Source organism: Asticcacaulis sp. P2_C5, from assembly GCF_056404555.1.
Genome location: NZ_JBFUDU010000005.1, coordinates 341683 through 399353 on the forward strand (window position 1 = coordinate 341683; position 57671 = coordinate 399353).

Consider the following 57671-nt stretch of genomic DNA (forward strand, 5'->3'; position numbering starts at 1 on the left):
GTGTGGAATAGGTGGGTATGGTCTTACTATAGGGGGCGGTTTTGAAATTTTGCGGCTTGGGCCTGGTCAAGACCCTGTGTCTGCCATGGGTGATGATCGGGCTCTCCGCAGCGCCAGCCTTTGCCGAGACAGCCGTCGGCGCATGGAGCGGCGCCATCGACAATCACCTCTGGTCGTTAATCCGCATCGAAAAAGCGACGGATGGTACCTACACCGGCACCTATTCCAGCCATGAGCAGCCGCTCGACACACGCGATGCCCACGCCGTCACCGACGCGCCGCTCACCCATATCTCCGCCACACCAGACCATCTGAATTTTGAAGTGTCCTCGATCGGCGGCGCCCTGTTCGACGGCAAGTGGGATGCCGCAAGCCGCCAGTGGACCGGGACCTTTCAGTGGGGCAAGGACGGCTATACATCGTTTCTCAACCTGCGGCGAACCGATGCCGCCACGCTGACAGACGCGTTGGCCGACTCACGGAAACCGCATGTTTTCGCTAGCCTTGCCGAGGAAGGCGCCGCTATGGAGGCGCTGATCGACGGCTATGTCCGGGACGGCCGCTTCACCGGCGCCATCCTGGTCACCCGGGGCGGACATACCCTGGTCGACAGGGGCTACGGCCAGGCCGACAGGTCGGTCGGAACACCCAATACGCCGGCCACGCGCTATCATATTGCTTCGATCACCAAGTCCTTCACCGCCACGGCCATCCTGATGCTGCAGGACCGTGGGCAGCTCAGCCTTGATGATCCGCTCACCAAATATATCCCCGATGCCCCAACTGCCTGGCAAGGCATCACCCTGCGCCATCTGCTGGCGCATACCTCGGGTCTCGGGGATCACAATCCGTTGCTGGCGGGGCATTTCGGCGAACCTTTCACGCCCGCCCGGTTGTGGGGGATCATCCGCACCCTACCGCTCGCCTCCCGGCCGGGTGAGACACGCCAGTACAGCAATGCCGGCTACTCGATCCTGGGCCTGGTGATCGAAAAGGTCACTGGTCAGGCCTATGGCGATTTTCTGCGCGACAACATCTTCGTGCCCCTGCGCATGGAGGCCACCGGCTACAATCCGCCGGTCGGCCCCAACAACGCTGTTGGCTATGAGATGGGTGATGACGTGCCGGTTGCCGCCGCGTACCGCGATTTGACCAACAGCTTCTCCGCCGGAGGCCTGGTTTCAACCACGCATGACCTTCTGAAATGGCAGGAGGCCCTGTTTGGCGGGCGGCTGATCTCGAAAACAGCCCTGGCCGAGATGCAGGCCCAGGGTCTCGGCATCGAGCGCACAACGCCGGACGATCACACGGTTTATAGTCACAGCGGCCATCTGCCCGGCTATGTCGGCGATACGGCCTATCAGCCGGAAGGCGAGCTTTCGATCATCGTGCTGGGCAATCTCGACAACAGCTCGCCGTTATGGATATCGCGGGCCCTGACCAGCATCGCCCACGGCTTCCCGGCCGAGGTTGTGCCTCTTCCGAAGGCGATCGTGGTCGGGCCGGACATACTGGCGCAATATGTCGGAACCTATGTGTTGATGCCCGATCTCAGCCTGACCGTAAGCGTGGAGGGCGACCATCTTGTGGTGCAGGCCACGGGCCAGGACAAGGTCAGGGCCTATCCGGAATCGGCGACGATGTTTTTCGCCAGGACGGTCGAGGCCAGACTGGAATTCGTCCGCGACAAGGACGGCAAGATCGGCTGCATACTGCATCAGGGTGGACAGGACGTTCCGGGCGTCAGGCAGTAAGGACGCCGAGTGGCGGCACGGCGAAAAGTATCAGGTGAAGGGACAAGGATGGACAGGCGTCAATTCCTATTCGGCGGGACGGCGATGTCGCTCATGGCTTTCGGTGGAGCCGCCGGAGCAGTTGGCGATGACGCGGTCATTCCCGCGCCGAAGCTGAACCAGATCGGCTTCACACCTGCGGCGGCGAAGCAGTTCGCCCTGACCGTAATACCGGAAAAGCCAGCCCGCCGGTTCGATATTCTCGACGAAAGCAGCAAGGTCGTCTTCAGCGGTGAGCTGGGTGGCCAGATATTCGATCTGCGCAAAAGTGCCGGTGAATACGTCATGTGCGGAGACTTCAGCGCTCTGACCGGCACAGGGCGTTACCGCGTGCACGCCGGGGGCGGGATATCGCATCCGTTCGCTATCGGCGACGGTGTGTATCACGACCTGCTGCGCGATGCGGCGCGGTGTTTCCATTTGATCAGGGCCAATGTCGATATCGACGATCCTGGAACCGGGGTCAGGCATAAGGCCGGGCACGCGGGCGATACGGCCGTGATGGTCGATGGTCAAAAGCGCGATCTCAGTGGCGGGTGGTACAACGCCGGCGATTTCGGCAAATATACCCACATGCATGCCTTATCGGTAAGCCACATGCTGCGGCTGTACGAGCTCAGGCCGCAGATGGCCGGGCTCGGGCTCGATATACCGATGCTGTATGACGGGCTGCCGGATATCCTGCAGACGGCGCGCTGGGGGCTGGAGTGGCTGCTCAGGATGCAGAACGCCGATGGCGGCGTGCTGCACAAGGTCGACAGCCAGCCGCTGCTGACCTGGGGCAAGCTGCCGGCGGACGACAGCAATCCGCGTGCGGCGATGGCGGCGTCGAGCATAGATGCCGGCGTGCTCACAGGCGTGATGGGCCATGCGTCGCGCGTGTTCGCCTCCGTCGATGCTGCTTTTGCCGGACGGTGCCGGGCGGCGGCGCAGGCGGCGTGGGGATGGCTGTCGCAACATCCGAACGTCGGCCATTCTGACACCTATTATCTCGATCCGGATGCGCGTCAGGAGACGGTGTGGGCCATGTGCGAGATGGCCATCCTGGAAGGCATCGACAACGGTCAGGTCGTCCTGCCGGAGATGGGTGTCGTGCCGTTCTATTGGCCGTCGCCGCAGGTCCTGGGGATCATGTCGCTGGCGCTGCGCGGGCACGAACAGGCCAGGGCGATGATCATCGCCGGTGCGCGGCAGATCGTGGCGCGGACGCAGGGAGATGCCTACGGGTTCTCGGCGCTGGCGGAAAACTATGTCTGGGGTTCGAACGAGATGGCGCTGAACGAGGCCGCCGTCTGTCTTTATGCCGACCATCTGGCGCCGGACGCGGGCCTGCGGATCGGTGCGCAGAGACTGCTCGACTACATATTGGGCCGCAACAGTCTGGATCATTCGTTCGTGACGGGCCATGGCGCGCGGCCGACGCAGCGGCCGTTCCACTGGATCTGCAACTTGCAGAACATCGCTATTCCCGGATGGGCCAGCGGCGGCGCCAATGGCCAGGCGGGCGGGGCCGACACCTTGTTGAAAGCCGTCATCGAACAGGGCACACCGCCGGCGAAGTGCTTTGTTGATGCCTGCCGGAACGAAGGGTCGTATGCGTCGAACGAGGGGGAAACCTCGGAGAATGCAGCTCTCGTGTTTGTGGCGGGGATGTTGGGATCGGAGTAGCCTGCGTCCCGCCCTGTCCGAACGCTTCGACAGGGCTGGAAAAGTACGGAGGCGCAATGTCGTCGGCCATATTTTTAGAGCACAATCGACCGGTCGTGCGCGTCATCGGCCTCTGGTTCACCGTTCTGCCGCTCTGCCTCGTAGACGTGGCCTTCGGCAAGGGCCGGGCGATCGTCTGCGGGTTTATGGTCGAGGGCGGGGAGGCCGAAGATTCGGTCAGCCGGCAAGTGGCCGCCAACCAGGAGACCTGTATGCGGAGCGACGCCTTCAGGCCGCAGATCATGGTCACGGATGATCAACTTCGTTCACATCCAACGCGCTTTCTAGAGCGAAATGACTTTAGATAGAATCGTCATTTCGCTCTAAGTTTTTGTTTTGTCGCGCAATTTAACCGAAAACGGGGCCGCCCGTGCGGTGGCATCCCCTTTATCGGATTGCGCTCTAACGTGCGTAACCAGGCGAAAAAAGAGGAGGGCCGGGCGTGTGCTGTATCTTCGGGCATCATAATGCGCCTAACTTTCCAGAATGAGGTGTGCCAGTTTCGCTGGACTCTCAACGGCCGAAAAATGTCCCGTGTCCTTGAGGGTGAACAAACGGGCATTCGGAACCAAGGCGCGAGTACGCTCCCGTTCGGCCGGACGCGACCAGTCGCTATCCCCATAGATGAGCGTTACCGGGGTTGCGATCAATCGATACTGGTCTCGCGCCTTTCCCCAGGAACGCCATCCCGCCAGCACCTTGCGAGCGACCCGCCTGTATCCTGGCCGGCGCGACACCTGAGCGAACTCGGCGAGCAGATCGGCGGGAAGTTTACGTGGATCGTGATATCCGCCACTCATAATTCCGCCGAGCACCAGCCTGTTTTCCAGCGCGGCATTGATGGCGCCCAGTATTGGGATTTGCAAACTCCCGATGATCAGGTTCGCGAACCAGTTGCCGCGCCGGATGCCGTCGCCGTACCGCGTTTCGTAGTCGTAAGGATTAATGGCGAATACGCGCTTGATCCTTTGTGGGACCGCGGCCGCAACCGTGAGCGCCAGGGCGCCGCCGATCGACTCACCAACGAGTGTGACCCCGGTGAGATCAAGCGTCTCGATGAAACCTATGACGCCCTGCCTCAGATATGGCTCGTCGAAGCGCGCACGCGGGTCGATTGGCGAATGACCATGTCCAGGAAGATCAATAGTATAAACAGTGTATGATTTGTCCAGGATCGGAACCAGGCTTCGAAAATATTCGAGCTGCGTCCGGATGGTGTGGAGCAGGATCAGTGGCGGCCCGTCACCGGTCTTTTCATAGCGGAGTGTAAGTTTCTCCGATATTGGCAGCAGTGTCCCTTTGATCTCGTATGGCGTTACCACTTCGTCTCTCCTATCGTTCCGGACATGGGACTGCGTCGTCAGACATCCTGATTGTCATTATCGGTTACTGCGCCGAGCGGTGACCTCAACGCAGCAATGCGATCGGCCCCGAGACATTCACCCGCGCGGCGCTGGGCGCGCTGCCAGGCGGGGGCAAGGTCTTCAATGAGGCGCCGACCTTTAGTCGTGATCTGCAAGGGGTTTCCGCGACCGTCTTCTCCTGCGACCACCTCTTCAATCCAGCCGTTGGCGGCCATGACGGCAAGATTGCGGGTCAAGGTGGAGCGATCAATCGCGGCATAGCGGCCGATATCGGAGCGCCGTACCGGGCCGGTCTTGGCAATGACGACAAGCAGATTGAGTTGGCTGCCCTTTATGTCGTGCGGGCGTAGCTCTTCGTCGTAAATGGACGTGACGATACGAGCCAGTTTTCGCGTAGTCGATAAAAGGCAATGGTTTGCAATGTCGTCGATGGTGTCATCCGCTGCCATGTGTGCCTACCGTTAGAATCTGTACTTGTATATACAACAATATTTCGCGGGGTTGTCAAAGGCAGGGAACCGTTCGGCCACACGCCTGTATGTGGGAGATCAGCCGAAGCATTGCGTTTCCGATGCGCGGTGATGAACATCGCGACGGCGGACCGGCAATAGGAGTCTATTTCGTCGTCAGAACCCGGCGGGCTGAACGGAGCGATAATCAGGAGGTCCGATCCCTTGAAAAGCGCGGCGAACAGACGGGCGGATTGCGCAGGGTCGGGTATGTTTAGAACCGTCTTCCCGTGCAGCTGCCGCAACAGGGCCTCGATCTGGCTGATAAAGCGGACAGGGCCTGCTTCGTAATAAAGCCTGGTCAGAGACGCCTGGTTCGTCTTGTCGGCCATGAGCATGGCTTTGACGCTGCGTACCTCCGGGTTTTTTCAGTCATAAAAATACAGTACTTGACAGTATCTATACTCTGCGGTTACGATACCAGGCAGTGTCTAAAATGCGCCACCCATTGGATCATTGTCAACCATGTCCTCCAAATCAAATGTCTCCACCTTGGCAGCGTTTACGGCGCTGGTCGCCGCAACCGGTCTCGTAACGGCGATTCCGGCGGAAGCCGGACAGGTGGCCGGCGCAGGCCCACCGGAAGCTGTCGTCGGTCTCCCTGACACGGGGCATGCTCCGGGTGAGGTGGCAACCGTCACCATTTTTGGTGCGCAATCGGCCACGCATACGGCGCGCCTGCGTCAAATTTCCCTGGGCCGCCCGGCGATATCGAATGCGGCATCGTCCGGCCTTTCTACAGATTGATGGGTGACTTTCTCGTCGATGCCGAAGCTCTCGCTGCCCGTCTCGAGCGCGTATCGCTGGACGCTATTTCGCGCCAGGCCCATCCCACGCCCGTCCATCAACAACATGGAGCCTATCACAATGGATGACGTCATCATCATCGGCGGCAGCTTTGCCGGCCTCGCCGCCGCCCTCCAGCTTGGCCGTGCCCGTCGCAAGGTCACGGTTCTCGATACCGGCCTGCAGCGCAATCGCTTCGCCGGCCATTCGCATGGTCTGCTCGGCCACGATCACAAGCCACCGCAGGACATCCTGGCGGAGGCGCGGCGGCAGCTGGCGCGCTATCCCACGATCAGGCTGGTCAATGCCCGGGCCGACAGCATCTCCGGCATCATCGACAATTTCTCCGTCCTCACCGGCGACGGCGAAAGCCTTCGGGCGCGCCGCCTGATCCTGAGCTATGGCATTGTCGACCAGATGCCTGATGTCCCAGGCTTTGCCGAAAGCTGGGGCACATCCATCGTGCCCTGCCCCTATTGCGATGGTTTTGAAGTCGCCGGCCAGCATTGGGGCCTGGTCTGGTCCGGACCGCAGTCGCACAATCAGGTCAGGCTGTTCCACGATTGGACCGAAAGGTTGACGGTCTTCGCCGATGGTCACGCCATTCCGTCCGAAATCCGGGCCGATCTGACGCGCCGCAACACGCCTGTCGTCGCTGGTCGGATCACCGGGATCGTCCGTCGTGGAAGCCATAACGCCACCGTCAGGTTGGATACCGGCCTTGATATCGCGGTCGACATCCTGTTCGCCCATCCGCGCAACAGGCCGTCCGCAAGCCTGCATGAAGCGCTGGGTCTCGCCACGGTCGACACGCCCCTCGGCATCATCCTCAAGGTCGACGAGCGCCGCGAAACCAGCATGCCCGGCATCTACGCCGCCGGCGACCTCTCCAACCCCCTCATACCCTCGGTCACCACGGCATCATGGCAAGGCGCGATGGCGGGTATCTTCGCTCAGCAGTCGATGCTGGTTTGAGAGCGCAAATGCCTTCTCAGGTTGCCGGGGGCAATCATATCTGAAGGTTCTGGGCGCTGCCACGGAACGCGGGCCCCTCTCGCCTGAGGAGGAGCCTAGCAAAGAATGAATCAGAACAAGGATTTCGCATGGCAGAGCAAAATGTTTATCAGGTCACCGGTTGGAATGACCGAAGCGGGGAGCGCTGGGTCGCCCACCAGGCCCGCCTCGACGCTATGCTGGCTGTGTTTGGCGAGGCCGCCATCGACGCCGCCGCGCCTGCGGCGGGCGACCGCGTGCTGGACATCGGCTGCGGCGCGGGCGCTTCGAGTCTGGCGCTGGCCGCCCGCATTGGCCCTGTAGGGCAGGTGTTGGGCGTGGACATATCCGAACCGCTGATCGGCCAAGCGCAAGCGCGAGCGCCACGGGATTCGTCAGCCCTGTTCCGGGTGGCCGACGCCAGCAATGCCGACCTGCCCGAGGGCATGTTCGATATATTGTTTTCGCGTTTCGGGGTGATGTTCTTCAAGGATCCGACCGGCGCCTTCGCTCATATGCGCCGCGCACTCCAGCCGGGCGGACGGGTCGCTTTCGTTTGCTGGCGAAGCGCGGCTGAGAACGACTGGATGCGCCTGCCGTTGGACGCTATCAGTGCCATTGTCCCGCTTTCCACGCCGCCTGATCCCGAAGCGCCAGGCCCGTTCTCGTTTGGCGACCGGGGGCGGCTGGCGCGCATTCTGACGGGGGCCGGATTCACCGATATCGCCATAGCGCCCTTCGACGCTTCCGTCCCGTTCGGCGAGGGCGAAACGCGGGAGGCGGCGATCGACGAAGCGGTGCAAATGGTGTTCGAGGCAGGCCCGCTATCAAGCGTGCTCGCAGATCAGGCCGACGACATCCGCGCCAGCGCTTTTGCAGCGGTCCGTGCGGCGTTCGCCGCCCGCCCCGGCGCGCGCTCGGTAATGATCGACGGCGCGGCGTGGATCGTCACGGCGCGCAATCCTGCAAGCTGACATGGATTAACAGGTGAAACGCCCCTGGTCCGTGGGCCGGGGCGCCTTTTGCCAATCAGCAGGTCCAGATGAGGACCTATTCGCCGACGGTTGGGCGCATTCACGTTATCCGCGCGAATGTTCGTTGCCGCCGTGAGCGGCGACGAACATGGCGACGGCGGCCCGGCAATAGGATTCGATTTCGTTTTCGTCCATCGCTTTCGCCTCATCGAAGCGCGCGATAATCAGCAGATCGGATCCCTTGAAAAGCGCCCCAAACAAGCGGGCGGACTGGACAGGATCGGGAACGTTCAATACCCCCTTCTCGTGCAGTTGACGCAACAGGGCTTCGATTTGGGTGACAACACGGACGGGACCGGCTTCGTAATGGAGCTTGCTTAAGGACTTTTGGTTCGACTTATCGGTCATGACCATGGTCTCGACGCGGCGCACTTCGGGAGTCAGCAGAAGGCGAAGCAGGCTAATGCCAACGGCCAGAAGCTGTTCTTCGGCTGTGCCATCACTACCGACAAGGAGGGACTGTGGCGCAAACTGCTGGCAGCGTGCTGCGATCGCTGCGCTGAACAGCGCTTCCTTGTTCTCGAAATGCCGGTAGATGCTGAGCTTGGAGATCCTGGCCCGTTGCGCGACCTTGTCCATTGTGGTCGCCTGGAAGCCGAGTTCCAGAAAAAGCTCACACGCCGCATCGACAATCGTTTGTCCTAATGCCTCGTTGACGGGTCGTCCGCGTCGGACTTGATTTTTCTCAGTCATGATAATAACGATACTTGACAGTATCCACGCCTTCGCATAATGGTACCCTATAGTATCTAAAATACGCGAACCCTTGGATCATTGTCAACCATGTCCTTCACATCAAATCCCTCCGGGCTGGCGGCGTTCACCGCGCTGGCCGCCGCGACCGTGCTGGTAAGTGCCTGTCAAGCGCCGGTCCGATCCGATCAGAATGTCAAACCCCGAGTTCTGGTCTATCAAGTCGGCTCGGGCACCCAAACGGGGACGGCCTATTCCGGCACTATCCATTCGCGCGTCGAGCAGGATTTGTCGTTCCGCGTGGGAGGAAGGATCCTCGAGCGGAAGGTCAATATCGGGGACGTTGTCACGGCCGGCCAGTTGCTGATGCGCCTAGACCCCGCCGACTATCAGGACGCGGTCAACGGTGCGGCGGCGGCGGTTGCGGCGGCGCAGGCCCAGGCGACTCGGGCAACCGCCAGTTATGAGCGTCTGACCGCGCTGGCCGCCTCGGGCTCGACATCGGCGGATACAATCGAGCAGGCGAAGGCGACGAAGGATTCGGCAGACGCTGCCCTTCAGGCCGCCCAGGCCCAACTGGCGACGGTTAGAAACCAGCGGGCCTATACGGAATTGCGCGCCGATGGCGCCGGCATCGTTACGGCAATACCCGGAGAGGCCGGCCAGGTGGCCGGTGTCGGTCAACCTGTGATCGGGGTGGCGATGTCGGGCCCGCCCGAGGCCGTCGTCGGACTGCCAGACGCCGACCACACCCCGGGCGAGACGGCAACGGTGACAATTTTCGGTGCTCAGACCTCAACGTACAGCGCGCGTCTGCGCCAGATTTCGGCAGCCGCCGACCCGTCCACGCGCCTGTTCGAGGCCCGTTATGTGCTGGATGCGACGCTTGCCGATGCCCCGCTGGGGTCGACAGTCACGGTAACGCCGTCGGTGACCCACATTTCATCTCCCGGACTGGATATTCCGCTGTCCGCGCTCGTTGACAAGGGGCAGGGGACGCGCGTGTGGACCATCGACGCGGGCGGCCATGCGCGCTCAAAGCCCGTCAAGGTGTCGCGCCTCGATGAAGAGACGGCCTCGATCACTGAGGGCCTGGCACAGGGGGATGTTGTCGTCGCCGCCGGCGCGCAGTTGCTGCATGAAGGTGAAATCGTGTCGCCGGTTCGCGGAGGTGCGCTGTGAGCTTCCCTAATCTTTCCGCCCTGGCCGTCCGCGAGCGCGCCGTAACGCTCTTCCTGATCCTCGCCGTTCTGGCCGCCGGTGCCTTTGCCTTCATCAAGCTGGGGCGGGCCGAAGACCCCCGTTTCACCGTGAAGATCATGACGGTGACGGCGGTCTGGCCGGGCGCCACGGCAAAGGAAATGGACGAAAATGTCGGCGACCCGCTGGAAAAGCGTCTTCAGGAGCTCCAGTACTATGACCGCGTCGAAACGACCGCCCAGCCGGGCGTGCTGCAAGCCAAGGTCATACTGAAGGACTCGACACCACCCTCGGCCGTTCCGGACCAGTTCTATCAGGCGCGCAAGAAGCTGTCCGACGAGGCGCGCAAATTGCCGAATGGCGTGTACGGTCCTTTTTTCGATGATGAATTCAGCGACGTCTATTTCTCGCTTTATGCGTTGCAAGCCAAGGGATTGCCCAACCGCGACCTGGTCAAACAGGCCGAGGACCTGAGGCAGCAACTCCTGCACGTTCCCGGCGTCCAAAAAGTCAAGATCCTGGGCGAGCGCCCGCAGGCCATCTATGTCGATATCTCGCAGGCCCGCCTCGCCACCCTGGGTGTGGGTGCACAGGATATCATCGCCGCCCTGCGTGGACGCAACGACGTCACCCCGTCGGGCTCGGTCGATACAGCCGGCCCCCGGGTCCAGCTCCGGATCGACACCGGCCTCCAGTCCGTGGACGATGTCCGCAACGTGACGCTGAATATCCAGGGGAAGCTTCTCAAGATCGGCGACTTCGCCGAAGTTCATCGGGGTTATGAAGATCCGCCCAGCTTCGAAATCGACCATGCAGGCCAGCCGGCGATCGTGCTCGGCGTCGTTATGGCACCCCGATATAACGGCCTGACCTTGGGCAAGGCGCTCGATCATCAGGAAGAACTGATGCGTGCGCACCTTCCGCTCGGCATGACTGTCACCAAGGTATCGGACCAGGCAAAAGCCATCCACCATTCGGTCGATGAATTCATGACCAAGTTCGTTATGGCCCTCGGCGTTGTGATGTTGGTGTCCTTTGTCGCGCTGGGTTTCCGCGTCGGTCTGGTTGTCGCCGCCGCCGTGCCTTTGACGCTAGCGATCGTCTTTGTTGTCATGCTGCTCACCGGCCGCGACTTCGACCGCGTGACACTCGGCGCCCTGATCATTTCGCTGGGCCTGCTCGTCGACGACGCCATCATCGCCATCGAGATGATGGTGGTCAAGCTGGAGGAGGGTTACGACCGTATCAAGGCCGCGACCTTCGCCTGGACGACCACAGCCGCGCCCATGCTGTCGGGCACCCTAGTGACCATATTGGGGTTCATTCCGGTCGGCTTTGCCCAATCGTCGGCGGGTGAATATGCCGGCAATATCTTCTGGGTGGTCGGTTTCGCCCTGATCACGTCGTGGGTGGTGGCCGTGACCTTCACGCCGTATCTGGGCGTCGTCATGCTGCCCAACATCAAGCCGCGCCACGACCATGGCTCGATGTATTCGACGAAGATGTACAACCGGTTCCGCAACCTGGTCCGGCTGGCCGTTGATCGCCGTGGCGTCACCATCGCCATCACGGTCGGCCTGTTCCTCCTCTCCGGTGCCGGCATGGCCGTGGTCAATAAGCAGTTCTTCCCGAACTCGGACCGCACCGAACTGACGGTCGAAGTCAAGATGCCGGTCGGGTCCGCCTTCGAAGCCACCAAGGCGCTGACGGGGCGGCTTGAAGCGGACCTGCAAAAGCAGCCCGAGGCCACCGATGTCTCGGCCTATATAGGGCAGGGGGCTCCACGCTTCTTCTTCTCGCTCAATCCCGAACTGCCGAATCCGGCCTACGCGCAGGTCGTCATCCAGACGAAAGACGTAGAGGCCCGCGCCCGGCTCAAAGCTCGCATTCGCCAATGGGCGATGGATGGCCGCTATCCGCAAGCCCGCGTGCGCGTGACGCAATTCGTGTTCGGTCCGCCCGTGCCCTATCCGGTGCTTTTCCGGGTCATCGGACCCGATGAGGCCGGCATCATGAAGATCGCCGAACAGGTCCGCGCCGTCATGCAGCAGAATCCGGATGTGCTCGATCCGCACCTTGATTGGGGCGACAAGACACCGGTCATGCACTATGCGATCGATGACGCTCGTCTGGCGCAGCTTGGTCTGACCCGTCAAGCGGTGGAATTGCAGTTGCAGGGGTTGGTGTCCGGTGTTCAGGCGACCCAGATTCGCGAAGGCACCCGTACCATCGACGTGCTGCTGCGGACGCCGCAAACGGACCGGCATTCGCCCTCCGATCTTGCCGGAATGACAGTGACCAATGCCCAGGGGCAGGCCATTCCGCTCAGCGCCGTCGTCCGTGCGACGGTGGACAGCGAAGGCCAGCAGATCAAGCGCTATGACCGCGACCTGTTCGTCGCCGTCCAGGGCGATGTCCGCGACGGCGTCCAGCCCCCGGATGTCACGGCACAGATCCTGCCAAAACTGCAGGCGATCAAGGCGACCCTGCCCGCCGGTTATCGCATCGACACCGGCGGCTCCGTGGAGGAAAGCGCCAAGGCCAATGTCGCGCTTGCCGCCGTCGTTCCGGTCATGCTCCTGCTGACCCTGGTCGTGCTGATGATCCAGGTTCGGACCTTCTCGACCATGTGGATGGTCTTCGCGACGGCACCGCTGGGCTTGGTCGGCGCCGTACCCACCTTGCTGATCTTCAACCAACCGTTCGGCTTCAACGCCATCCTGGCCTTAATCGGCTTGTCCGGCATCCTGATGCGCAACACGCTGATCCTTGTGCAGCAGATCAACGACAACAAGGCGCACGGGGTCAGCGACTATGATGCCGTCATCGAAGCCACCGTCCACCGCGCCCGTCCGGTCATCCTGACCGCCGTGGCGGCCATGCTGGCCTTTATTCCCCTGACCCATTCGGTCTTCTGGGGGGCGCTGGCCTTCGTCCTGATCGGTGGCGTCGGTGTCGGCACCGTGCTGACGCTCGTCTTCCTCCCGGCCCTCTATGCCTTCTGGTTCAAGGTCCGCAAGCCGCAAAGCGAGATTTCCCATGCGTAAACTTCTGGTGCTTCTTCCCACCGTGGCGTGGCTCGCCGCTTGCTCGACGCCCACCGCCCATCTTCCCGCCGCGCCTGAGCCGGTCACTTGGCCCGTGGCGGGAAATGTCGCTCAACCCATGGCGAAAGCCTGGTGGACCCAAGGCGCGGACCCGATCCTTCTGGACCTGCTCGACCTTGCCAACCGCGACAGCCACGACATCAGGATGGCCGAGGCGCGACTGAAGGAAGCCAGAGCTGCCCACGTCGCGGCCAGGTCGCTTCTCTTCCCCGATATCAGCGCCGCGGGTGTCGCGCAGCGTGGCGACGTCGGCCTGACCTACAATTACCAGACGATAGACATCACGCAGGGGCAGCTCAATGCCAGCTACGACCTCGATCTGTTCGGCGGGCGCAAGGCGCGCTCGACAGCGGCCGGCGCCGTGGCAAAGGCGGCGGGCGCCTCCTTGGAAGATGTTCGCGGCGCCGTGCGTCTTGAAATCGTCGCGACCTATATCGGCCTGAGGCAATGCCAGCTGGATCTCGACAGCTTCCGGACGACGGCTTCGGCCGCCCACGAAATCTCCGCAAGCTTTGAACAGCAATGGCGGAAAGGACTGATCACCGAAGGACAATTCAAGTCGTCGGAGATCGAGGCGAGGGCGGCTGACACGGGCGTCAGCCGGCTCACCGAGGCCTGCGAACAGTATGTCAACGCCCTCAGCGTCCTGGCCGGTGACGACCGGATGGGCTTGAGACCCCGGCTTTTGGCTACGGGTGCGGTTCCGCAACTGCGTCACCCGGACACGACCGATGCCCCCATGAGCATCCTGCGTCAGCGCCAGGATATGCAGGCGGCGGAAGCCAACCTGACCGCGGCCCGGGCGTCGACGCGCTCGGCCCAGGCCTCCCTGTTTCCGGACCTGTCGATCGGCGCCTTTTTCGGCACCCAGGACACCAGCGTCGGATCGTCCGCCGATGTATGGAACGCGGCGGCGACGATCTATTGGCCGCTCCTGAATTTCGGGCGGATCAAAAGCCAGATCGACGCGGCGTCGGCGCGCGAGGTTGAGGCCTATGAGGGCTATCGGCTGAGCGCCATCGCCGCACTCGCCGACGTGCGGACGAAATTGAGCGCCGTCGAACAGGCGGACATCCGGCAGACCCTGGCCCAGGCCGATGTCGCGGCATCCGATCGCCAGCACGGCGAGGCCACGCGCCAATACCAGGCGGGTCTCATCCCGAAGATCGCCTATTTGGCCTCGGTCATTCGAAACGAACAGTCCCGCCGGGCGCTGATCGACGCCGATGCGGATCGTTCGACTCGAGCCGCGGCGCTCTACCGTGCCGAAGGGCTCTAGAGCGAAATGACTTTAGATAGAATCGTCATTTCGCTCTAATTTTTTGTTTTGTCGCGCAATTTAACCGAAAAGTGGCATCCACTTTATCGGATTGCGCTATAGCTACTACCTCATTCAACGCCCGCCAGCGGCATGTACGTCATTGAACGGCGCACGTCTTGTATCGCTGCCGCCCTTGCGGCATAAGGCGGCCATGATCGATACCCTGGCAAAATCTGTTTATGACAAGGCGTACCGCTTTTCTGTCGCGCCTATGATGGACTGGACCGACCGGCATTGCCGGGCGTTTCACCGTGCCCTGACCAAGCGTGCCCTCCTGTATACGGAGATGGTCACGACCAAGGCCGTGCTGCATGGCGATCGCGACCGCTTGCTGGGTTTTTCCGACGTCGAACATCCCGTGGCGCTGCAGCTGGGTGGCTCGGACCCTGACGAACTCGCACAATGCGCGCGCATTGCCGAAGACCTCGGCTATGACGAAGTCAATCTCAACTGCGGCTGTCCGTCCGACCGCGTGCAGTCCGGCGCTTTCGGCGCCTGCCTGATGCGCGAGCCTCAACTGGTAGCCGACGGCATGCGCGCCATGATCGAGGCGACCAGGCTGCCGGCGACGGTCAAGTGCCGTATCGGTGTTGACGACCAGGACCCGCGCGACAGCCTGTTCACCCTCGTCGAGGCCTGCGCCGCTGCCGGTGTCACGACCTTTATCGTCCATGCCCGCAAAGCCTGGCTGAAGGGCCTGTCGCCGAAGGAAAACCGCGACGTGCCGCCGCTCGACTACGATCTGGTCTATGAGCTGAAGCGCGCCCATCCGGAATTGACCATCGCCATCAATGGCGGGATCGCCACGCTCGATGAAGCCGAAGCCCATCTCGCCCATGTCGACGGCGTCATGCTGGGCCGAGCCGCCTATCACGAACCCGCCCTGCTGGGCCAGGCCGACCGGCGTTTCTTCGGCGAAGGCTGTGACGTCGGGCCGTTCGAAGCCCTGGCGGCCTATCGCGGCTATATGGAAGCCCGTCTGGCGCAAGGCGTCAGCCTGCCCGCCATGGCGCGCCATATACTGGGCCTGATGCATGGCCTGCCGGGCGCGCGCGCCTTTCGGCGTATTCTCACGGTCGATTCGATTGCCCTGGGTGCGGGGATTGAGGTCGTTGATCGGGCGACCGATGCCGTTCATGACGCCTTGGCGGCGGTGCAGGCGCGCCGTGAAGCCTATGCCACCAATCTCACGGATGCAGGATAAGGCTCGATGGCGTAGCCTCGAACCGGCTGAGGCGACCGAGATAGCTCATGCCCAGCAGCGAGGTGCTCAAGCCCTCCTTGACCACCAGGGCCTGGACATTGCGCACCGTGCTCTGGCCGACACCGACCGAGTTGAGGGTGACCAGGGCAGCGAAGCTCGGACCATTGGCGGTGATCACCTTCTGGTCGTAGGTCAGGCTTGACGCCGGGAATCCCAGACGTTGCGCGTCGGTCGGCGTCAGGACGACCTGGGTCGCGCCCGTATCGACGAGGAAGCGCACGGCCTTGCTGTTCACCGTCGCATTGGCCCAGAAATGGCCGTCCTTGCCCTTGGGGATGGCGGTGGTGTGGGTATTTGTCGTTGTCGAGGGCGCTTCGTCGCTGGCTTGCGCCACCGCGGCCGCAGCCCTGGGTTCATGCGGCGTATGTAGGGACAATATGCCCATGCCGGTCAAGACGGCGCAGAAGACGGCGCTGCCGACGATAATGGCCGATTTGTACATGGCTCGTACTCCGCGAACGCCGCCGGGCACCCCGCCGGGGACGGGCGCTTTTGCGCCTGCTCTTCAATCTAAACAAAGAGGGTTGATTTGGAATGAATGCCGGAAAAAGGCGTGAAAATCCATAAAAATGAAAAGTAAGAAAATTTTAACCAATATTAATATGTTTAAAAACAATATATTATGATATTTTAGAAAAATAATATGCTCCGGGTTCGGATTAGTTCTTGCATCAGGCGAAAATTGTGGCACATTGATCCCACGACGCGACGACGACTGTGAGGGTGAGGCCCGACGATAACGCCAAACCAACCCCCTGTGAGCTGCGCCGCGTCTTCTTGTCCGCATTTGCCATTTGGAAAAGGAGACGCAAACCATGCAAGACCAAGAAAAGAAAGCCCACGCCATGACCTCATTCGCTCTGTTCGGAGGCCTCTTCGCAAGCCCCCGCACCAAGACGGAGCGGGTTGTCAGTCGCCCTCAGGACTTCCGTCCCTTCGAACGGAAGTAAGCCTTACGCCCCAGGGACGCCGAAAAGACGTTTCGTGCGCCCATGCGCGGACAGCATAAAACGGCCCGCCGATCACTCGGCGGGCCGTACTTTATTTACGCTCGACCATCCCTGAAGTCATACCAACCTGCCCTGATTGAACATCATATGGCGCGGGTTGGTATGAGCATTTTCAGCTCAGGCGCCGCCTGAAGGCCGGCCCCGATGGCTCACGCACATGTGCGCAACGGCCAATGGGTGCTTTCTGGCGCGCCTTGCCAGGTGGCGATGACGATCGTCATCTCAGCCTGGAATCACAAGGTCTCGCAGGACGCTGTCAAGCCTAGTTGGCCGCCAGTTTCACGCCAGCCTTGGTCTCGGCAGCCGCCATGTTGGGGCTGGATTTGACGACCTTGGTCACGGCGCCGGAACCGTCGCCGCCGAACTTGCTGGACAGTTCGACCCAGTACAGGCCGTCCGCCGCCAGAAAATTGTATTTGAAATCGACCTGATAGTTGCCGCCGCGGAATTCGCAGGTTTCGATATTGACCATTTGCTTGCCGGTAACGGCAACAACCTTGGCCACTGTATCCTTGCCGACGCCGGCGGCCAGCATGCCGGCAGCGGACTCTTGATCTTCGGTGCAGGGGCTGGCGAAGGCCGGGGCCGCGATCAGGGCGCCTGCGACGATAGCGGTAATAAGAAGCGTCTTTTTCATCTGTTGTGTCTCCGTGAGGTTCTTCAGGGTGACACCGATATTAGGGTATATTGGAAAATATTCGGTAAATTCTTATACTTATGTTTTGTTAAACAACTTTAACAGCGGCCCGGCGGACGCCTTGAAAGGTAAGGGGGCAAGGGTTAACGGAGCCAAGTTCTATTCGCAGGTGCGAAAAAAAGCGGGAAAATTCCAAACAAACCTTCCCGCTTGAATCTTAGTTCGACGCCAGCTTCACGCCCTTGGCCGCGGAGGCCGCCGCCAGATTGGGGCTCATTTGCGTGACCTTGAATTCGGAGACTACGGCGCCCTTGACCTTGGCGCTGCCCTGGACCCAGTAAAGGCCATCGGCGCCGAGAAAATTGTATTTGAAGCTGACGTCCATGACGCCCAGGCGGGGTTCGCAGGCGTCGATATTGACCATCTGCTTGCCCTGGACGGTAACGGCGGCGCTGACTTTCTCGCCGGCGGCGACCGCAACGGCTTTACCGGCGGCGGCTTCCTGATCTTCGTCGCATTCGGCAAGAGCATGGCCGGCGACTGCTGAGAGCGACAGAATGGCAGCGGCGACCAGGCTGTTGCGGACAAATGCGTTGTGAGGCGCGGTTTTCTGCATTTTGCAAACTTTCACATTGGGTACGCGTGAGGACGCTTCGGGGAGGAGCGCTGTCCGTTTGTGGTAACGGACCGACGCAATTTAACTGCCACAGTATTTAATTTCATGTGAATCAATGTTGCGCTGCAATAGATTTCACGCATTAAAGCGCAAAAAAACGGAGAGGCCCTAAGGCATCTCCGTCATTTTCAGCTGTTGTATTTAACCGGTCCGCGGGGCCACGCGGACCGGTCTTCTCGTATCAGGCCGCTGTCAGTTCCGACAGGAAGCGGCGAATGTTCTCACTCATCGCTTCGGTTCGCTTGGTCAGCTGGTTGGCTGCGCCGAGCATTTCCGTCGATGCCTTTTCGGTATCGGCGGCAGAGGCCGACAACTGCGCCACGGAGCTTGACGCCATGGTGGTGCCGTCCGAAGCTTCGTTGACGTTGCGGGCGATCTCGTTGGTGGCATCGCCCTGCTGGTGGACGCTGTCGGCGATGCTGGAGGCGATCTCGTTCATGTGCTTGATCGTCTCGCCGATGCCGCGGATGGCGTTGACGCCGTTTTGCGCTGCGCCCTGGATGTCCTTGATACGCTCGCGGATTTCGTCGGTCGCCTTGGCGGTCTGCTGGGCCAGGGATTTGACTTCCGAGGCGACGACCGCGAAGCCCTTGCCGGCTTCACCCGCACGGGCGGATTCGATGGTGGCGTTCAGCGCCAGCAGGTTGGTCTGCTGGGCGATGGCGTTGATCAGGTCGACGACTTCGCCGATCTGGTCGGCGGCGCGGGACAGCTCGGCCATCGATTCATTGGTGCGGTCGGCTTCCGACACGGCTTCGGCAGCGATTTCCACCGAGCGCACGGCCTGGTCACCGATGACGCCGATCGAGGCGGACAGTTCGGTGGTCGCCGAGGCGACGTTCTGGACGTTGTCGGCCGAATTGCGGATCGACGAGACGGCCGATTGCGAACGGCGTTCGTTCTCGCCAGCGATGGTCAGCAGGGTGCGACCGTTGGCATCGAGGTCCGAGGCAGCCGACGACAGGGCGTCCAACATGTCCTGGGCTTCGTGACGGAAGCGTTCAGCCAGCTCCGACATTTGACGGGCACGTTCTTCGCGGGTCTTGGCCGTAGCAGCCTCCATGGCCGACAGGCGTTCTTTTTCCTCGGCGTTCGATTTGAACACGTTCAGGCTGTCGACAACGCTTTTCAGTTCGTCGCGACGGGCCAGGGCATTGATGTCGACATTGAAATTGCCGTTGGCCAGTTCTTCGGTCGTCTTGGCAATTCGGTTGATGCCGGTCACGGTAACGCGCGAGAAAACGAAGGCGATGCCCAGTGACAGGGCGGCCATGACGCCGGCGAAGATGGTCAGGAAGGTGATCCCGGCGGCCTGGGCCTTCTGGGCGTCTGTACCGGCCTGCTTGGCGGTGTCGACATTGGCGCTGATCAGCTGATCCGAGATTTGCGACATCTTGGCGTAGCCGTCGTCGAACTGCGACATCAGCGGCGCCACCGAGGCGAAGTCGACGTCCATGACGGAACCAGCGAATTCGACGGCTTCCTTATAGCTCTTCACTTCCTTGTTCAGGTCGTTCAGCAGCTTCTTCTGGCCATCATTGGTGTCCGAGGCGGCGTCAGTCTTCAGAGTTTCCGAAATCTTGCCCAGGTCTTCGGCGACCTTGTTGACTTCTGCCGATGCGTTGGCGGTCGGGTCCGTCGCCTTGGTGGCCAGGGCGTGGAACAGCTTGCCATTGGCTTCCTTGATCGCGGCCTTGATGTCGCCGACCTTGACGATTTGCGGCAGCGCCTGGTTGTTGATGCCGTCGATCGTCTTGCCCTGACCGTTCATGATATAGATCGCACCACAGGTGAGAACGGCCATGATGGCGGTGGCGACCGCCGCGGGCGCCATGAATTTTACGGTAAACGGCCAGTTCGAGATCTTGAACCCGCCGCCGGAGTTGGTTTTGCCTGATTTCGTCATTTTGGCCCCTGACTACTAAGGATGTGTGGCAGTAATGGTTATGGTTTTCGTGAACCTGGCCTATTCCGCGGGGCGCTTTGGGCACATTCAGGCCCAGGCGACTCATGGTTAAGACAAGCTTTCGCGACAACCTGTCAGATTAAGGTTGTTGAAATCCTAACAAGATCAGGATTGTTACGACAAATGCCGGCTCAGTACCGATCGTCCGCCTATGGCGGCACACAATGCGGACGGTCAGACGCCGACCTGCTGTAAATAGTGCAAAGAGTGAATGATTCTGGAGGGTTACGGACGTAAGGAAACGATACGTATGGCGCTCTTATTATTTCGCAGGCACTTTAGCGATATTCGCGGCGGGTTTTCAAACACAAGACCAATCCTGTACCGGCGGATATGCGGGAGACGACGGGAAGCGTCATGACGATAAGCAGTGGTGACAAGGCACTGGACAGCTATCTGGCCGCTATTGTCGAGTCCTCGGACGACGCCATTATCGGCAAGACCCTGGACGGCGTCATAACCTCATGGAACGGCGCCGCCGTACGTCTCTTCGGTTACACACCCGACGAAGCGATCGGCCGCCATATCAGCATGATCATCCCCAAGGATCGCCAGGATGAGGAATTCATCATCATCGGCAAGGTCAAGTCCGGCCAGCGCCTGGAACATTTCGAGACCGTGCGCCAGTCACGAGATGGGCGCCTTATCGATATATCGCTGACGGTGTCACCTATTCGGAACAGCGAAGGTGACGTCGTCGGTGTATCGAAGATCGCCCGCGACATCTCCACCGCAAAACAGGCAGACCGGTTACGCGCCTCCCTGGCCGCCATTGTCGATGCATCGGACGACGCGATCGTTTCGAAGACGCTCGACGGCGTGATCACGTCATGGAATCCGTCGGCGGAACGCATATTCGGCTACACGGCCGACGAGGCAATCGGCCAGTATATCGGATTGATCCTGCCGCCGGACCGGATAGACGAGGAACATGCGATACTGGGCAAGATCAAGTCGGGCCAGAAGGTCGACCATTTCGAAACGGTCCGTCGCACGAAATGTGGCGACGCCGTCGAGATATCCCTGACGGTATCGCCGCTGTTCGACTCCGCCGGACGCATACTGGGGGCCACCAAGGTGGCGCGCGACATCACCGAGCAAAAGAACAATGACCGCGCGCTACGCGACAGCAACCGTCGCAAGGACGAGTTCCTGGCCAATATGAGTCATGAACTGCGCACGCCGCTGAATGCTGTGATCGGCCTGAGCCACATACTGAGCCTGTCGGAAAACCTCAATCCCAAGGAACGGCGCTGCGTCTCGATGCTTGGCCAGAGCGGTGAAAATCTCCTGTCCCTGATCAACAACCTGCTCGATTTTTCGAAACTCGAAAGCGACAGCCTGCACCTGGAAGCGATTGAGTTCAATCCGGCCGAACTGGTTGAAAATGCCGTCATCCAGGTGCAGCTCAAGGCACAGGAAAAGCATCTGCCGATCCGGGTGTCGTATGACCGCAACCTCAAGGACCGCTATATCGGCGACCCGTTGCGCGTGCAGCAGGTCATCACCAACCTGTTGTCCAATGCCGTCAAGTTCACGGAAACGGGCCAGATAGAGGTTGCGCTGCGGATCAAGGACGAACGCCCGAACGAAACGGTGCTGGGCCTGGACGTGACCGATAGCGGTATCGGCATCCCGGATGACAAGGCTGGGATTATCTTCGACAAGTTCGTCCAGGGCGACGCTTCGACGACGCGCCGCTATGGCGGTTCCGGCCTTGGACTGTCGATCTGCCAGTCGATCGTACGCGCCATGAACGGGACCATCTCGGTCGTCAGCCGGCCGGGTTTCGGTTCGACCTTTACGGTCGAACTGACCCTGAAGAACGCCGCTCAACAGACCTTGCTGGCACCGCAAAGCCAAGGCGCCGAACGCCCTCATCATAACGTCCTGGTCGTCGAAGATTACGCGCCCAATACCATGGTGGCGACAACCTTGCTGGAACATCTCGGCTACACCTACGACATCGCGGAAAACGGCATGGAGGCGTTGCGCAAGGCCGAGCGCGGCAGCTTCGACCTGATCCTGATGGACATCCAGATGCCGGGCATGGACGGGTTTGAAAGCACGCAATTGATCCGCGATTATGAAGACGAGCAAAACCTCAAGCCGACCCCTATCATCGCCATGACGGCGCATGTGCTCGATCGTGACAAGGCGTTGTGTCTCCAGGCCGGCATGAACGACTTCATTCCCAAGCCGTTCGACCCCGTGTCGTTACGCGCCTTGCTGGCGCGCTATCTGAACGCCGAGGCCACCGTAAAAGCGTGAGCCGGCGTCTTGCCGGTTGCATGCCGGCGGGAAGCCGCCCATTGTGCCGGCCTCTTGACGGCAGGGCCCCATGATCGACCTTCTGCTTCCGGCCGCCTCGGCAGCCCTGCTGATGACGGCGGCGCTCAGCGCGCGGCAGGTCCGCTTACCCGGGCATCGCGATCTGGCGCTGTGCCTGGCTGCCGGCGCCGCCTGGTTCCTGTTCCAGGCCGATACGCGGCAGTTTCAGATCCTGTTGCCGGTGCTTTTCACTGGCCCGATCCTGTGCAATCGCGCCTTCCGCGCCGCCTTTGACATGCGCCGGGATCCGGCCTGGCTTGACGCCGTTCTGGCGGCCCTGCTCGTGCTGGAAGGTGGGCTGGGCTATGTCTGGCCGCATCTGGGATGGGCGGCGCGCGGGTTCGATATGCTCAGCCTGTTTCTGTTTGCCGATGCTACGCTTGTGGTGTGGCGCGGCCTGCCCGACGACCTGGTCGAGGCGCGCCGTCACCTGCGGCTGTGGCTTCTGGTCCTGGGCGCCGGGATTAGCCTCGCCGTATCTTTGGCCGCCACCTTCGGCTACGGGCATCTCGCAGCCTGCGTCGGCGCCGTGGCGGTGCTGGGCCTGTGCCTGACAGCCGCCGCCTTCGGCCCGCAGCTTCTGGCGCCCATCACGCAGGCCGCACCCGCCGTGCCGCGTCCGCTCGATGATCGTGAACAGAAACTCCTGACACGCCTGCGCACGGTCATGAGCGCCGAAAACCTGTACCGCGACCCAGGCCTTACCCTATCGCGACTGGCGCGCCGGCTCGACATCCCTGAACACCGCCTGCGCAAGGTCATCCATGCCGGGGAAGGCGATGGCCATTTCAGCACCTATGTCGCCCGGTGGCGTCTGGCCGAAATCAAGGGACATTTCGATGACCCGGCGCGCGACGGCGATACCCTCCTGAGTCTGGCGGTCGAGGCCGGCTACAGTTCGCTGTCGGCTTTCAACCGCGCCTTCAGGATGGCCGAGGGTACGACGCCCAGCCTTTATCGCGCGGCGCGCAAGGCGGCGCGTACAGCGAACACAACGGCTGCGACCACGGCCAGGGCCGACGGCACCAGCGCGGCATAGAGGGCATAGCCGGGCAGGAGCGTCCCGGCGGCGACCGACACCAGGGCGCCGACCAGGCTGGTCATGCGAAAAGCGTGTTCGGCCGGGTTGAGCCGCCGCCGCCAGTTGGTCGGAAACACGGTGCGCAGGATATCCCAGCCGCCGTAAAAGGCCACGCCGCCGACCGTGGCATAGACCCGCGCGGGCTCCCAGTTGACGGCCGTGCCGCTGCGATACAGTGCCAGCAGACCGGCTGCCAGGACCAGCATAGCAAGGGCAGGCAGCAGGTCGGCGGGCCGGCGGCCATTGTCCCTGAGCCGCAGGGCGCGAATGCCGGCCCACAGGTGATAGCTGACCAGCAGGGTAACACCCAGCAGATCGGCCTTGCCGCGAAACAGAACGGCGCCGGCCAGGGCTGCCACCATGCTGATGGCGACAATGGTGACGGTGATCCTGCCGAGCCGGCGGTGCATCGCGTCGCCCTTGCGACGGGCCAGCAGGACAAGGCCCAGGACAATGGCGATGCAGCCCGTCGTGACATGAATCAGGATATTGAGACTATGAAGGGATGGCATGCGGCGCTCCGTAAATGGAGCTTCGGTGACATCACCTATGTGCGGCCGTGGCTGCGCGATTTCAGAAATCGCTCAGTTACAGGGAGCGGAATTTTGCCCGGGAATTTGCCCCCTCTTATCGCTCCTCATTATACATTCCCAAAAATTCTTCGAATTTTCAGGGATGTATAGGTTGCTTATCGCTTGACCGACATAAGCCGGTCTGTCGGTTTGCCCGGTCGCTCGGCGTAACCGTGCTGATAGACCTGGTCGATCAGGGCGCGATGCGAGGGCAGGTCACGGACAGCCTGTTCGCCGATCATGTGGATCTTGTCGAAGATCGCCTTGGCTTCGGCGGCCTTGGGGTGGCTGGACGCCTGGGCAGAGATATCGGTCGCGAAGTTCATGCCGTACAGAATGTACTGGTAGTTGAAGTAAGCAAAGGTATCGATGTCGTCCATGATGTCGAAACGCGACGGCATGCGGTACTTCCACATGGCCAGCAGTTCGTTCAACTCGTCGGGAATTGTCGCCGGATCGGCATTTTCGCGCCAGAAGGTTTCCTGGCGTTTGGTGACGCAGTAATGCAGCTTCAGGAAATTGACCAGCTTCTCGTTACGCAGCGTCATCAACCGGTTGAAGATGGCGGCATTGGCATCGATCGGTCCGGCATGGGGGAAATATTCGGTCAGCATGCCGATCGCCACCTCGATCATCATGATGCCGGTCGCTTCCAGCGGCTCGAAAAAACCACCCGACAGTCCGATGGCAACGCAGTTCTTGATCCACTGGGTCTCGCGATAGCCGGTATCGAACTTGATGACCCGTGTCGTGAAATCGGTCGCCGTGGGCCCGACATAGGCGCGCAGGATTTCCTCGGCGCGATCGTCGCTGCTGTGGTCGGAGCTGTAGACATAGCCGACGCCGCGGCGAGCGTTCAGGCCAATGTCCCAGGTCCAGCCGGCCTCGTGACCGGTCGACACGGTATAACTTTCGATCGGCGCGTCCGGCTCAGGATAGGGCACCTGGCAGGCGATGGCGCGATCGGTCAGCAATTGCCGCCGCACCGATTTGAACGGCGATCCGAGCGCCTTGCCCAGTAGCACCGAGGCGAAACCGGTGCAGTCGATATAGAGATCGGCGATCAGTTCGCCATGGCTGTCGGTCATCACGCCGGCTATGGCGCCGTCATCGCCCAGGCGCACGTCGGTGATCCGCCCCTGCAGATGGGTGACGCCCAGGGTCTTGGCATGACGCGATAACAGGCGCGCCAGCTTGGCGGCATCGAAATGGTAGGCGTAGTTGAGGGCGCCGCCGAACCGGTCCTCATACAGGCGTTTTGGGGCGCTGCGGTTTTCAGCCACGCGCTTTTGCAGCGTAACGGCCTGGGCGAACGGCACGCGGGTCTTTTCGTCCTGCAACAGCCAGTAGGGCAGGAGGCCGGCGCCCTCGACAGGATAGGGCGGATCGAAGGGATGGAAATAGTGGCTGTGCCGCCCGTTTTCCGGCGTCTTTTCCCAGTCGACGAAGCGGATGCCCTGTTTGAAGGTGGCCGTCGATTCACGCAGGAAGGTGGCTTCATCGAGCCCCAGGGTCCGCAAGGTGGTGCGAATGGTGGCGAAACTGCCCTCGCCGACGCCGATCGTACCGATTTCCGGCGACTCGACCAGGGTAATCTGCGGGCTGGTAGGGCCGCCTTGACCCAATACCTTGGCCAGATAGGCGGCGGTTAGCCAGCCGGCCGTGCCGCCGCCGCAGATCAGGACTTTACGAGGTGGGGCCATGTACGATTCTTATGCATGTGGGCTTGAATTGGTACTATACCATGCATACCAGAGGACAGCAAGATATCGACCGTCTTAACGGAACCAGACGACGATCGCCCCGGTCACCGCCAGCAGGCCGATCGAAAGGACGCGATAATTCTGATACCATTTGACGGTCTTCAGATGCTCGGTCTCGGCGCGCCACACGTCCTTCGAGAACATCAGCGGCGCGATGCGGACCACGTCGGGCGCCGGCGCCAGGAAACTGCCGCCGATAATGGCGGCCATGGCGATCAGGAAGATGACCATGGCAGCGTCGAGAAAATGGATCGGGATGGCGTGGAAATGGATGGCGTCGGCAAACAGGACGATGCTGGCCGTCGTCCCGGCGATCAGTCCGGCGGCGGCGCCGGCCTTGTTGACGCGGCGGATGAACAGACCGGCGACGAAGACGGCGGCGATCGGCGGCACGAAATAGCACAGGACCGCCTGCAGATACTGCCACAGCGTATCCTTGAAATGGATGATCTGCGGCGCCCACAGGATCGACAGCACCATGATCACCGCGGTCACGATCTGGCCCGTGCGCACCAGGCCCTGTTCGCTGAGATCCGGCTTGAGGCGATGGATGAAGTCCATGGTGATCAGGGTCGAGGTCGAGTTGTAGATGCCGGCCAGGCCCGACAGGATGGAGATCAGGCAGGCGGCGATGATCAGCCCGGTCAAACCGTGCGGCAGGATGTCGAAGACGATATGCGAAAACACCTGGTCCGGATGGTCGAGATGGGGAAACAACAACAGGGCGGCGGCGCCCGGAATGATGACCAGGAACAGGTTGGTCAGCTTCAAAGCCCCGCCCAGCAGCGAGCCCCAGCGGCCGTGGTCCAGGGACTTGGCGGCCAGAACGCGCTGGACCATCATCTGCGATGTGCACCAGAAATAGAAGCCGATGAGCGGCACACCGGTCAGCAGGCCGGTCCACGGCATGGCGTAGTCGCTGCGCGGCCGCACCAGGCTCAGCTTCTCGGCCGGCACCTGGGTCATGACCGTATGCCAGCCATGGGCCGCGTCGATGGTAAACCAGGCGAGGGCACCGCAGGTGACGATCATGATCAGGCCCTGGACGGACTCGACCATGATGACGGCGCGCAGGCCGCCGGCGATCAGGAACCCACCGGCCAGTATGGCCAGCAGGGCGCAGACCTGCCACAGCGGCCAGTCGGGCACCATGATCTGGAACAGGACGGCGCCGGCGAACAGGGCGCCGGCGGCGTCGAGAAATATGCCGAGCAGACAGGCCAGGCCGGAAACATAGGTGCGGACAAAGCGGCCGTAGCGCAGTTCGAGAAATTCCGGAACGGTAAAGACCTGGGACTTGATATAGGTCGGCAGGACGAAGGCGCAGAAGATGGTCAGTACGACGGCGGCCATCCATTCGTAGTTGAAGACACTGATACCGTGGGCGTAGGCGCTGCCGGTCAGGCCGACCAGCGACGTCGCCGAGATGGTCGAGGCGTAGAGGGCAAAGCCAATCTTAGGCCAGGACGCCGACTGTCCGGCCAGGAAATGATCACGGGCTTTCAGGGATCTATGGCGGTCGCGCACGCCCATGAAGATCAGGACGGCGATATAGGCTCCGAAGACAGCAAGATCGAGCAGGCTGAGCGTGCGCGCCGGAGTCATTGTGCCGTCCCTGTCATTTTCCGTCTATTGTCAGTAGTTTGGCAGTGGTGGGCGGACTAGACCACAGATTCGTAAAATGAAAAGGCCTATTCGTCCGGTGACGGGTGGCCGCTTCCCCTGGGAAGGCATGAATACGAAACCACGGTGTGGCGCACAAAAAAGCGCGCCGGATCGGAACCCGGCGCACTTTTGATCAAAATTGTCGCGGAGCCTACTGGCCCATGCCCGTCGACTTCAGCGCCACTTCGGACGTGATATCCTGGGCGGACTTGCCGGACAGGGTCGATTTGACCTGAACCGCCTTGATCGGCGCGGTGTCGGCCTTGTTGACCGCGGCGATCAACTGGGTGCGCGCTTCACCGGTCGGCGAGACCGTGGTCGGCTGCATGGCGGGTTGAACGGGTACGTCGACCATGGCGACCTGGGCTGCATTCAGGGCATCGCTTTCCATCGGCGCAGCGTCGTCGCCGGCCTGGATAACCTGCGGCATGGAATCGGACGGAACGACAACGCCGTCGCCGCCGATACGCGAGCCGCGGCCACGGAACTGATAGAAGACGTGGTTGCCGACCTGGGTCACGCGATCCATGGTGCCGGACCAGCCAGGATTGACGCCGGTGGTGTGGAAGTTGGTCGCCGTGCCGATGGCCGTCATGACGTAGCCGCCGAGCGCAGCATTGGCGATATCTTTGGCGCGGCGCCAGGCCCAGCCTTCCAGCGGACGGCCCATGGCGCCGTTGCAGACGAAGCTGAACTGGCATGAGGTACGCAGGTAGGCGCCCTGATAGACGACGTTGCAGATCGTCTTCGGGTAGGCCGGATGACGGACGCGATTGAGAATGACCTGGGCAACGGCGCGCATGCCGTCGACGCCTTCACCACGCGCTTCATAATAGACAGCCTGGGTCAGGCAGTCGGAGTCGTTCTGGGTGTGCGCCTTGAAGGCAAAGGCCGACGCTGCCGGAGAGGCGTGATTGGCGACCACGGGTGCCGTGGGAATATCCAGGCTGGCGCGGATGATGCTGGCGCCCTGCAGACGGTGGTCGTCCGATGTCCGGATGGTGGTCAGGGTTTGCGACAGCGCGACATTGGGCGCGTCGCCCGTGCCGGCATAGTGCGAAAAGCGCATGGCGATGTTCATGGCCGTCAGGCTGACCGGCTGCGAGTCCGTCGCCGCTTCCAGGCGATGGATGTCGTCCTCGTCGATCCGGCCGTCTTCGCTGACCGAAGCCAGTTGCATGATGCGGCCGGCCGTATGACGGGCGGTCGTGTCGTGCACCAGGGCGCCGCCGATATAGGCCGAGCCTATGGATGCGCCAATAAGAATACCTATGGAACTTGCCGCCATGAGTGCACGTCTGCGATAACGTGCGATTGTGATTGAACCCAAGACTATCTGGTCCTCTGTGGCGAGGGCTGTCTGCCCCCCGGGAAGTGCGTCTGACCGGGACATCCACCTTCTGGTGTTCACGTCTCGTGCCAGCGTCAGATAGGCGCAACCGAACTTGGATGGCCGCGCCAAGCGGCTCTCATAGGGGGCAAATATGGCGCAAATGTGTTAAATTGTGATTAACAGCCCGTTAGGGATAGTTTAACCTATCGTCACATAGGGAATGTGTAAGCATATAGGGCGTTATACACGAAGCTTAAAACATTTCTATTGACCTGTAAAATGAAGTATTCAGCGGTTTGATTATACGGGCGAGCGATTCTTTATTATTTGGTTTTTCTTTATAGTCGTATTTTTATGAAGAGAAACTTAACTTAAGAATGCGTTAAGGGTGACTTTCGTCGGTATTTTTATCGCACCTGCGTACAGGCCCGGCGGGGCGGTTGGCATAACGGACTGGAATCATAACGGAAATCACGCCGTGTTACAGACCACGCTGACAAGAATTGACGCTGCACCGCGTCAGAATCACTTCGCACCGCTTCGGCTACGTCAAGGTGTCGCAGGCAAAAAGAAGCCGCGGAATTTTTGTCGCTCTCTTTCATTTTTTTCCCTCGGCCTTATGTTACGTTCATGAACCGTTCCCCGCAAAACCCCGGCGTCTCCGATAATTCGGGCGCGTTTGTGGCCGATTTTAACCCAGTCCACCCGGTCACCTGGGTCCCGCACCGGCCGCAGCGTCCGGAAAAGTCGGAAGGTGGGCGGCGTTTCCGCCTGGCGGCGCCCTATGAACCGGCCGGCGACCAGCCGACAGCCATCGCGGAACTGATGGAAGGCGTCAATGCGCATGAGCATGATCAGGTCCTGCTGGGCGTCACCGGCTCCGGCAAGACCTTCACCATGGCCAAGATCATCGAGCTGACCCAGCGTCCGGCCCTGATCCTGGCCCATAACAAGACCTTGGCCGCCCAGCTCTACAGCGAGTTCAGGGCCTTCTTTCCCGACAATGCGGTCGAGTATTTCGTCTCCTATTACGACTACTACCAGCCCGAAGCCTATGTCCCGCGTACCGACACCTATATAGAGAAGGACTCATCGGTGAATGAGCAGATTGACCGCATGCGCCACTCGGCGACGCGGGCGGTCCTCGAACGGGACGATGTCATCGTCGTAGCCTCGGTGTCGTGCATCTACGGTATCGGCTCGGTCGAGACCTACACCGCCATGACCTTCGAGCTGAAGGTCGGACAGTCGATCGATGAAAGCCAGTTGCGCGCCGATCTGGTCGCTTTGCAATACAAGCGCAATGACCAGGCGTTCGAACGCGGCACCTTCCGGCGGCGCGGCGACGTCATCGAGATCTATCCGGCCCACTATGAGGATCGCGCCTGGCGCATCAACATGTTCGGCGACGAGATCGAGTCGATCCAGGAATTCGACCCGCTGACCGGCAAGAAGTCGTCCGACCTGACTGAGGTAAAGATCTATGCCGCCAGCCACTATGTCACGCCGCGCCCGACGCTCAACCAGGCGATCGATCGCATCAAGGCCGAATTGAAGACGCGGCTGGAGCAACTTCACTCCGAGGGCAAGCTGCTGGAGGCCCAGCGCCTGGAGCAGCGCACGACCTTCGATCTGGAAATGATGCAGGCGACGGGGGCCTGCGCCGGCATCGAAAACTATTCGCGCTACCTGACCGGACGCGGGGCCGGCGAGCCGCCGCCGACCTTCTTCGAATATTTGCCGGAAAATGCGCTTTTGTTCGTCGACGAAAGCCACGTCTCGGTGCCGCAGATCGGCGGCATGTACCGCGGCGACTTTGCGCGCAAGAGCGTCCTGGCGGAATACGGCTTCCGTCTGCCGTCGTGTATGGACAACCGGCCGCTCAAGTTCGAGGAATGGGACGCCATGCGACCCCAGTCGATCTACGTCTCGGCGACGCCCGGGCCATGGGAAATGGGACGCACCGCAGGCGTCTTCGCCGAGCAGGTCATTCGCCCGACCGGCCTGATCGACCCGCCGGTCGAGATCCGCCCGGTGCACAAGGACGGCTTCAGCCAGGTCGACGACGTCATCGCCGAGGTCCGTGAAGTCGCCAAACACGGTTATCGCTCGCTGGTCACCGTGCTGACCAAGAAGATGGCCGAAAACCTGACCGACTACATGCACGAGCAGGGAATCCGGGTGCGCTACATGCACTCCGATATCGAGACCCTGGAGCGGATCGAGATTATTCGTGACCTGCGTCTGGGCGCCTTCGACGTGCTGATCGGCATCAACCTGCTCCGTGAAGGGCTCGATATCCCGGAATGCGGTTTCGTCGCCATTCTCGACGCCGACAAGGAAGGCTTTTTGCGCAGCGAAACTTCACTGATTCAGACGATCGGACGGGCCGCCCGTAATATTGACGGCCGGGTTATTCTGTACGCCGATCGAATCACCGGATCGATGGAGCGGGCCCTGGCCGAGACCACGCGCCGTCGTGAAAAACAGACGGCCTATAATATAGAACACGGCATAACACCTGAAAGCGTCAAACGCGGCATTTCGGATATTATCGACAGCCCGTTCGAGAAGGGTGATCGAGTCCAGATTCCCATGGGCGTGGCGGAGAGTGACACGAAACCGTTTCTCGGCTCGAACTTCCAGGCGACGCTCAGGGATCTGGAAGCGAAGATGCGCGAAGCTGCCGGCAATCTGGAATTCGAGACGGCAGCCCGTCTGCGCGACGAAATCAAGCGCCTGAAGCTGCTCGACCTGGAGTTCGCCAAGGACATGATCGGTGGCGATTAGAATCGCGCAACGGCGTGCCTGAGGCAGGCGTCACACACCTGCCGATGAATCGAAAAAATCAGGCCTGTTGCGCAATATTCATACTGGATTTTTATCTCAAATAAGGTGACTTTAAGGCATCTGCAAAATGGTCGGGCTGACTCGCCAGGGAGCCGGGTAAAGAGGTTGTTAACCTTGTGCGCGGAAACTTGACGGTACTGACACCGAGTCTGGGGTAAAAGATGCGTAGGACAAGATTAAACGTGGTGCCGCCTGTTTCCAAAGAGGTTGCGCTGGGTCAGGTCATCGACGGAGACAAGGTCATGAGCCTGCCCGCCCACGTGGCACACAAGGCGAGTTTCGATGAGACTCCCGCCACCGTGCGCGAAAGCCGCACGTCACGTGTTCGTCGCCTCCAGGAAGAGGCCCGGGCGCTGGCGCGTGAGCAGATCAGCGAGTTTGAAGTGCTGATCGACGCGACGGCCAAGATGGCGCTGGAAATCGCCGATGGTGGTGAAGTCTATTCGATCGGCGCCCGTGAAATCTGTCGTCGTCTGGCTGACGAACTGCCGCGTACGCTGCAGACTTTGCAGGTGATTTCAAAAAAAAACTGAGTCCGGGACAGTTCTGAGCCGGCGATAAGTCGTCGGCAAGTATCTGTGCACATGTAACGCCGGTTATAATATAACTCTGGCATGGACTCATAATTTCCCCTAGGATTCGGCTCTGTAAAGGGGATTTCCATGGTTCTGACCTGCCGGTCACCGGCCCTTGGGGGGCGGCTTCTTGCGTTCGCACTGATCGGGCTAACCGGTCTGGTGTCGGGCTGTGGCAAGAAACCGGCGGCGCCTCCGGCGCAACCTGCCGTGGCACCCGCCCCTGCCAAACCCGCCATTCCGTTACCGCCGCGCACCCCAGGCCTGTGGGAGATGACCCTTACGGAAGAGGGCAGCGAAGATTCGCCGCAGATTCTGCAGATCTGCATCGATGCTGCGACCGATCTTCATCTTGGTATATTGGGCACCGATCTGTCGGGTGACCGCTGCCGCAAGACGGTCAGCAAGGTCGATACCGGCTGGGGCGTCCTGGCGGCCTGCGACATGGGCAATAATGTCAGCAACGAATATTCGGGTTCGATCACCGGCGACTACACAACCGACTACACGATGAAGCTGCGCTCGCAGACGACCAATCCGCAGTCGCCGCAGGGCAACCGCGTTACCAACTATGCCGTGGCCGCCAAACGGCTGAGCGCCTGCGAAGCGGATCAGCAACCGGGTGACGTGATCAATGACGGCGTCAAGTTCAACCTGTTCGACATGGCGGGTCTGCGTCCCAGGAGCTCGGCCAATACGACCGCCAGCGCTGCGCCGGGCAACCCGGACGATGTGGTCGACTAAGGCCTAAACCAGCCAGGCCTTGGGATTGGGATAGGCGCGGTTATGGAACAGGTGGTTGAAGCCCATGACGCAGCGGGCAGCGACCCAGCCCAGCACCGGCATGACGGTCAGGAAGGTGGCCGAGATTTTCACCGCTTCTTCGGATATTCCTGCGCGGACCAGACCAGCGATTATCGCCGGCATGAACAGCATGAAGATGATGATCATGACCAGGGTCGGTGCGATACCTATCCAGAAGGTACGGGCCTGGAACTGGTAGTGGCTCTTGATCCAGTCCGGAGTCTTGTCCGAGTCGGCAAATGTGGTGAGAATCAGTGCCAAAATACCCGTCAGGCCGAACGTCAGCACCATGAAGAACAGCAGGGCATAGATCAGCATGGCCATGCCGCGGCCGTCGGCGAGAAAGGTCGCGAGTTGACTGGCGGTGCTGGCGGGTTTGGTCATGCGTAAGTCCTTGTGCGTCCGTTCAACCTAATACGGCGGACCTATGCTGCATAGCAAAATCTAGGCCAGATCCGGCACCAGCGGCGCCAGGTCCGTCACCCCGATATCGAGACCCATCTGGCTGAGAAGGGTGGTGATTTGCCCGCGATGATGGGTCTGATGATTGAAGACATGGCTCAGCACGAGGCCCAGGGTCTTGGTGAACGGCTCGCCGCGCATATTGCTGTAGACCAGAGGTCCGGCGATATCGGAGTCCGACAGCCCATCGATAAAGCGGCGGATCAGGGCGTCGAGTTCAGCCCGTGACGGCGCGAACGATGCCATATCGTAATGCAGCGTATCGGTCAGTGCCGTCGGACGGGGCAGGGACTCCAGCTGTGCCAGGGCAGCACCATAGGGCTGAGGCCGCATCCGGTTCAGCCACACCAGGTCGGCCACCATCAGGTGGTTCAGGGTTCCGAGGATCGAGCCGAAAAAGGCGCCGCGCGATTCCTGCAACTGCGCCGTCGGTATCGGCGCCAGAAGCGCTACAAGCTTCGCGTTCATCACTTCGTTGTAGCGCGCCATCAGGCTCAGATGGTCTTTGAAGGCCAGTGCCATATCCGCCTCAATGGGTGTAGGTAACCGTCACGCCGGCGCGGTCGGCATCGCTTAGCGCTTCCGGCTTGTGGATTGACAGTTCGACCCTTTGGACATGCGGCAAGTCTAGCAAGGTTGTCGCCATATCCTCGGCCAGGGTCTCGACCAGGCGGATATGGCCGCGGGCGATATAGTCGCGGGCGATTTTGCCAACCAGTTCGTAATTCAGCGTGTCCTTAAGCCCGTGAATGTCGTGCAGGCTGAGATCGATCAGTGCGTCAATGACCAGCGGCTGGGTGCGGCCGTGTTCATGGTCATAGACGCCGATGGCGGCCTCGACCTTCAAACCCTGAACGAATATCTGCCGATGTATGATCACGAAAACGTCCCCCAGGAGTCGACCGGTAACAGGTCGTTGAGGCTCATATCGGCGCGGTGACACCATTCGCCCAGCCGGATAGGGCAGGTCGCGACATCGTCCGGCGTCAGGATAATGCTGTTGGTTGGCGTCTCTTCGATCTCGAAACGGACGCATTCGAAATCCGGCCGGAAGGCAGCCAGTATGGCGTTGAGCTTCATATAGAGCGCCGTCGCTACCGCCTCGGTCGTCGGGTCGCCTTCGATGACCAGCAGGCGCGGCAGCAGGTCCGGCTCATGATCGCGGAAATAGCCGAGCATCGGGTCGTCGTGCCCCAGTTGGAAGGCATGATCCAGGGCGTCGTCGACAAAGCCATGCCAGTGCCGCTTCAGGTCGGCGAAGCTGGCCGTGTAGTTGGCATTACCCCAGTCCATGCCGGCGGCATCCGCTTTCTGCTGCAGGCTGACCGCGACGAATTCGTTGTGGCCATGCGGCGTCATGCATTTCGATACGGAATCGAAGCGCAGGCGGTGGGCCATGGAAAAGCGGCGTTTGAACTGGATCAACATGCGGAAAGACCTTTGGGGCCTTCAAGCGCATATGGGGGCGCAAGTCAATTCACGCCCTGCTACATAAAAGCGCTGGAGGGTTTGGGGAAGCTGATCTACGGATGGTTATTCCCGTTTCGAGAGCCGACATGGACAGTGCGATCAAACCCTTCTACGCCATGGACATCAGCCGCCTGGCGCACCGTCTGAAGGGGGAGGGACGCTCGATCATCCATATGGAGTTCGGCCAACCCTCGACCGGCGCACCGAAAGACGCCCTGGTCGTCGCCCACACCATTCTCGACAGCGAAGCCATGGGTTACTGGGAAAGTCTGCCGCTCAAGACGCGGCTGGCCAGGCATTATCGCGACAGCTACGGCGTAACCGTCGATCCGGACCGCTTCATCCTGACCTGTGGGGCTTCACCGGCCCTGTTGCTGGCCCTGATCTCGGGTTTCCCCGCCGGCGCGCGTATTGCCATGGCGCGGCCGGGCTATGTCGCCTACCGCAATACGGTCAGGGCGGTGCATATGGTCCCGGTCGAGATTCCCTGCGGCGCCGATGTTCGCTTCCAACTTACCGCCGCCGCCCTGGCCGCGCTCGACCCGGCGCCCGACGGTGTCATTGTCGCCAGCCCCGCCAATCCGACCGGGACGATTATCGAAGCTGCCGAACTGGCGGCTATTGCCGCCGTGTGCCGTGCGCGTGGCATCCGGATCATTTCCGACGAGATTTATCACGGCCTCTCCTACGTCGAGCCGGCGCATTCCCTGCTCGAATTCGCCCCCGAGGCTCGCGTGGTCAGCAGCTTTTCCAAATATTTCAGCATGGTCGGCTGGCGTCTGGGCTGGTTGCTGGTGCCGGATGACGAAATCCGTCACGTCCGGGCCTATTGCAGCAACCTCTTCCTGACCGCGCCGTCGCTAAGCCAGCATGCCGGCCTGGCGGCGCTCGACTGCCGCGACGAACTCGAAGGCCATGTCGCCACCTACGCCGCCAATCGCCGCCTGTTGCTGGACGCCCTGCCGGCCATGGGCTTGACCTCGATCGCGCCGCCCGACGGCGCTTTTTATGTCTATGCCAACATTGCCCACCTGACCGACGATAGCCTGCAATTCTGCAAGGAGCTGGTGCTGGCGACGGGGGTGGCGACAGCGCCGGGGATCGATTTCGATCCCGTCGATGGCCGCCGTTTTATTCGCTTCAGCTTCGCCGTCTCGACTCCCGAGGTCGAGGAGGCGATCAGGCGCTTGACCGGATACTTCGCCGGGTTGCCGTTAACAGGCCAGGCACAGGTCCGCGGATAGGGGCAATCCCGCTCGCGACGGGCGCTTGCGCAGATCGCTGGCACAGGCCCGTAGCGCGTCGGTTTCGCCCAGGATGCGTTCGACAATGACGATCAGGTCTTCGCCGGCCGCCGTCAGGCCCGTGATGCGCTTGCCGCGCCGGACGAAAATATCGACACCCAGTTCGATTTCGAGCTCGCGGATACGCTTGCTGACGCCGGACTGTGACATGTAGAGGGCATTGCCGACTTCGGTCAGGTTGAAGTCGCGGCGCTGGGCTTCGCGAACAAACCTCAGTTGCTGGAAGTTCATCCTACACCCGATGCAATGGCGGCAGCTTATAGCTGCGGTCGAGAATGGCCGTGCCCGGCTGGTAGGTGCGCAGGATCAGCTGGAATCGCCCGTCCGGCGCCGGCAGCCAATTGGCGGTATCGGCCGGCGCGTCCTTCTGGATCAGAAGGGTGAGCGAACCGTCCACCCCCGGCTCAAGCCCTGGCGTACGGTCATTGATGGCGTAGCGGTTGATCGGATTGTCGACGAGAAAGAAGTCAGGGCCATACAGGATCAGTGACCAGAAGGCCTCGACCGGCGGCAGTTGGCCAGCCGGGAAGGTGAGGCTGTAGCGGTTCTGTCCCGACAAAGGCTGGCCGTCGGCATCGCCGGTCGCCGAGAAATACAGGGCTTCTTCGGCAATATGCGCCCCGGGTCCGTAACGGTTGACGCCAGCGCGAACGAGGGGATCGGCGATAAACTTGCTGATATGAAAATTGACGCGCCAGCCATTGATGACCTCGGCCGGGTTGCTGGCCTGGACACGGGCCCATGCGCGCGCAAAGGCTTCACCGAGGACAGCGTCGCTGAGGGCGCCTGACTGACGGCGCTGGGCATAGGCATCGGTTCCGAGACCCAGGGCAGACAGGCTTGCAAAGGTCTCCGCTTCCCGGCCGGTCGGCGGCCAGGCGCGAACCCGCCGATCCAGCTCGTCGAAATAGCCGGCTCCCGCCGCCTTCAGATCGAGCACCGGCAATATGTTCAGGACATCTTCCTGGACGATGCCGCCCGTTCTGCCGGCTGGATAGGTGGACAGGGGTGCCAGGGTATAATGGAGCTGCAGGTCGGCGGCCAGGGGCGCGTCGGCCTCTCCGCGCACCAGGGTCCGGGTCAGGGCGAAAACCAGCGGGGTCGGGGCGGAAATCAGCCGGGTGCCCGCCGGCAGGCTGCCGGTCCAGCCCGGTGCTGCGATGACATAGGTTCCGGCCCGGGTGCCGGTCTCGCGGCGGCCGACATAGGCGAAGGTGTTTTCGTAGGCATCGACCAACTGGATCGAATAGTAGCGATCGCCGGTATCGGGCACATCGAGCACGATCGGCTCCTTCGCCAGGTCCAGCCAGGCAAAGCCATAGATGGTGTCGACATTGGGCCCGGCCACCTTGAGGCTGGGCGTGGCCAGCTTCGGATTCAGGTAGAAGCGGTTGAAGCCGATGCCCGACTGCCGCGACAGGTCGAGATAACGGCCGGTCTCGACCAGAGGCAGTCCCCAGATGGCGGCGGCTTCGGCGACAGCGGAAAAATCGTCAGCGGCAAAGGCCGGCGGGCTGCCCAGGGCGGTGAGGGCGCCCATGCCGGCGGCCGCGGTCAGTATGTGGCGTCGCGACAGTGCAGGTGAAGAAGAGGGCAGATTCGTGGCCATGCGACGACGGTCCTTTTAAGCGTGAGTCAGGGGAAAGGGGCCGAGCGGCGTCGTCGCATTCACAAGGCGTAATACAACAGTAAATTAGTGGTGATTTACGTCAAAAGAGAAATTCTAAATTCTGGCGGCAGAATTTTTCCAAATCTTGTTGCGGCGCAACCAAGTTGTTGAATTACCTCAGTTTTGAAAATTAAGCCGAGCTATTTCAGGTGCTTATGACAAATGGTCATTTGGCTGGGGCCGACTGAGCTTTTCTAATGAACGCATTCCAGGCGCCGATCGTCGTCTGGCCGAACGCCGGGAACCGCCTGGCGACGGTGCCCATTTTGCGCTCATCTGAGGAAGTTTCATGTCTGTCTTGTTATCGTTCCGACCCCGGGATACGCGTTACCGGAAACCCCGGCTAAGCGCGGCCCTTCTTCTGGCGTCGACCGCTCTTAGCTTGGGCTTGGGCGTCGGTGCTGCCCACGCCGAAGACACGGCAGACGCGGCCGCTGAAATTGCCGCCGCCGGCGGAGGCGCGATCGAAGTCGTCGTCACCGCCCGTCGCCGCAGCGAAAGTGTCCAGCGCGTGCCGATCGCCATCTCGACCCTTTCGGCCTCGCAGATCGAGGGCAGCGGCGCCTACCGCCTCGACCAGCTCAAGCAATTGGTGCCCAGCGTCCAGACCCTCACCTTCAACCCGCGCAACGCCAATGTCAGTATCCGCGGCCTGGGTGGCAATGTCTCCCTGACCAATGACGGACTGGAGCAGGGCGTCGGCTTCTATGTCGACGACGTCTATTACGGTCGCCCGGGCCAGTCGCAATTCGACCTGGTCGATCTGCAGCAGGTCGAGGTGCTACGTGGACCGCAGGGCACGCTGTTCGGCAAGAACACGACGGCCGGCGCAATCAATATCGTGACGAAAGAACCGTCCCAGGTGTTCGGCGGCACGCTGGAAGCGACCGGCGGCAATCTCGGCTACCAGCAGATCAAGGGCAGCATCACCGGCCCGATCGTCGACGGCAAGCTGGCCTTTCGCGCCTCGATTGCCGGCACCCATCGCGACGGCTATGTCCACAACCTGCATGATGGCCGCGAACTGGGTGGCTACGACAACCTGACCGCCCGCGCCCAATTGCTGGCCACGCCGACCGAAAACCTGAAGATCCGCGTCATCGCCGATTACGGCCTGCAGCGCCAGGATTGCTGCATCGGCGTTGTCGTCGGGGTCGCCAATACCCGCGTCGACGGCACGCCCCTGCCCAATGACTACTATGCCCGTGCCGCCCGCGTCGGCTATACCGTCCCGGCAATCGATCCCTATTCCTACAATGCCGATATCGACTCGCGCGTCCGTACCCAGATGTACACGGCGGGCCTGTCGGCCAAGGTCGAATATACCACTGACAGCCTGAGCTTTACCTCTATTACCGCTGGCCGTTCCTGGGACTGGAAGCCGGAAAACGACGCCGACGGCATCGGCCTGCCCGCCATTCGCCAGGCGCGGATTATCGACCACCAGAAGCAGCTGTCGCAGGAATTCCGCATCGCCTCGCAGGGTGAGCGGACCATCGACTGGGTCGCCGGCGTCTATTACTTCTGGCAGAAGGTCGATGGCTATTCGACCTTCTGGTACGGGCCCTACGCCGCCAGGTGGAACCTGCCGCCGGTCCTGTATCCGACTCCGGAACAGGCCGCCCTGGCTACGGCCGCGCTCGACGACTACCAGATCGCCGCCTATTCGCGCCCGGAGACCAAATCCTGGGCCCTGTTCGGCCAGGCCAGTTGGAACGTCTCCGAACATTGGGAGCTGACCGGCGGCCTGCGCTATACGTCTGAACAGAAGACCGGCGTCTATGAACAGCACGTGGTCGGCGGCGCCCCGCTCGACAGCTTCGCGCCGGCCGACCAGGCCTATGTCACCAAGATCCGCAACCTGGTTGGCGCCGGCAACGCCTATACGGTCGACACCGACGAAAGCAATGTCTCGGGCCTGCTGACCGCCAACTACCGCTTCAGCAAGGACATCCTGGCCTATGCCAGCTATCAGCGTGGCTACAAGTCGGGCGGGCTGAACCTGTCCAACCTGGCGCCCAGCGTTCCCAAGGCGGTCGAGCCGGAACAGGTCGATTCGTACGAGCTGGGCTTCAAGTCGAGCCTGCTCAACCGCAACCTGACCTTCAACGTCGCCGCCTTCAGCACCGACACCAAGGACTACCAGACCAACGTCTTCGACACCCAGCTGTTCACCACCTATATCGCCAATATCGGTCTGGTGCGCTCGCAGGGTATCGAGAGCGACATCCGCTACCGTCCGACCGAAAATCTCGGCCTGTACCTGTCGGTCGCCTATACCGAAGCCGAATACGCCGATTACAAGCAGGCGCCGCCACCGGTCGAATATACCGGCCTGCTGCCGGCGACGGCGAATTATATCGACCTGTCGGGCCGCCAGTTGCCGGGCGCGCCGAAATGGTCGGCCAGCTTCGGCGCCGATTACAGCCACCCCCTGCCGGGCAGCCGCTACGAGCTGTTCGCCGCCGCCGACGCCAACCTCAAGTCGGCCTTCTTCGCCACGATCAACGACTCGGCTTCGTCGCGCATCAACGGCTTCACTGTCGTCAATGCCCAGCTGGGCGTGCGCAGCCAGGACGGCACGGACAGCCTGACCCTGTGGTCGCGCAATATCGGACAGGCCAAATATTTCGAAACCCTGGGTGCCGGCACGGCGGGCGCGTCCGGAGTCATTACCGGCATCCCGTCGCAACCGCGCACCTATGGCCTGACCCTGCGCCACAAGTTCGGAGGCTAGACCGTCATGAACACCAAATCCGCTTCCGCACCGGGCGTGCGGCTTCCAGCCTTCACCTGGGCCGCCTTGCCAGCCAGATTTCCCGACTGGCTGCGCAAGGCGGCGCGCGAGCCGCTGGTCCATTTCATCCTGATCGGCGCTGCCCTGTTCGCCGCCAGCGAAACGATAGAGCACTACACGACGCGTTATCGCGTCGTGGTGACGCCGGAACGCGTCGACCGGCTGAAAGACACCTTCCGCCAGCAGTTCGGCCAGGCGCCGACCGACGGCCAGCTCCACACCCTGGTCGACAACTATGTCCGCGAGGAGATCGAGTATCGCGAAAGCCTGGCGCTGGGCCTCGACAGTGACGACGAAATCGTTCGTCGCCGCCTGGTTCAAAAATACGAGTTCCTGCAACAGGATCTGCAAAGCCTGCAGACCCCGTCGGATGCCACCCTGCACGCCTGGTACTCGGATCATCAGGCCGCCTATGGCGAGCCGGAGCGCCGCGCCTTCACCCACGTCTATTTCACCCCGGACAAGGGTGATGATGGCCTGGCCCTGGAACGCGCCAAGGAGGCATTGCCGCGCCTGATCGCATCGCACGCCGAGCGTGCACCCGAAGCCGGCGACGTCTTCCCGGGCCCCAGTGACCTGGCTGATTTGACTCAGGGCGACGCCGAACGCCTGTTCGGCGCCAGTGCGCTCAGCCACGAGCTGTTCACGGCCAGACCCGGCGAATGGGTCGGTCCTTTCCACTCGGGTTTTGGCTGGCACCTGGTTCGCGTTACCGGCGTGACCCCTGCCAAACCCCAACCCTACGAAGCGGTCGCCACCCGTGTGCTCGACGATTGGCGCGCCGCCCAGCGCGAAAAGATCAACGGCGACACCCTGGCCAAGCTGCGCAAGTCGTACAACGTCGTGGTCGAGGCGGCAAAATGACCCAGTCGGCCACCAGCACCCCCGTCGGGCTGCACCTGGATAAACGTCTCCCCCTGCGTGCATTTCGGCAGGCAATTAAAGCACAGTCCTCCACCGCTTGCGGGGGAGGTGGCGCGAAGCGCCGGAGGGGGCAACTCGAGACGTTCAGCTTGGCGCAACGCGTCGCTGATAAATGCGCAATCAGTCCTGCATCGCATAAACAACAATTCCCCCCTCCGTCGGCTTCGCCGACACCTCCCCCGCAAGCGGTGGAGGACTGGCTTGGTGGTATAGCCCCAACACTCAGACTTATACTCGCGACAGTGTTCCTGCTCCTGACCGGTTTGGCCGCCGTTGCCAACGCCCACGAGGTCCGCCCGGCCTATCTTGAAATCACCGAGCGCACCGATGGCCATGTCGACGTGCTGTTCAAGCAGCCGGCGACGGCCAGCCTGGCGGTGCGTCTCGATCCCGACATCTCCGGCGGCTTGTTGTCGGGCCAGCCCACGGTCGAATCCGGACCCGGCTACCAGACGCGCATCTGGCGCGATCTCGATGCCGGCAAGACAGGCCTCGGCGGCCGCACGGTTACGGTCCATGGCCTTGACCGCTCGATCACCGATGCCCTGGTCGTCATCCACTATGCCGATGGCCACGATCTGCAGCAGCTCCTGCGGCCGCAAGCGGGCACTCTGTCGCTCGATCGGCGCGGCAACAACCTACCGATCGCCACCTATGTCGGCCTGGGGATCACCCACATCCTGACCGGCTACGATCACCTGCTGTTCGTGCTCGGCCTGGTCCTGCTGGTCCGCGGCATACCGACCCTGCTCAAGACCGTCACCGCCTTCACTGTCGCTCACAGCATCACCCTGGCCCTGACGGCGCTGCACGTCATCACCGTCAAGCCGGCCCAGATCGAAGCCCTGGTCGCGCTCAGTATCGTCTTTGTCGCCGTCGAACTCACCAACTTCGCGCGTGGTAAGACCAGCGTCACTCAACGCTGGCCGTGGCTGATCGCCTTCGCTTTCGGTCTGCTGCACGGCACCGCCTTCGCCGGCGCCCTGGCCGAGATCGGCCTGCCCAGGGACAACATCCCGCTGGCCCTGCTTTTGTTCAACGCCGGGGTCGAGATCGGCCAACTGATCTTCGTCGCCGTCGTCCTCCTCGTCATCTTCCTCCTCAAACGCGTCAAATTCACCCGTCATCCGGCGCTCATTCACGCACCGAATTACGTCATCGGCGTCTGCGCCACCTTCTGGGTGTTCGAACGCCTCCATGCCGCCCTTCATTAAAATCTCAGGGATATCCACCATGAAAACCAAGCTGCTCTCTACCGTCGCCCTGACCGGCCTGGCTGTCGCCATCGTCGCCGGCGCCGGTTTCGCCATCGCCCGCCAGCAGGCTGTCACAGCCGCCGTACCCGTTGCCGCTCCGCCGGCTTCGACGGCGCCCGAAGACCGTCAAGCGTGGTATGGCGACCTGCACCTGCACACCACCAACTCCTTCGACGCCTATGTCCTGATGGGTACCAAGACCACGCCGGATGAGGCCTACCACTTCGCCCGCGGCGAGGAGATCAATTATCTTGGCGAGAAGGTCCGCCGCGGTGAACCGCTCGATTTTCTGGCGGTCACCGACCACTCGGAAAATATCGGTGTGTTCAATGAATTGGACGATCCGAACAGCGCCCTCTCGAAAAGCGAACTGGGGCAGCGCATTCTGAAGGCCAAGGCCGAGGGCAAGCTCGACCTGACCGCCAAGCGTGATGGTGTATCGGAAGCCCTGGCCCTGATCGGTCAGCTGCTCAAGGGCGACATTCTTAAGGGCATACCCGGCGTCAATATCGCCGATCTCACCTCCTCGGCATGGCAACGCGAGATCGACGCCGCCAACCGCAACTACCAGCCCGGCAAGTTCACCACCTTTATCGGCTATGAGTGGAGCTCGATGCCGAACGGGCAGAACCTGCACCGCAATGTCATCTTCCGCGGGAGTGCGGCGCCTCACCCGTTCAGCTCGATCGATTCGTCGAAGCCAGAGGACCTTTGGTCATGGCTGACCAAGATCCGCGGCCAGGGCTTCGAGGCGCTTGCCATCAGTCACAACGCCAATGCCTCCAACGGGTTGATGTACGACTGGACCACGCTGGATGGTCGCCCGATTGACGTCGCCTACGCCACCCTGCGCAGCGAGAATGAGCCGCTGACCGAGATTTCGCAGAACAAGGGCACGTCGGAAACCCATCCCAGCCTGTCGCCCAATGACGAGTTCGCCGGCTTCGAAATCTTCGACCGCCTGCTGATCTCGCCGCAAAAAAGCCGCCCGGCAGGCTCCTACACCCGCGATGCCCTCGGCAAGGGCCTGGTCATCAACGAAAAGATCGGCGCCAATCCGTATAAGTCCGGCTATACGGGCTCGGCTGATTTCCACGGCGGCCTCAGCGTCTCCTCAGAAAAGGACTTCGGCGGCAATATCGGCGGCGCCAATGTCGGCGGCGGCAAGACATCGGTCGAAGCGGCCCGGGCGCTGCTGTCGCCGTCAACCGATCCGGCGGCGTTCAACGCCACCATCACCGGTTCTGCCGGCCTGACCGGCGTCTGGGCCGAGCAGAACACCCGCGAGTCGATCTATGACGCCTTCCGCCGCAAGGAGACGTTTGCCACCTCGGGTACGCGCCTCAAGGTGCGTCTGTTCGGTGGCTGGGACTTCGCGCCCGGCTTCGACAAGAAGAGCGACGCCGTGAAACAGGCCTATGCCCATGGTACGCCGATGGGGTCCGACCTGCCGGCGCGTCCGGCGAATGCCGGCGCCCCATCCTTCCTCGTCTGGGCTCTGAAAGACCCCAATGGCGCCAATCTTGACCGTGTCCAGATCGTCAAGGTCTGGGTCGAGAACGGCGTCCAGAAGGAGAAGGTGTTCGACGTCGCCTTCGATGCCGGCCGCGGTCATGACGCGTCCGGCAAGCTGAAGCCGATCGGTAATACGGTCGACCTGAAGACCGGCGCCTATACCAATACCATCGGTTCGGTCGCCCTGCAGACCACCTGGCGCGACCCGGAATTCAAGGCGTCGCAATCGGCGGCCTATTATGTCCGCGTGCTGGAAATCCCGACACCGCGCTGGACGACCCTGCTGGCGGTCCAGAATGGTCTGCCTCTGCCAGATGGCATTGCGGCGACCATCCAGGAACGCGCCTGGTCGTCACCTATCTGGTACACGCCGAAAGCCTGAGCGGCTGCATCCATCAGAGCAGCAAAGACGTAATATACAAAGGTTTCGCCCTCCTCGCGTGCGGGGAGGGGGGACCGCTGAAGGCGGTGGGCGGGGGAATACGACCAGTCGAACCGCTCGGCATGTCGATTTTTCCCTCCTAAAGGACCTCACACGTGGACTCCCTCCCTGCCACCGAGCAGGTCATCAGCACCGCCTCGCCGAGCGACGATACGCCGGTTATCTATGTCTGGGGCCGTCGCAACCGCGAAGTCGGCAGGGCGACCTCGGCGAGCGAAGGCGTGGTGACCTTTTCTGACTATGCCCTGCGTCCCTTGCTGCGGCCAGGGGAACTGTCCGAAGTCGTGCCCGGCCTGGCCGCCACCCAGCATTCGGGCGAGGGCAAGGCCAACCAGTATTTCCTGCGCGGCTTCAATCTCGACCACGGCACCGACTTCTCGATCTTCCTCGACGGTGTGCCGCTTAACCTGCGCACCAATGCCCACGGCCAGGGCTATCTCGATATCAACACGGTGACCCCGGAACTGATCGGCAGCATCAGCTATCGCAAAGGCACCTACTATGCCGATACTGGCGATTTCTCGGCCGCCGGTACGGCGTCATTTAACACAACAGCCAGCCTGCGGACCTCGTCCCTCCAGGTACAGGCCGGTGGCAACGGTTATGGCCGTCTGGTGGGGGCTTGGCGTATTACCGACGACGCCTATGTCGCTGTCGATGCCCAGCGCAATGACGGCCCGTGGACGACGCCGGAAGATCTGCACAAGCTGGGCCTGCACGGTAGCTACCGTTTGGGCGCCTGGCGGATTAGTGGACTGTACTACACGGCCGACTGGAACTCGGCCGACCAGATACCGCTACGCGCCGTTGCCGCCGGGACCTTGTCGCCGCTGGGCGTCATCGACCCGTCGGACGGCGGCCGTAGCCAAAGGACGATCCTGTCCGCCCGCCGCCAGACCGACGACAGCGACCTCGTTGTCTATGCCCAGGCCTACCGGCTGAACCTGTGGTCCAACTTTACCTATTTTCTCGATGACCGCGAGAACGGCGACCAGTTCGAACAGGCCGAACGACGGTGGGTCGCAGGCGCATCCGCCAGCAAGCGGTGGCAGGTGTCGCCGGGTCTCGACCTCTCGACAGGCGCCGATCTGCACTATGACGATATTGGCCGGATCGGGCTATATGCGACAAAAAGCCGGCATAGGCTGGCGACGCGGCGCGAGGATGCGGTCACGCAGCTGTCGGCGGGACTGTGGAGTCGCGCCGACTGGCAGACGGGTGCCTTGCGCACCAGCCTGGCCGTGCGGCTCGATACCTTGCGCAACCAGGTCGATGCCGCCGATCCCGCCAATTCCGGTACGCGCGGCCGCACCATAGCCAGCCCGAAACTGACACTGGCCTACCGACTGTCGCCATCGTGGGAGTTTTACGGCGACTGGGGCCGGGGCTTTCACAGCAACGACGCCCGCGGCACATTGGCGGCCGTCGATCCGGCGCCTCTGTTTGCTGCCGCCACCGGATCGGAAATCGGGGCGCGCTTCGAACGTGGTGGGCTGTCGGCCAGCCTGACGGCGTGGGCGCTCGATCTCGATTCGGAACTGGTCTATTCCGGCGACGCGGGTGATACGGAATCGAGTGCGGCCTCGCGCCGGCACGGCGTCGAGTTCACTGCCAGCTATACGCCGGTCAGGGCGCTCAACTTCGATTTCAGCTATGCCGCGACCCATGCCCGCTACGTCACCGGTGAGCGAATCCCGAACGCGCTCGACTACGTCCTGACGGCAGGCGTGACGGCCAAGGCCGGCCCGCACGACACGTTCGAAGTCACCTTCCGCCGTCTGGGACCCTCTGCCCTGATCGAAGACGATTCAGCACGTTCGCGGACCTCGACCCTGGTCAATGGGGCGTGGAACCACGAATTCGGCCGCGCCGCCCTGACCCTTGACGTGCTGAACCTGCTGGATAGCGGCGACAACGACATCACCTATTTCTATGAGTCGCGCCTGGCCGGGGAAGCTGCCGGCGGGGTGGCCGATGTCCACTTCCACCCCCAGGAACCGCGTCAGCTCCGCATCGGCCTGAAGTTCAGCCTGTAGGCAAACCTCTACAGATAGAACTGGACCATGGTCGACAGGCCGACCGGCTTGATTTTCGACGCATTTCCGGCCGCGCCGAACTGTTCGAAGCGGTCCTCGCAAACCTTCTGCATCATGGCATAGGCCGGCTTGAAATAGGTCCGCGGGTCGAACACTTCGGGGTTCTTGACGAAGGTCTCACGAATGCCGGCCGTGATGGCCAGGCGCAGATCGGTGTCGATATTGATCTTGCGCACACCCATCTTGATGGCCTTTTGCAGTTCTTCGACCGGCACACCCCAGGTTTGCGGCATGTTGCCGCCGTATTCGTTGATCATGTCCTGCAGGTCCTGCGGTACCGACGACGAACCGTGCATGACCAGGTGCGTGTTGGGCAGGCGCTTGTGAATCTCGGAAATGACGTTCATGGCCAGGACGTCACCGTCGGGCTTGCGCGTGAACTTGTAGGCGCCGTGCGACGTCCCCATGGCGATGGCCAGGGCGTCGACATTGGTCCGGGCGACGAAATCGACCGCCTGGTCCGGATCGGTCAGCAGTTGCGAATGGTCCAGCACGCCTTCGAAGCCGTGGCCATCCTCCGCCTCGCCCATGCCGCTTTCCAGCGAGCCCAGCACGCCCAGTTCGCCCTCGACCGAGACACCGCAGGCATGGGCCATTTCAACCACCCGGCGCGTCACGTCGACATTGTAGTCGTAGCTAGCGGGCGTCTTGGCGTCTGCCATCAGCGAGCCGTCCATCATCACCGACGTAAAGCCATGCTGGATGGCCGAGGCGCAAGTGCCGACGCTGTTGCCGTGGTCCTGGTGCATGCACAGCGGAATTTCGGGATAGATCTCGACCAGGGCATTGATCATGCGCTTCAGCATCAGATCGTTGGAATAGGCGCGGGCGCCGCGCGACGCCTGGATGATCACTGGCGACTGCGTCTTGCGCGCCGCCTCCATAATGGCCAGGCCCTGTTCCATATTGTTGATATTGTAGGCGGGCATGCCGTACTGATACTCGGCCGCGTGGTCGAGCAATTGACGTAAACTGATACGAGCCATTTAACTTCCCTTTTCAATGCGGCCCTGTGGCAAGGCCGGTCAGACGCATGACGACGGTGGTCTTTGACCTGTTTTTTCCGTCGTCGTGCAAATATCGAATTCATTTCCCCTTACTGTACTGTACTCAAGCCTGCAGACTGTACTCAAGCCTCCAATGCGGCAACACCGGGCAGGACCTTGCCTTCCATCCATTCCAGGAAGGCGCCGCCTGCGGTCGAAACAAAGGTCATGTCATCGACCACGCCGGCATGGTTCAGCGCGGCAACCGTGTCGCCTCCGCCAGCGACCGCAACCAGCTTACCCGATTTTGTTTGCGTTGCAGCAAATTTCGCAGCGGCGACGGTTGCAGCGTCGAAAGGTGGCAATTCAAACACACCCAGTGGCCCGTTCCAGATCAGGGTCTTGCTGTTGGCCATGACCTCGGTCAGTTGCGCCACCGTCTTCGGGCCAGCATCGAAAATCTTGTCGTCGGCCGTCAGGACGCCGCCGGTCGCTTCGGTACGGTTGGCGGCGTGGGCCTTGAACTCTTGCGCCACGACGACATCGACCGGCAGCAGGATGCGGCAGCCTTTGCTTTCAGCTTCGGCCAGGATTTCCAGCGCCGTGTCCTTCAGGTCCTTTTCGCACAGCGAGCCGCCGATATCGACGCCCTGGGCATAAAGGAAGGTGTTGGCCATACCGCCGCCGATCGCCAGGGCGTCGAGCTTGCCGACCAGGTTTTTCAACAGGTCGAGCTTGGTCGAGACCTTCGAGCCGCCGACAATGCCGAGCGTCGGGCGCTGCGGATTACCTAGTGCGGCTTCCAGGGCGTCCAGTTCGCGGCGCATGCTCTCGCCGGCATAGGCGGGCAGCAGGCGCGCCAGGCCTTCGGTCGAGGCGTGGGCGCGGTGGGCGGCCGAAAAGGCGTCATTGACATAGATGTCGCCGATTGCCGCCAATTCCGCGGCAAATGCCGGGTCGTTCTTTTCCTCGCCGGCGTGGAAGCGGACATTTTCCAACAGGGCGACGCCGTCGGACGGCATGCGCTTCAGCAGTTCGGCGGCATCGGGTCCGACGCAGTCGGCGGCAAAATAGACAGTTTCGCCGAGTAGTGCCGACAGGGCAGCTGCGACCGGCTTCAGCGACATTTCCGGCACGACCTTGCCCTTCGGCCGGTCGAAATGGGCCAGCAAGGCAACGCGGGCGCCCAGCGCCTTCAGCCTGGCGATGGTCGGCAGGGCGACGCGCAGGCGGGTGTCGTCGGTGATGCGTCCGTCTTCCATCGGCACGTTGAAATCGACGCGCACCAGGGCGGTCTTGCCATTTAAATCGGAAACGTCGTCGAGGGTCTTGAAGGGCATGTAAGAATCCTGGATGTCGAAAAGCTAGGCAGGTGACCACTTTCTCCTTGAAGACATCTCTAGGTCTTGTCCTCCACCGCGTGCGGGGGAGGTGGCGGCGAAGCCGACGGAGGGGGGACACTTCACACATTAAAAACCCCGCCGGCTGACCGGCGGGGTTGGGTATCAGATCAGCTTGCCGAAGTGGACGGCCGTGTCGGCCATGCGCGACGAGAAGCCCCATTCGTTGTCGTACCAGCTGAGGATGCGGACCATCTGGCCCTTGATCACCTGGGTCTGGTTCAGGGCGAAGGTCGACGATGCCGGCGCGTGGTTGAAGTCGGACGACACCAGCGGCTCGTCGGTATAGTCGAGCACGCCGTGCATCGGGCCATCGGCGGCAGCGATGATGGCGGCGTTGATCTCTTCCTTGGTCACCGACCGGCCTGGCGTGAACACCAGGTCGACGGCCGAGACGTTCGGGGTCGGCACGCGGATCGACGAACCGTCCAGCTTGCCCTTCAGCTCCGGCAGGACCAGGCCGACGGCCTTGGCCGCACCGGTCGAGGTCGGGATCATGCTGAGAGCCGCGGCGCGGGCGCGGTACAGGTCCTTGTGCATCTGGTCGAGCGACGGCTGGTCGTTGGTGTAGCTGTGGATCGTGGTCATGTAGCCGCGTTCGATGCCGCACAGGTCGTGCAGCACCTTGGCGACCGGCGCCAGGCAGTTGGTGGTGCACGAAGCGTTGGAGATAACTTCGTCGGCGGCGGTCAGCTGGTGGTGGTTGACGCCGTAGACGATCGTCTTGTCGGCGCCGTCGCACGGCGCCGAAACGATGACCTTCTTCGCGCCGGCCTGCAGGTGGGCGGCAGCGGTATCGCGCTTGGTGAAGATGCCGGTGCATTCCAGGGCGATGTCGACGCCCAGGTCCTTGTGCGGCAGTTCGGCCGGGTTGCGGATGGCGGTCACCTTGATCGGGCCCTTGCCGACGTCGATGCTGTCGCCGTTGACAGTGACCTTGCCCGGGAAGCGGCCGTGCACGCTGTCATAGCGCAGCAGGTGTGCATTGGTTTCCACCGGGCCCAGGTCGTTGATCGCTACAACTTCGATGTCCGTGCGGCCATGTTCGATGATGGAGCGGAGGACCAGGCGGCCGATGCGGCCGAACCCGTTGATGGCGACACGTAAAGCCATGGATGGAGTTCCTTATGTCTGCGAGCTGTGTGCAAAGCGTTTTTGCGCCGTGGTTCTTTAACCTCAAGGCCTTGAAGTCAAGCCCTATTTCGCGGCGCAACGTATATGATAGCGCTAACGCCGAAATTCCATGGCCGGGCGAGGCTTATGTCCGATAAATGGTCAGATTTGAAATGGATTTGCGGGTCTTGCTGGTGACCGGGATGTACAACTGATTGCAGGTTGAGTAGTGATTGGTGTGCGCTGCCGACGCGGTTCGTGGCACGGGCGGGGGGAGATCGCACAATGACTGATTTCGTGGGCGGAACGGGCAACGATACATTCGATGGCGGCACGGGTGATGACACCGCGCGGGGCAATGACGGCAGCGACACCCTTAGCGGTAACGACGGCGCCGACTTGCTGGATGGCGGTACGGGTAATGACGTCCTCTATTCGACCGGTCCGCTGGGTAAATATAACGACTCTTCGGTGCCCCCCTGCTTGACCGCGGGACAGAGGTCGACACCCTGTTGGGGGGCGATGGGGAGGACATCCTGTCGGCCGGCTATGGCGACAATGTCGATGGCGGCGACCAGTACGGCGGCTACCATGACGTTCTGTTCATCAGCTTCCAGGGCGCGTCGATTGGCGTGACCCTTGACATGGCGCTGGCCAGCCAGACCATCGGCGGCGGGACGATAAAAAACGTTTTGAATGCCGGCTGGATCGAAGGCAGCCAATATGACGATACGCTCACAGGTAGTTCAGGTACGTATGGCGCCATCTTCAATGTCATCTACGGCATGGGTGGAAACGACCATCTGATTGCCGGCTATTCCACCGGCAGTCTTTACGGTGGCGATGGCAATGATCTGGTCGATGGACGGGGGTCCCAGTATCTGAATCGCGTCTTTGGCGGTGCAGGTGATGATACGCTTTATGCGAGCACCAGTACGACCACGTACGCGTATGGTGATGATGGCAACGATGTTATCTACGGCTACGGCAGGACCTTTGGTGGCGCCGGCAATGACACGATCATGATGACCACCTACTACAACAGCGACTTTGTCCATGGTGACGACGGCGATGACGACATCAACGCCGCGGTGACCCCCTACAATTATCCCGCAAGCGATCCACTCTATGGCGACGGCGGCGACGACACTTTGCACGGCGGGGCCGGCAACGATGTGTTGAATGGCGGCGCCGGCAATGACCGCATCATCGGCGGGCCCGATACCAGCACCACCGCCTCCCTGGGGAGTGTCTATGCCGATATGGCGATCTACAGCGGCAAGAGTACGGACTACAAGGCCACCGAAGACCCGGAAACGCACCTGATAACGTTGAAGGATCTGCGCGCCGGTTCGCCTGATGGCACGGATACACTCGATCTCTCCGTTGAGCTGTTGAAATTTTCGGACGGAATCTATCTGATCAAGAACGTGGTCGCTGGAATTGGGCTTGGCGTGACCAATCTTGTCGGTAGTGGACGACCTGACACGTTCATTGGCAATGAAGACGATAACAAGGCGAAGGGCAACGGAGGCAACGATACGCTTAACGGCAATGGCGGCTCCGACGTACTTGAGGGCGACGCGGGGTCTGATCTTCTGGTTGGTGGACGGGGAGAGGACACGCTTTATTCGAACGGGTCTTTAGGCAACTGGTCCCCGCCTTACTACAACAATATCTACGTGGCGCCCAGGCTCGATCGTGTTGCCGAAATTGACACGCTCAACGGCGGAAGCGGCAACGACCAGATTTCCGCGGGTTACGGCGACAAAGTCGATGGCGGCGAGGGCTTTGATACGCTGTTTATCAGCTTCCAGGGGGCATCGAGCGGCGTAACGTTCGACATGACACTGGAAAGTCAGGCGATCGGCGGCAGCACGATCACCAACATCGAAAACGCCGATTGGATTGAGGGCAGCGAATATGCCGACGTCATTACGGATGGCTCGCGAAGCTACTATGGTGGCAAAGCTGTAATCTTCGGCATGGGCGGTAATGATCAGCTCTACGCTGCCTACTATACCAGCAACCTCTATGGCGGGAACGGCGACGATGTTGTTGATGGGCGGAATTCGCAGTATCTGCAGCGCGTGGACGGTGGCGACGGCAATGATACGCTCTATACCAGCGCCAATACGTTTGCCGCAGCCGATGGGGGCGCTGGCGACGACGTGATCCACGCTCAAGACACGGTGTTTGGTGGCGCCGGCAACGACACCATATACATGGTCGGGTCCCCCATAAGCGGAGCCGCGCACGGCGATGACGGCGACGACCGGATCGACGGCTCGACCGCGTTGTCCGCCTACTTCGATGGTGACGGCGGGGACGACACCCTGATCGGCAGCGTGAACACGGATGTACTGGAAGGTGGTGCCGGCAATGATGTCATCACCGGTGATAGGAACAGTTCCGATCCGACGGGCGATGTCGCCGTCTATAGCGGCGCCAGGACCGACTACCAGGTAAGCGAAGATGCCGGTACACATCTGATCACGGTTTCCGACCTGCGTGGCGGCGCGCCCGACGGTATCGATACGCTGGACAACACGATCGAATCCCTTAGGTTCTCCGACGGCACCTTCGCGCTGGACGACCTGCTTTCTGGCACCGGTCCGGTTCCCGACAACTTTGTCGGAGACGGCGGTAACGATGGCTATGCCGGGAATCGGTACGATAATACGGCTGTGGGTAACGGTGGCGACGATGTGCTGGGCGGCAAGACCGGCAATGACACAATCGAAGGCGATAGCGGCGCGGACAGTCTGGACGGCGGAGCGGGTAACGATGCCCTCTATTCGGACGCACCCGTGGGCTACTATATTACCCCTTATTATGAAGGCTATTTTATAATCCCGTCGCTTGATCGGGGCAATCAAGTGGACGCCCTGACGGGCAGCGACGGTGACGATACCCTTTCCGCCGGCTTTGGCGACAATGTCGACGGAGGTGACGGCAGTGACACTCTGTTCATCAGTTTTCAGGGCTCATCAGCCGGCGTGAACTTCGACCTTAAACTGGCCAGCCAGGTGATTGGGGGCGGGACGATCCAAAATATCGAAAGTGCTGGATGGATCGAAGGAAGTGAACACAACGACACGATCACGGATATGCTTTACGAGCCCTATAATCTTTCCAGTACGATATTCGGTATGGGAGGTGACGACAGTATTGTCGGGGGCTATATGACCGGTGATATTCGTGGCGGGGACGGTAATGACGTTATTGACACTCGACTGAGCCAATCCGGCCACTATGCTTTGGGTGGCGCCGGCAATGATACTTTCTATGCGGTGAGCAATGCGTACGGTAACGACGGCAATGACCTCTTCTATGTCACCAGGGGCGCCGATGGCGGCGCAGGCGACGACACGTTCGTCACAGGCTATTCCCTTTATGGCGGCGCCGTTATTTATGGTGGTGAAGGTTTTGACAGCCTGACGGGCGGCAACGGCAATGACGTGCTGGACGGTGGCGACGGCAATGACACGATCACCGGCGGTGCCGATAATGGCGATGGAGAAACGACTGGCGACACGGTCATCTACAGCGGCAACCGGGCCGACTACCAGGTGCGTGAAGACGTCGATACGCATCTGGTTACCTTGATCGACCTGCGCGGCGGTTCGCCCGATGGCAGCGATACACTTGATCACACCATAGAACTTGTGCGGTTCGCCGACGGCACCATGACACTGGCCGACGCGCTTGCGGGTGTTGTCCCGGCACCCGATAATTTTTACGGTAATGGCGGTAACGACAGCTACGTCGGAAACCTGAACAATAATACGGCCGTGGGCAATGGCGGTGACGACGTGCTGGTCGGCAGGGCCGGCAGTGACACGATTCAAGGCGATGGCGGCGCGGATACCCTGGATGGCGGCACAGGTAACGACATCCTCTCTTCGGACGCGCCCACGGGCTATTTTTTCCGGCCCTGGTACGGCAATCCCTACACCACGCCGGTGCTTGATCGCGGCAGCGATGTCGACGCGCTGACCGGCGGCGCTGGCGACGACATCCTGTCGGCGGGCTATGGCGACAGTGTCGATGGAGGGTCCGGTAGCGATAGGTTGCTGATCAGCTTCCAGGGCGCTTCGATCGGTGTAAAATTCGACCTGTCCTTGTCGAGCCAAGTCATCGGCGGTGGCACTATCCAAAATATCGAGAGTGCAGAGTGGATCGAGGGCAGCGAATATAACGACACCATCACGGATGGAAATGGCAGTCCTTATGCCGACTTCGGCCCCATCTTCGGCATGGGTGGCAATGATAGTCTCGTTGCCGGCGACTACACCGGCAACGTCTACGGCGGCGAAGGCAATGATACGCTTGATGGGCGAGGGGCTGGCTACGGCTATGGCCTCATGCTTTACGGTGGCGCTGGCAATGATGTTTATCTTGGCGGCGGCTACATGATTGAAGCCGAGGACGAAGGCACGGACACGGTAATAAGCGAGAACAACTTCACACTGAGCGACAATTTCGAGAACCTGACACTGAAAGGCGCTTCGGCCACGCATGCGACGGGCAACCAACTGGCTAATCTTATCACGGGGAACGGTCTGGACAATTGGCTGTCAGGCCTTGACGGCAATGACCGGCTGGTCGGCGGAATCGGCAATGACACCCTGATTGGTGGCACGGGAAATGACACCTTCTTTATCGATGCGGTCGGTGACGCGGTTGTTGAACAGTCCGGCGAAGGTACCGACCTGATCTACAGCTATGTCAGCTATACCCTGGGCGACAATTTTGAGGATCTTACGCTCACGGGTAGTTACGCCACGGATGCAACAGGCAATCAGTTCGGCAATCTTATTACCGGCAATGGATTGAACAATTTGTTGACCGGTCTTGACGGCAATGACCGTCTGGTCGGCGGAATCGGCAATGACACCATGATCGGTGGCACGGGAAATGACACCTTCTTTATCGATGCGGTCGGTGACGCGGTTGTTGAGCAGTCCGGCGAAGGTACCGACCTGATTTACAGCTATATCAGCTATACTCTGGGCGACAATCTTGAAAGACTGGCACTCGCCGGAACTGCTGTCACCGACGGGACAGGCAATCAATTGGACAACATCATTTCGGGCAACGCCAAGGCCAATCACCTGTCTGGCCTTGGCGGCAATGACCGACTGGACGGCGGCACCGGCAACGACACGATGACTGGCGGTTCCGGTAACGACACCTATGTGTGGAGCGATGGTGATGTTCTCATCGAACTGCCGGGCGAAGGCACGGATGCCGTAATCGCGAATGCCAATTACGTCCTCAGCGGCGGCTTCGAAAACCTGACCCTGACCGGGGCGGCCCTGCTCGGTTCCGGCACTGCAGTCGACAACGTCCTGACCGGCAACGATCACGACAATATCCTGCGCGGCTTCGGCGGCAATGACAGACTGATCGGTGGTCTTGGCAAAGACGGACTGTTCGGTGGCATGGGCAACGATACCTACTGGGTCAAAGCTGGTGACTACATTCGCGAACTTGCCGGTCAGGGCGTCGATACCGCCTATGCCAGCACCTCTTTCAGTCTGGCGGCCGGGCAGGAAATCGAAAGCCTTATTCTGACGGGAACGGGCAATAACAGCGCCACGGGCAATGAATTCGCCAACAGCCTGACCGGTAACGCAGGCGATAACCGCATCATCGGCGGTCTTGGCGGCGATACGATGGAAGGTGGCAACGGCAACGATACCTATTATCTCGACAATTCCGGCGATATCGCAACGGATTCCGGTACAGGTGTCGATCTGGTCATTTCGACTGTGGACGTCTACCTGAGTGCCCATATCGAAAACGTGACCCTGACCGGCAGCGATAGTTTGGGTGCCTGGGGCAATGACCTGTCGAACAGGCTTTCTGGCAACGGTGGTAATAACACCCTTGACGGTGGCGTCGGCGCAGACACGATGAATGGCGGGGCGGGCAACGACAGCTACTATATCGACAGCAGCGGCGACCGGGTCGGAGAGCTGGCCGGCGCAGGCTGGGACGCCGTCTACGCGTCTGTCAGCTACGGCCTGGGCAGCGAGGTCGAAGACCTGTTTCTGATAGGAACGGGCGATCTCAGTGCCGGCGGCAATGCTCTTACTAACCATATTACAGGGAATGATGGCAGCAACCGTATCAACGGCGGTGCCGGCAATGATACGCTGACCGGTGGCCACAGCGCCGACACCTTTATCTTCCTGGCCGGATCCGGCCTTGACTTGGTCAGCGACTTTAGTGCGGTCGAAGGCGATAGAATCCACCTGCGTACCTACAGCAACAAGATCGCCTATGGCGGCGGTATCACGATTGTCCAGACGGGCGCCGATACGGTTATCGACCTGGGCGGAGGTAATATCATCACCGTGCAGCACGCGGCTGTCGCCGATGTGACTAGCCATATCATCTGGTAAGGCAGTCCGAAACTTTAGGCTGACAATGACTTGTGCTTGACACAAACATTTGGCATCAAATTGAAAGGGCCTATCGACGCGGATGTCGAATCACAAGGCCAAATGAGGGGAAATATCACAATGACGAACTTCACCGGTGGTACGGGCAACGACACGTTTGATGGCGGTGCTGGCAACGACAGTGCCAGTGGTAATGACGGCTTCGATACGCTGAACGGCGGCGGCGGCGCAGACACCCTGGATGGTGGCGCGGACAACGACGTACTTTATTCGGACGTGGCCACGGGCTATTACAACCGGCCCTATTACAATAATCCTTACACAGCTCCAGCGCTTGACCATGGGACCCAAGTCGATACGCTTATCGGGGGCGGCGGCTATGACGTGCTGTCGGCAGGCTACGGTGACAATGTCGATGGCGGTGACTACAGTAATCTGTTGCTGATCAGCTTCCAGGGCGCGTCGTCCGGCATCATCTTCGATATGAACCTGACCAGCCAGGTTATCGGCGGTGGCACAATCCAGAATGTCAGCAGCCTTGGCTGGACCGAGGGCAGTGAATATAACGACACCATAACGGGTGGCGGCGGCAGCGACGGTAATTTTGACCCCATCTTCGGCATGGGGGGAAACGACAGTCTGGTTTCCGGTTACTACACGGGCAACCTCTATGGTGGTCAAGGCAATGACACGCTCGATGGGCGTGGTTCCGGCTATGGTTTCATCCTCTCCGGCGGCGCTGGCGATGACATCTATCTAGGCGGCCAGATCATGGAAGACGCCGGCGAAG

General features: G+C 61.2%; 44 protein-coding genes and 1 pseudogene (1 of these 45 running past the window's edge). 24 read left to right on the forward strand and 21 right to left on the reverse strand.

What is annotated here, in order from left to right; all coding sequences use genetic code 11:
- Nucleotides 1-41 precede the first annotated feature (41 nt).
- From AC1DXO_RS11400 to AC1DXO_RS11410, 3 genes are read left to right on the forward strand one after another with little or no spacing between them, the layout of a single operon-like run.
- Nucleotides 42-1754 (forward strand): serine hydrolase, encoded by a 1713-nt coding sequence (locus AC1DXO_RS11400; RefSeq protein ID WP_476978263.1) that lies wholly within the window; start codon nucleotides 42-44, stop codon nucleotides 1752-1754.
- Nucleotides 1755-1802: 48 nt separating this feature from the next.
- Nucleotides 1803-3461: a glycoside hydrolase family 9 protein gene (locus AC1DXO_RS11405; protein ID WP_476978264.1), complete on the forward strand. Its 1659-nt coding sequence runs from the start codon at nucleotides 1803-1805 to the stop codon at nucleotides 3459-3461.
- A gap of 56 nt (nucleotides 3462-3517) precedes the next feature.
- Complete coding sequence (locus AC1DXO_RS11410; RefSeq protein ID WP_476978265.1) at nucleotides 3518-3808, forward strand: hypothetical protein; 291 nt, start codon at nucleotides 3518-3520, stop codon at nucleotides 3806-3808.
- A 165-nt stretch (nucleotides 3809-3973) separates the two neighbouring features.
- On the opposite strand, the gene AC1DXO_RS11415 is transcribed toward AC1DXO_RS11410, so the two are convergent.
- The 3 genes and pseudogenes from AC1DXO_RS11415 to AC1DXO_RS11425 form a co-directional block, all read right to left on the reverse strand.
- Entirely contained in the window at nucleotides 3974-4822 is an 849-nt protein-coding gene (locus tag AC1DXO_RS11415; protein ID WP_476978266.1) for an alpha/beta fold hydrolase, read from the reverse strand.
- A 38-nt stretch (nucleotides 4823-4860) separates the two neighbouring features.
- Nucleotides 4861-5313, reverse strand: coding sequence for a MarR family winged helix-turn-helix transcriptional regulator (locus tag AC1DXO_RS11420; protein WP_476978267.1), 453 nt, complete (start codon nucleotides 5311-5313; stop codon nucleotides 4861-4863).
- Nucleotides 5196-5723: pseudogene (locus AC1DXO_RS11425) on the reverse strand (TetR/AcrR family transcriptional regulator C-terminal domain-containing protein); the annotation flags it as partial. The pseudogene AC1DXO_RS11425 and the gene AC1DXO_RS11420, both read right to left, overlap by 118 nt.
- A gap of 115 nt (nucleotides 5724-5838) precedes the next feature.
- Between AC1DXO_RS11425 and AC1DXO_RS11430 the strand changes: the two are divergent.
- The 3 genes from AC1DXO_RS11430 (at nucleotide 5839) to AC1DXO_RS11440 (ending at nucleotide 8126) form a co-directional block, all read left to right on the forward strand.
- Nucleotides 5839-6120: a hypothetical protein gene (locus tag AC1DXO_RS11430; protein WP_476978268.1), complete on the forward strand. Its 282-nt coding sequence runs from the start codon at nucleotides 5839-5841 to the stop codon at nucleotides 6118-6120.
- A gap of 120 nt (nucleotides 6121-6240) precedes the next feature.
- Complete coding sequence (locus tag AC1DXO_RS11435; protein WP_476978269.1) at nucleotides 6241-7134, forward strand: NAD(P)/FAD-dependent oxidoreductase; 894 nt, start codon at nucleotides 6241-6243, stop codon at nucleotides 7132-7134.
- A gap of 128 nt (nucleotides 7135-7262) precedes the next feature.
- On the forward strand, nucleotides 7263-8126 hold the full coding sequence (locus AC1DXO_RS11440) for a class I SAM-dependent methyltransferase (RefSeq protein WP_476978270.1): 864 nt from the start codon (nucleotides 7263-7265) through the stop codon (nucleotides 8124-8126).
- Between the two features lie 105 nt (nucleotides 8127-8231).
- Here AC1DXO_RS11440 and AC1DXO_RS11445 read toward each other — a convergent pair whose 3' ends face one another.
- Complete coding sequence (locus AC1DXO_RS11445) at nucleotides 8232-8879, reverse strand: TetR/AcrR family transcriptional regulator (RefSeq protein ID WP_476978271.1); 648 nt, start codon at nucleotides 8877-8879, stop codon at nucleotides 8232-8234.
- Between the two features lie 90 nt (nucleotides 8880-8969).
- On the opposite strand from AC1DXO_RS11445, the gene AC1DXO_RS11450 reads away from it, so the two are divergent.
- The 4 genes from AC1DXO_RS11450 (at nucleotide 8970) to dusA (ending at nucleotide 15711) form a co-directional block, all read left to right on the forward strand.
- Nucleotides 8970-10061 carry an efflux RND transporter periplasmic adaptor subunit gene (locus tag AC1DXO_RS11450; protein ID WP_476978272.1) on the forward strand — a complete coding sequence of 364 codons (1092 nt, stop codon included), beginning with the start codon at nucleotides 8970-8972 and terminating at the stop codon, nucleotides 10059-10061.
- Nucleotides 10058-13126: an efflux RND transporter permease subunit gene (locus AC1DXO_RS11455; RefSeq protein ID WP_476978273.1), complete on the forward strand. Its 3069-nt coding sequence runs from the start codon at nucleotides 10058-10060 to the stop codon at nucleotides 13124-13126. Before AC1DXO_RS11450 ends, AC1DXO_RS11455 begins: the two co-directional genes overlap by 4 nt.
- Entirely contained in the window at nucleotides 13119-14465 is a 1347-nt protein-coding gene (locus tag AC1DXO_RS11460) for a TolC family protein (protein WP_476978274.1), read from the forward strand. The genes AC1DXO_RS11455 and AC1DXO_RS11460 overlap by 8 nt, the downstream gene beginning before the upstream one ends.
- Nucleotides 14466-14658: 193 nt before the next feature.
- Nucleotides 14659-15711, forward strand: coding sequence for a tRNA dihydrouridine(20/20a) synthase DusA (gene dusA, locus AC1DXO_RS11465; protein WP_476978275.1), 1053 nt, complete (start codon nucleotides 14659-14661; stop codon nucleotides 15709-15711).
- On the opposite strand, the gene AC1DXO_RS11470 is transcribed toward dusA, so the two are convergent.
- The 4 genes from AC1DXO_RS11470 to AC1DXO_RS11485 all read right to left on the reverse strand — a co-directional run bounded on the left by AC1DXO_RS11470 (nucleotide 15695) and on the right by AC1DXO_RS11485 (nucleotide 20000).
- Entirely contained in the window at nucleotides 15695-16213 is a 519-nt protein-coding gene (locus tag AC1DXO_RS11470; protein WP_476978276.1) for a TIGR02281 family clan AA aspartic protease, read from the reverse strand. The two genes, dusA and AC1DXO_RS11470, sit on opposite strands and share 17 nt — an antisense overlap.
- An 830-nt stretch (nucleotides 16214-17043) precedes the next feature.
- Entirely contained in the window at nucleotides 17044-17418 is a 375-nt protein-coding gene (locus tag AC1DXO_RS11475) for a hypothetical protein (RefSeq protein ID WP_476978277.1), read from the reverse strand.
- A gap of 217 nt (nucleotides 17419-17635) precedes the next feature.
- On the reverse strand, nucleotides 17636-18034 hold the full coding sequence (locus tag AC1DXO_RS11480; protein ID WP_476978278.1) for a hypothetical protein: 399 nt from the start codon (nucleotides 18032-18034) through the stop codon (nucleotides 17636-17638).
- A 241-nt stretch (nucleotides 18035-18275) separates the two neighbouring features.
- Nucleotides 18276-20000: a methyl-accepting chemotaxis protein gene (locus tag AC1DXO_RS11485; protein ID WP_476978279.1), complete on the reverse strand. Its 1725-nt coding sequence runs from the start codon at nucleotides 19998-20000 to the stop codon at nucleotides 18276-18278.
- 417 nt (nucleotides 20001-20417) lie between these two features.
- Here AC1DXO_RS11485 and AC1DXO_RS11490 point away from each other — a divergent pair, with 417 nt between their 5' ends.
- Entirely contained in the window at nucleotides 20418-22331 is a 1914-nt protein-coding gene (locus AC1DXO_RS11490; protein WP_476978280.1) for a PAS domain-containing hybrid sensor histidine kinase/response regulator, read from the forward strand.
- 70 nt (nucleotides 22332-22401) lie between these two features.
- Nucleotides 22402-23430, forward strand: coding sequence for a helix-turn-helix transcriptional regulator (locus AC1DXO_RS11495; RefSeq protein WP_476978281.1), 1029 nt, complete (start codon nucleotides 22402-22404; stop codon nucleotides 23428-23430).
- Here the strand turns inward: AC1DXO_RS11495 and AC1DXO_RS11500 are convergent.
- From AC1DXO_RS11500 to AC1DXO_RS11515, 4 genes are all read right to left on the reverse strand, one after another.
- On the reverse strand, nucleotides 23346-23984 hold the full coding sequence (locus AC1DXO_RS11500; RefSeq protein WP_476978282.1) for a DUF2306 domain-containing protein: 639 nt from the start codon (nucleotides 23982-23984) through the stop codon (nucleotides 23346-23348). The two genes, AC1DXO_RS11495 and AC1DXO_RS11500, sit on opposite strands and share 85 nt — an antisense overlap.
- Nucleotides 23985-24160: 176 nt before the next feature.
- Entirely contained in the window at nucleotides 24161-25747 is a 1587-nt protein-coding gene (locus AC1DXO_RS11505; protein WP_476978283.1) for a tryptophan halogenase family protein, read from the reverse strand.
- Nucleotides 25748-25822: 75 nt separating this feature from the next.
- Nucleotides 25823-27412, reverse strand: a complete 1590-nt coding sequence (locus AC1DXO_RS11510) for a sodium:solute symporter family transporter (protein ID WP_476978284.1) — start codon at nucleotides 27410-27412, stop codon at nucleotides 25823-25825.
- A 211-nt stretch (nucleotides 27413-27623) separates the two neighbouring features.
- Complete coding sequence (locus tag AC1DXO_RS11515; RefSeq protein ID WP_476978285.1) at nucleotides 27624-28760, reverse strand: cell wall hydrolase; 1137 nt, start codon at nucleotides 28758-28760, stop codon at nucleotides 27624-27626.
- A gap of 675 nt (nucleotides 28761-29435) precedes the next feature.
- On the opposite strand from AC1DXO_RS11515, the gene uvrB reads away from it, so the two are divergent.
- The 3 genes from uvrB to AC1DXO_RS11530 all read left to right on the forward strand — a co-directional run bounded on the left by uvrB (nucleotide 29436) and on the right by AC1DXO_RS11530 (nucleotide 32974).
- Nucleotides 29436-31595, forward strand: coding sequence for an excinuclease ABC subunit UvrB (gene uvrB, locus AC1DXO_RS11520; protein WP_476978286.1), 2160 nt, complete (start codon nucleotides 29436-29438; stop codon nucleotides 31593-31595).
- A gap of 302 nt (nucleotides 31596-31897) precedes the next feature.
- A complete protein-coding gene (locus AC1DXO_RS11525) occupies nucleotides 31898-32188 on the forward strand; it encodes a hypothetical protein (RefSeq protein WP_476978287.1) in 291 nt (96 codons plus the stop codon).
- A gap of 129 nt (nucleotides 32189-32317) precedes the next feature.
- Nucleotides 32318-32974 carry a DUF3617 domain-containing protein gene (locus tag AC1DXO_RS11530; protein WP_476978288.1) on the forward strand — a complete coding sequence of 219 codons (657 nt, stop codon included), beginning with the start codon at nucleotides 32318-32320 and terminating at the stop codon, nucleotides 32972-32974.
- Nucleotides 32975-32977: 3 nt separating this feature from the next.
- Here the strand turns inward: AC1DXO_RS11530 and AC1DXO_RS11535 are convergent, their stop codons facing one another.
- The 4 genes from AC1DXO_RS11535 to AC1DXO_RS11550 are packed head-to-tail and all read right to left on the reverse strand — an operon-like array spanning nucleotide 32978 to nucleotide 34924.
- The gene (locus AC1DXO_RS11535; RefSeq protein ID WP_476978289.1) at nucleotides 32978-33418 is read right to left on the reverse strand and encodes a hypothetical protein; all 441 of its coding nucleotides are present in this window, start codon (nucleotides 33416-33418) and stop codon (nucleotides 32978-32980) included.
- Between the two features lie 60 nt (nucleotides 33419-33478).
- Nucleotides 33479-34018 (reverse strand): DinB family protein, encoded by a 540-nt coding sequence (locus tag AC1DXO_RS11540; RefSeq protein WP_476978290.1) that lies wholly within the window; start codon nucleotides 34016-34018, stop codon nucleotides 33479-33481.
- A 7-nt stretch (nucleotides 34019-34025) separates the two neighbouring features.
- The gene (gene folB / locus AC1DXO_RS11545; protein ID WP_476978291.1) at nucleotides 34026-34376 is read right to left on the reverse strand and encodes a dihydroneopterin aldolase; all 351 of its coding nucleotides are present in this window, start codon (nucleotides 34374-34376) and stop codon (nucleotides 34026-34028) included.
- The gene (locus tag AC1DXO_RS11550; protein WP_476978292.1) at nucleotides 34373-34924 is read right to left on the reverse strand and encodes a 6-carboxytetrahydropterin synthase; all 552 of its coding nucleotides are present in this window, start codon (nucleotides 34922-34924) and stop codon (nucleotides 34373-34375) included. Before AC1DXO_RS11550 ends, folB begins: the two co-directional genes overlap by 4 nt.
- 128 nt (nucleotides 34925-35052) lie before the next feature.
- On the opposite strand from AC1DXO_RS11550, the gene AC1DXO_RS11555 reads away from it, so the two are divergent.
- Nucleotides 35053-36210: a pyridoxal phosphate-dependent aminotransferase gene (locus AC1DXO_RS11555; RefSeq protein ID WP_476978293.1), complete on the forward strand. Its 1158-nt coding sequence runs from the start codon at nucleotides 35053-35055 to the stop codon at nucleotides 36208-36210.
- Here AC1DXO_RS11555 and AC1DXO_RS11560 read toward each other — a convergent pair.
- Both AC1DXO_RS11560 and AC1DXO_RS11565 read right to left on the reverse strand, forming a co-directional pair.
- Complete coding sequence (locus AC1DXO_RS11560) at nucleotides 36181-36501, reverse strand: LysR family transcriptional regulator (protein ID WP_476978294.1); 321 nt, start codon at nucleotides 36499-36501, stop codon at nucleotides 36181-36183. The genes AC1DXO_RS11555 and AC1DXO_RS11560 overlap by 30 nt on opposite strands.
- 1 nt (nucleotide 36502) lies before the next feature.
- Entirely contained in the window at nucleotides 36503-37879 is a 1377-nt protein-coding gene (locus tag AC1DXO_RS11565) for a DUF1254 domain-containing protein (protein ID WP_476978295.1), read from the reverse strand.
- 349 nt (nucleotides 37880-38228) lie between these two features.
- Here AC1DXO_RS11565 and AC1DXO_RS11570 point away from each other — a divergent pair, with 349 nt between their 5' ends.
- The 5 genes from AC1DXO_RS11570 (at nucleotide 38229) to AC1DXO_RS11590 (ending at nucleotide 46909) form a co-directional block, all read left to right on the forward strand.
- Complete coding sequence (locus tag AC1DXO_RS11570; protein ID WP_476978296.1) at nucleotides 38229-40676, forward strand: TonB-dependent receptor; 2448 nt, start codon at nucleotides 38229-38231, stop codon at nucleotides 40674-40676.
- Nucleotides 40677-40682: 6 nt separating this feature from the next.
- Complete coding sequence (locus AC1DXO_RS11575) at nucleotides 40683-41600, forward strand: peptidyl-prolyl cis-trans isomerase (RefSeq protein ID WP_476978297.1); 918 nt, start codon at nucleotides 40683-40685, stop codon at nucleotides 41598-41600.
- 302 nt (nucleotides 41601-41902) lie between these two features.
- The gene (locus tag AC1DXO_RS11580) at nucleotides 41903-42874 is read left to right on the forward strand and encodes a HupE/UreJ family protein (protein WP_476978298.1); all 972 of its coding nucleotides are present in this window, start codon (nucleotides 41903-41905) and stop codon (nucleotides 42872-42874) included.
- A 19-nt stretch (nucleotides 42875-42893) separates the two neighbouring features.
- Complete coding sequence (locus AC1DXO_RS11585; protein ID WP_476978299.1) at nucleotides 42894-44813, forward strand: DUF3604 domain-containing protein; 1920 nt, start codon at nucleotides 42894-42896, stop codon at nucleotides 44811-44813.
- A 155-nt stretch (nucleotides 44814-44968) separates the two neighbouring features.
- Complete coding sequence (locus tag AC1DXO_RS11590) at nucleotides 44969-46909, forward strand: TonB-dependent receptor (RefSeq protein ID WP_476978300.1); 1941 nt, start codon at nucleotides 44969-44971, stop codon at nucleotides 46907-46909.
- A gap of 8 nt (nucleotides 46910-46917) precedes the next feature.
- Here AC1DXO_RS11590 and fba read toward each other — a convergent pair whose 3' ends face one another.
- From fba to gap, 3 genes are all read right to left on the reverse strand, one after another.
- Nucleotides 46918-47955: a class II fructose-bisphosphate aldolase gene (gene fba, locus AC1DXO_RS11595; protein ID WP_476978301.1), complete on the reverse strand. Its 1038-nt coding sequence runs from the start codon at nucleotides 47953-47955 to the stop codon at nucleotides 46918-46920.
- Between the two features lie 143 nt (nucleotides 47956-48098).
- Entirely contained in the window at nucleotides 48099-49295 is a 1197-nt protein-coding gene (locus AC1DXO_RS11600) for a phosphoglycerate kinase (protein ID WP_476978302.1), read from the reverse strand.
- A 165-nt stretch (nucleotides 49296-49460) separates the two neighbouring features.
- Complete coding sequence (gene gap / locus AC1DXO_RS11605; protein ID WP_476978303.1) at nucleotides 49461-50468, reverse strand: type I glyceraldehyde-3-phosphate dehydrogenase; 1008 nt, start codon at nucleotides 50466-50468, stop codon at nucleotides 49461-49463.
- 285 nt (nucleotides 50469-50753) lie between these two features.
- Between gap and AC1DXO_RS11610 the strand changes: the two genes are divergently transcribed.
- The 3 genes from AC1DXO_RS11610 to AC1DXO_RS11620 form a co-directional block, all read left to right on the forward strand.
- Nucleotides 50754-51104 (forward strand): hypothetical protein, encoded by a 351-nt coding sequence (locus AC1DXO_RS11610; protein WP_476978304.1) that lies wholly within the window; start codon nucleotides 50754-50756, stop codon nucleotides 51102-51104.
- A 389-nt stretch (nucleotides 51105-51493) separates the two neighbouring features.
- The gene (locus AC1DXO_RS11615) at nucleotides 51494-56881 is read left to right on the forward strand and encodes a hypothetical protein (protein ID WP_476978312.1); all 5388 of its coding nucleotides are present in this window, start codon (nucleotides 51494-51496) and stop codon (nucleotides 56879-56881) included.
- 120 nt (nucleotides 56882-57001) lie between these two features.
- Nucleotides 57002-57671 carry part of the coding region annotated (locus AC1DXO_RS11620) for a beta strand repeat-containing protein (RefSeq protein ID WP_476978305.1) on the forward strand (this coding region is incomplete at its 3' end). 3218 nt of the annotated region lie beyond the right edge of the window, so 670 of the 3888 annotated nt are shown.

Coding starts and splice junctions, on each gene's coding strand:
- AC1DXO_RS11525 (WP_476978287.1), top strand. CDS start 31,898: ATGAGCCTGCCCGCCCACGTGGCACACAAGGCGAGTTTCGATGAGACT.
- uvrB (WP_476978286.1), top strand. CDS start 29,436: ATGAACCGTTCCCCGCAAAACCCCGGCGTCTCCGATAATTCGGGCGCG.
- AC1DXO_RS11565 (WP_476978295.1), bottom strand. CDS start 37,879: ATGGCCACGAATCTGCCCTCTTCTTCACCTGCACTGTCGCGACGCCAC.
- AC1DXO_RS11500 (WP_476978282.1), bottom strand. CDS start 23,984: ATGCCATCCCTTCATAGTCTCAATATCCTGATTCATGTCACGACGGGC.
- AC1DXO_RS11615 (WP_476978312.1), top strand. CDS start 51,494: ATGACCACCTACTACAACAGCGACTTTGTCCATGGTGACGACGGCGAT.
- AC1DXO_RS11600 (WP_476978302.1), bottom strand. CDS start 49,295: ATGCCCTTCAAGACCCTCGACGACGTTTCCGATTTAAATGGCAAGACC.
- AC1DXO_RS11410 (WP_476978265.1), top strand. CDS start 3,518: ATGTCGTCGGCCATATTTTTAGAGCACAATCGACCGGTCGTGCGCGTC.
- AC1DXO_RS11430 (WP_476978268.1), top strand. CDS start 5,839: ATGTCCTCCAAATCAAATGTCTCCACCTTGGCAGCGTTTACGGCGCTG.
- AC1DXO_RS11555 (WP_476978293.1), top strand. CDS start 35,053: ATGGACAGTGCGATCAAACCCTTCTACGCCATGGACATCAGCCGCCTG.
- AC1DXO_RS11490 (WP_476978280.1), top strand. CDS start 20,418: ATGACGATAAGCAGTGGTGACAAGGCACTGGACAGCTATCTGGCCGCT.
- AC1DXO_RS11440 (WP_476978270.1), top strand. CDS start 7,263: ATGGCAGAGCAAAATGTTTATCAGGTCACCGGTTGGAATGACCGAAGC.
- AC1DXO_RS11550 (WP_476978292.1), bottom strand. CDS start 34,924: ATGTTGATCCAGTTCAAACGCCGCTTTTCCATGGCCCACCGCCTGCGC.
- AC1DXO_RS11450 (WP_476978272.1), top strand. CDS start 8,970: ATGTCCTTCACATCAAATCCCTCCGGGCTGGCGGCGTTCACCGCGCTG.
- fba (WP_476978301.1), bottom strand. CDS start 47,955: ATGGCTCGTATCAGTTTACGTCAATTGCTCGACCACGCGGCCGAGTAT.
- gap (WP_476978303.1), bottom strand. CDS start 50,468: ATGGCTTTACGTGTCGCCATCAACGGGTTCGGCCGCATCGGCCGCCTG.
- AC1DXO_RS11505 (WP_476978283.1), bottom strand. CDS start 25,747: ATGGCCCCACCTCGTAAAGTCCTGATCTGCGGCGGCGGCACGGCCGGC.
- AC1DXO_RS11585 (WP_476978299.1), top strand. CDS start 42,894: ATGAAAACCAAGCTGCTCTCTACCGTCGCCCTGACCGGCCTGGCTGTC.
- AC1DXO_RS11460 (WP_476978274.1), top strand. CDS start 13,119: ATGCGTAAACTTCTGGTGCTTCTTCCCACCGTGGCGTGGCTCGCCGCT.
- AC1DXO_RS11435 (WP_476978269.1), top strand. CDS start 6,241: ATGGATGACGTCATCATCATCGGCGGCAGCTTTGCCGGCCTCGCCGCC.
- AC1DXO_RS11530 (WP_476978288.1), top strand. CDS start 32,318: ATGGTTCTGACCTGCCGGTCACCGGCCCTTGGGGGGCGGCTTCTTGCG.
- AC1DXO_RS11575 (WP_476978297.1), top strand. CDS start 40,683: ATGAACACCAAATCCGCTTCCGCACCGGGCGTGCGGCTTCCAGCCTTC.
- AC1DXO_RS11495 (WP_476978281.1), top strand. CDS start 22,402: ATGATCGACCTTCTGCTTCCGGCCGCCTCGGCAGCCCTGCTGATGACG.
- AC1DXO_RS11420 (WP_476978267.1), bottom strand. CDS start 5,313: ATGGCAGCGGATGACACCATCGACGACATTGCAAACCATTGCCTTTTA.
- AC1DXO_RS11445 (WP_476978271.1), bottom strand. CDS start 8,879: ATGACTGAGAAAAATCAAGTCCGACGCGGACGACCCGTCAACGAGGCA.
- AC1DXO_RS11480 (WP_476978278.1), bottom strand. CDS start 18,034: ATGCAGAAAACCGCGCCTCACAACGCATTTGTCCGCAACAGCCTGGTC.
- AC1DXO_RS11475 (WP_476978277.1), bottom strand. CDS start 17,418: ATGAAAAAGACGCTTCTTATTACCGCTATCGTCGCAGGCGCCCTGATC.
- AC1DXO_RS11405 (WP_476978264.1), top strand. CDS start 1,803: ATGGACAGGCGTCAATTCCTATTCGGCGGGACGGCGATGTCGCTCATG.
- AC1DXO_RS11560 (WP_476978294.1), bottom strand. CDS start 36,501: ATGAACTTCCAGCAACTGAGGTTTGTTCGCGAAGCCCAGCGCCGCGAC.
- AC1DXO_RS11535 (WP_476978289.1), bottom strand. CDS start 33,418: ATGACCAAACCCGCCAGCACCGCCAGTCAACTCGCGACCTTTCTCGCC.
- AC1DXO_RS11570 (WP_476978296.1), top strand. CDS start 38,229: ATGTCTGTCTTGTTATCGTTCCGACCCCGGGATACGCGTTACCGGAAA.
- dusA (WP_476978275.1), top strand. CDS start 14,659: ATGATCGATACCCTGGCAAAATCTGTTTATGACAAGGCGTACCGCTTT.
- AC1DXO_RS11470 (WP_476978276.1), bottom strand. CDS start 16,213: ATGTACAAATCGGCCATTATCGTCGGCAGCGCCGTCTTCTGCGCCGTC.
- AC1DXO_RS11510 (WP_476978284.1), bottom strand. CDS start 27,412: ATGACTCCGGCGCGCACGCTCAGCCTGCTCGATCTTGCTGTCTTCGGA.
- AC1DXO_RS11515 (WP_476978285.1), bottom strand. CDS start 28,760: ATGGCGGCAAGTTCCATAGGTATTCTTATTGGCGCATCCATAGGCTCG.
- AC1DXO_RS11610 (WP_476978304.1), top strand. CDS start 50,754: ATGACTGATTTCGTGGGCGGAACGGGCAACGATACATTCGATGGCGGC.
- AC1DXO_RS11485 (WP_476978279.1), bottom strand. CDS start 20,000: ATGACGAAATCAGGCAAAACCAACTCCGGCGGCGGGTTCAAGATCTCG.
- AC1DXO_RS11540 (WP_476978290.1), bottom strand. CDS start 34,018: ATGGCACTGGCCTTCAAAGACCATCTGAGCCTGATGGCGCGCTACAAC.